We start from the raw sequence: 57,671 nt of genomic DNA on the forward strand, positions 1-57,671 counted from the left end.
AAACTTACGCAATCGCCGCGCTGGCGCGGTCGCGGCTTGCGCCGCTCCTACAGGTGGGCGTGCCGCGATGGGCTCGGCCTTTGCGTGTGCGTACGCGTGAGCACAAGCGAAGATCCAAGGCTTCCGTCCGCAAGCGGCCGGGTCACTTTCTTTGTCCAAAGCCACAAAGAAAGTAACCAAAGAAAAGGCATTGCTGTTTCGAATCAAGAGCCACTGGGTCCAGCACCGGGCGCGGGGCCGCGCCATAAGGGGCATCCTGCCCCATGGCGCGCGTGCGCATCCATGCGCACGCCCTCCGGGGCTGCGGGACGTGTGCTTTGCGTGGGGTTGCGTCCAGGCGAAGAGCAACGGCAACAGCAACAGCAACAGCAAGATCTTGTGGGTTCCGGCTTTAGTCGCAATCACGGCGACCAGATTGCGCCGTACCGAGTTGGCACGATCCCGGCCCGCCCCACTCCCGCAATCGAAGACGAAGCCGCCCCAGGCCCCGTATAGCAGCGACGCAAGCCGCAACCGCGCCACGGCAGTCGCGACAAAACCTTATCCCCACCGGAACCCGAGACCGCGGCCTCCTTCGAAGCCGCATCCCGCCCTCATGCCGACGCCCTCACAACGCCCGATGCACCGCCTCGCCGAACAACGCCGTGTGATGGCTGCAATCGTTCAACCGCACCACCTCCAGCCGGTCCACGTGATCGCCTTCGAGCAGGTTCAACGTCGTCGGCGCCTGCCGGAACGTCCACAGCTTGGCCAGCGGAATGCCGAGGATCCGGCACAACAGCACCCGGTTGACCGCGTCGTGGGCGACCACTAGCAAGGTGTCGTCGTCCTTCAGGCCTTCGCAGGCCTTGGCGAACGCGGGCCACGCGCGGTCGAGTACGTGCACGATCGATTCGCCGCCGGGCATCAGCACTTCGTGCGGGGTCTCGCGCCAGGCGCGCAGGCGGTCGCCGTCGCGCTCGCGGATTTCGCTGGCGAGCAGGCCTTCCCAGGTGCCGTGGGCGATCTCCATCAGGCCCGGGTCGAGCTTGAGCATCGGCGCGCGCTCGTCGCCGAGCGCGAGCTCGGCGGTGCGGCGCGCGCGCGACAGCGGCGAGGCCACCGCGCGGGTGATCGGCACTTCGCGCAGGCGCGCGCCGAGCGCGCGCGCCTGGGTTTCGCCGACCGGCGACAGCGCGATGTCTTCCTGCCCCTGGTAGCGGCCTTCGGCGTTCCAGGGGGTTTCTCCGTGACGGGCGAGCAGGATGCGCATGCGCTTACACCTGCGCCAGCGAGAGGATGCCCGGGGTCGCGCGCAGCGCCGCCAGTTGCTCGTCGTTGACCGGGCGGTCGACCGTGATCGCCGCGCGCGCCTGGCCGTCGCCGGCCGCGCCGAGAGCGAAGTTGACGATGTTGACGCCGGCCGCGCCGAGGGTGGAGCCGACCACGCCGATCATGCCGGGGCGGTCCTCGTTGCGCAGCAGCAGCACGTGCGCCTGCGGGTCGAATTCGATCTCCACGCCGTCCAGGCGGACCACGCGCGGGCCGCGGTGCAAGGTGGCCTCGATCTCGCGGGTGCGCTTCTCGCCGATCACCCGCAGCTTGAGCAGGCGGTCGAAACCGTCGCCGTTGCCGCCGAGGGTTTCCGACACGATGAGCCCGCGCGCGGCGGCTTCCTGCAAGGCGTTGACCGGGGTGACGCGGCCCGACGCGGTGCCCAGCAAGGCGGCCACGAGCAGGCGCGACAGCGGCCGGGTGTCGAGCGCTTCGGTGCGGCCGGCGTAGGTGATCTCCAGGCGCGTGGGCGCCGGCACCAGGCGCGCGGCGAGGCGGCCCAGCGCCGACATCAGCGGCATCCACGGGCCGACTTCGCGCGCGGCCTCGGCGGTCAGCGGCGGCAGGTTGACGCAGCCGGCGACCGCGCCGGTGGCGACGAAGTCGATGATCTGCCGCGCCAGGATCGTGCTCACCGCCTGCTGCGCTTCGCTGGTGGACGCGCCCAGGTGCGGGGTGAGGATCAGCTTGGGATTCGCGCGCAGCGGCGAATCGGCCGGCAGCGGTTCGGTGACGAAGGTGTCGAGCGCGGCGCCGGCGATATGGCCCTCTTCGATCAGCGCCAGCAACGCGGCCTCGTCGACCAGTCCGCCGCGCGCGGCGTTGACCAGGTACGCGCCTTTCTTCATCGCGCGCATGTTCGCTTCCGACAGCAGGTTGGTCGTTTCCTTGGTGCGCGGAATGTGCAGGGTGACGACGTCGGCCCAGGCCAGCAGTTCTTCCAGCGTCTTCAGCGGCACGCTGCCCTTGCCGGCGGCGGACGCGGGCAGGAACGGATCGTGCGCGGCCACTTCCATGCCGATGCCCTGGGCCTTGCGCGCGACCGTGCCGCCGATGCGGCCCAGGCCGATCACGCCGAGCTTCTTGCCTTCGAGTTCGAAACCGGTGAGGCCGTTCTTCGGCCACTCGCCGGCCTTCATGCCGGCGTCGGCGCGCGGGATGTGGCGGGCCAGCGCGAACAGCAGCGAGATCGCGTGTTCGGCCGCGGCCAGGGTGTTGCCGTCGGGCGCGTTCATCACCGCGATGCCGCGCGCGGTGGCGGCGTCGACGTCGATGGTGTCCACGCCGGCGCCGGCGCGGCCGATCACGCGCAGGTTCGCGGCCTGCGCCAGCGCCTCGGCCGGGACCTTGGTCGCCGAGCGCACCAGCACTGCGTCCACGCCCTTGAGCGCCTCGGTCAGCGCGGCGGGATCCTTGATCGGGTCGGACACCACGACGTCCCAGCCCGCCTCGCGGAACAGGGCCAAGCCGTCTTCGTGGATGCCATCGCAGGCCAGTACTTTCATCGTCGCAAGCTCCAGGTCGTGAGGGGATCAGACGAGGACACGCTTGCGAGCCGGCACTGCGGGAAAGATCGCCTGGGGTGCGCCGGCGCCGCGGGCCCATCGGGGGCCGGGAACCGGGACCGCCTGGGGCGGCGCCGCCTGTGGGCGGCTTTCTGACACGGGTCGGGAGACGGGGCCGGCTGGCATGGGAATCCGCGACTGCCCGCGCAGCCTACGGCAGGCCGCGCGGGCATTGCAAGCGGCGCGTGCGCGGCCCGTGACCGCGGCGGCATCGCGCCCGCACGCGCACGAACGTACGGCCGCGGCCTGTCGCATTTGCCAGTGCGCAGCGCCTTGCGCGCCGGCGCGGAGCGTTTCTAAGCTGGCTTGCGAGCAGCCGCAGGGCCGCCGCCGCCGGCACGGCCGCCGGGGACCAGGGATGGAATCGGCCAGGACGAGGCGTCGCGCGAACCGTTCGCACCGACCGCCCTGCCCGGCATCGCGCCGAGCGCGCGCCGTCGCTGCGTTCTCCGCCGTCTGCGCAGGCGCGCTGCGCCGGGGCTTGGCCCGGCGATCTCATCACGACAAGGAGCGCCTCATGAGCAAGAAGACACTGGTCCTGACCCTCGGCCTCGGCCTGACCCTGTTCGCCACCGCCGCCTCGGCGGTGTTCGTCGGCCGCGGCGAGTACGCGGCTTACTACCGCAACGGCGAACTGGTCGGCGGCGAGTCGCGCGACTGCGAAAACAACCTCAGCCAGTGGGGCGAAGTCACCGACGACTACGACATGGGCTACTGGGTCTGCGGAATCTGACCGCGGCGAGCACGGACAGCGAACGCGACGGCGGGGGCGACCCCGCCGTTTTCGTTTTCGCCGCTTCGCATCGGGCGGCCGCGACCGCCGCTGCACTGTTGCCGCGCGTTCGCAACGCATTGGCCCCGCGCGCGCGCCGCGATGCGGCAGGCCAATTCCCGATCCCGCGCGCGCCGCGCGCCTGCGCCGCACGACCATCGTCACAAAGCGACGATCAGGTGTTAGATGTCACGTGAGTAAACCCAGCGCGAAGCCTAGCTTCGTGGCGCCGGCGATCTGCCGGCACTTCGAGAGAACTCACCATGCGCAACAAACTCGCCCTGGGGCTCGGCCTGGCGGCGCTGGCCGCGGTCGGCGCCGCGGCCGCGGCGATCGGCCCGACCGGCCCCGGCCAGATCTACACGTACTACGACGACAACGGCGCGGTGGTCGGCCGATCGTCGATCCATTGCGACGGCACGCCCGAAGCCTGGGGCAAGTTCACCAAGAACTACGGCGTCGGCTATTACATCTGCGATCCGGAACCGTAACCGGCGCGTCCGCGTCCGGCATTCGCAGACACTGCGAACGCCCGGCGCCATCGTGCCACCGCACCACCGCCACACCCGATCGAACCGACCCACGCAGCGCACGACCCGCTCCGACGAGAGCGACGTCTTGACGCGAGCCGCGCACCGCGCGTCGAAGATCACGCCACCGTCCGCGCCGCATCCCGCGCGCCGGACGTCCATCTTCCGCACAGTCAACAGGAGTTCGTCATGCGCAAGTCTTTCGCCCTCGGCCTCGGCCTGAGCGCCGCCCTGGTCGCCACCGCCGCCCTCGCCCGCCCGCCGGGTCCGGACGAAATCGGCGAGTTCTACTTCTACTACGACGCCGCCGGCAACGTGGTCGGCCAGGCCGAGCTGAGCTGCGACGGCAGCTACAGCGAATCGGGCGTACGCACGGCCAAGTACAGCAGCGGGCATATGGTTTGCCCGCCGCCGCGCGATTGAGATCGATGTAACGAACGATCCGCGGCGCGGCACCACGCGCCGCGGACGTTTTCGCGCCGGCGTTACTTGCCCGACGCCGGCACGCCCATTTCGGCCAGCAACCGCGGCGCCGGGAACGCTTCCTGCATCACCCAGCGCATGTAGCGCTGGTCGACCGAGATCGTGCGGGTCGCGGCGGGATCGAACAGCCAGCTCGAACTCACCGACTCCCAGTTGCTGTCGAAGGCGATGCCGACCAGCTTGCCCTGGCCGTCGAGCACCGGCGAGCCGGAATTGCCGCCGCTGATGTCCAGGTCGGCGAGGAAGTTCACCGGCACCGAATCCAGGCGCTTGTCCGCCAGCGCGCCGTAGCGCTTGGCCGCGATCGCGCCGAGCAGCGGCTGCGGCGCGGCGAACGGCGCGGCGCCGCTGTGGCGCGCGGCGATCTCCTCGACCCGGGTGAACGGCAGTTGCTTGGCGCCGTTGTCCTTGGTGTAGGCCGCGACTGTGCCGTAGCTCAGCCGCAGCGAGCCGTTGGCGTCGGGATAGGCGATGCGGCCGACGCTCTTGCGGAAATCCGCCAGCGCCTTGAGGTAGACCGGACGCGCGGCCACGGTCTCGCCGGCGCGGGTGCGGATCTCCTGCTCCATCTGCAGCAGGGTCGGCATCGCCGCGACGGCGAAGCCGACCGCGCCGTCCTTGAGCGCGTCCTTGCTCTCGAACGAGGCGCGCTCGGCGTTGAGCCAGCCGGCGCGCTGTTCCACCCCGAGCAGGCGCGACTTGCCGATGCGGTCCAGCGCGCGCTTGATCGCCTTCTCGTCGTCGCCGTCGAGCCATTGGTCGATCGCGGCGACGCGGTGTTCCTTGCTGAGCTTGACGTACTCGTGCAGCCAATAGCCCAGCACCTGCCGGTCCACCCGCACGTCGCTGCGGCGGTCGAACTGCTTGAAGCCGTTCTCGTAGGCGCTGCGGTCGCGGTCGTGGAAGCCGCTTTCGCGCTGCGCGTCGGGCTTGGCGCGCTCGATCGCGCCGCGATACAGCTGGGCCGCGTTCCACAGCGCGCCGGTGGCGGCGAGCTGGCCGAGGACCAGGTCGCGGTCGCGCTCGGCGCGCGCCTGGTTGCCCAGTTCCAGCAGGCGCGCGTGCGCCTCCAGCGCCGGCTGCCCGGCCGCGCCCTTGCCGCGCAGCCATTCCAGCAGCTCGTTTTCCTCGTTGCGCTTGAGCTGGGCGGTGCCGGCGCGGCGGAAGCTCTCGATCTGGCTTTCGTAGTTCTTCGCCGCGCCGAGCCAGCCGCGCACGGTCGGCGCGTACTTGGCCTGGGTTTGCGGGTTCTTGCGGCTCTCGGCCTCGACCAGCGCGGCCAGCCGCTTGTAGTGCGCGGCCACGGTCGGATAGGTCCACTCGGCGTTGGCCTGGAAATCGTCGGCCATGGCGTAGCGGTTGGTCAGCGAGGGAAACCCGGCGAGCATGACGAAATCGCCCGCGCCCAGCGGCTTGTCGGCGATCTTGAGCCAGCGCTTGGGCTGGAAGGGAATGTTGTCGATCGCATACGGCGCCGGCCGCCCGTCCTTGCCGACGTAGGCGCGGTAGAAAGCGAAATCGCCGGTGTGGCGCGGCCACATCCAGTTGTCGTTCTCGCCGCCGAAGTTGCCGATGCCCTCGGGCGGCGCGTAGACCAGGCGCAGGTCGCGGATCTCCAGGCTGCGCTGCAGCTCGAAACGGTTGCCGCCGAAGTAGCTGTACAGCCGGCAGCCGTAGCCGGGCGTGCGCTCGCATTCGCTCACCAGCTGCTTTTCCAGCGCGTCCAGCGCGGCCATGCGCGCGGTCGGATCGGCGGCGGCGGACAACGCGGACTGCACCTTCGCCGTCACGTCCTGGACCGAGTCGAGCACATAGATGCGCGCGTTCGGCCCGGCCGAGACTTCCTCGTTGTTGGTGCCGGTCTTGAAGCCGTCGCGCAGCAGGTTGCGCTGGCCGGTGGAATTGAGCGCGATCGCGCCGAGCGCGCAGTGGTGGTTGGTCAGCAGCAGGCCCTTGGACGAGACGAAGCTGGCGGTGCAACCGCCCAGCGGCACCACCGCGCCGAGCGGGTCGCCCTTGGGATCGGCCCATTGCCCCAGTTGCTTGGCGTTCGCGCGCGCGCCGGACTGCTTCAGCGCCGAGGCCAGTTCGGGCAGCTGCGACGGCGTCCACATGCCTTCCACCGCGCGCGCCGCGCCGTGCCAGGCCAAGCCGCTGAGCAACGTCCCTGTCATCGCCATCGCTCTGGCCAGCACCGCGTATCGCATCCAAACGTCCCGAAGTTCGAGGGAGGACGAGTCTAGCCTGAGGAAAACTGTGAAGGCCATTGTCAAAAGCATCGCGGCGGCAAGATGACGAAATCGCCGGCGCCGATTAACGCTGCGCTAATTTTTCTCGCGGCGAAAACTAAAATTTTCGTTAGCTCGCAGGCCGGGCGACGCTGACTCTTGTCGGAATGTTTTTGCTCCGATGCCTTTCGCTCTTGTGGGAGGGGCTTCAGCCCCGATGCTCTTGTCTCGGATCACCGCGACCTGAGCGCAGGGCATCGGGGCTGAAGCCCCTCCCACAAAAGCGGAACGCCAGCCCGAGGGCTGGCGTTCCGGGTTGCGCGATCTGCGCAGCGCTTACTTCTTCTTCGCCGCCTTCGGCGCCACGCCCAGCTCGCGCAGCACCTGCGGCGCCGGATAGACCTCCTGCATGATCCAGCGCATATAGCGCTGGTCGACCGCGATCATGCGGGTCATGGTCGGATCGAACACCCAGTTCGAGCTGACCGACTCCCAGTTGCCGTCGAAGGCCAGGCCGACCAGCTTGCCCTGCCCGTCGAGCACCGGCGAACCCGAGTTGCCGCCGGTGATGTCCAGGTCGGACAGGAAGTTCACCGCCACCGTCTTCAGGCGCTTGTCCTCCAGGCCGCCGTAGCGCTTGTCGGCGATGGCCTCCAGCAGCGAATCGGGCGCATCGAACGGATCGGCGCCGGTGGCCTTGGCCGCGACTTCCTCGAGCTTGGTGAACGCGGCCTGCTTGCTGCCGTCGAGCTTGGTGTAGGCCTTGACGTTGCCGAAGGTGATGCGCAGGGTCGAATTGGCGTCCGGATACACCGCCTGCTTCTGGCTCTTGCGGTAGTCGATCACGCCCTGCAGGTAGGCCGGACGCGCCACCAGGGTTTCGCCGAGCGCGGTCTTGTCTTCCTGCTCCATGCGCAGGCTCGCCGGCAGCAGCGCCTTGGCCAGCTCGATCGCCGGGTCGCGGCTCTTGTCCAGCGCCGCGCGGTCGGCGCCGAGCAGCGCCACGCGCTCCTTGAGCGAGCCGAGCTTGGTCTTGGCCAGCTTGTCGAGCGCGCGCTTGATCGCCTTCTCGTCGTTGCCGCCGAGCCAGCGGTCGAGCTCGGCGATGCGCTCGCCGGCCGGCAGCTTGACGTACTCGCGCAGCCAGTACGCCTGCAGCTCGCGGTCCATGCGCGGATCGTAGCGGCGGTCCATCTGCTCCAGGCCGGCCTTGATCTCCGGCAGGTCGCGCTGCTGGTAGCCCGGCTCGCGCTCGACGTCGGGCTTGGCGCGCTCGACCGCGAGGCGGTACACGGTGCCGGCGGCGCCGATGACGCCGCTGCGGCGCAGCTGCGAATAGACCAGATCGCGGCCGCGGTGATCGGCCTTCTTCGCCTGCAGCGCTTCCAGCTGCGCGTGCGCTTCCAGCGCCGGCTTGCCGGCATCGCCGCGCTTGCGCAGCCAGGCCAGCGCCGCGGCCTCGTCGGCGTGCTTCTTGGCGCCGGCGTCGATGCGCTTGAAGCCTTCCAGCTGGCCGTCGTAGTTCTTCAACGTGTTCTGCCAGCCGCGCACGGTGCTGGCGTACTTCACCCCGATCTCCGGGTCCTGCTTGGCCGTGCGCTCGACCAGCGCGACCAGGTTCTTGTAGTGCTGGGCGATGGTCGGGTAGGTCCAGCTCTGGGTCGCCTCGAACTCGCTGGCCAGGGCGTAGCGGTTGGTGCGGCCCGGATAGCCGGCGACCATCACGAAGTCGCCCTCGCCCAGCGGCTTGTCGGCCATCTTCAGCCAGTGCTTGGGCTGGTAGGGCACGTTGTCCTTGGAATACTCGGCCGGCTTGCCGTCCTTGCCGACGTAGGCGCGGTAGAACGAGAAATCGCCGGTGTGGCGCGGCCACATCCAGTTGTCGACTTCGCCGCCGTAGTTGCCGATGCTGCCCGGCGGCGCGTAGACCAGGCGCACGTCCTTGATCTCGATGTTGCGGAACAGGCGGTAGGTGACGCCGCCGAAGAAGCTGTAGATCTCGCAGCTGTAGCCCGGCTCGGCTTCGCACTGCGCGATCAGCCGCTTGTCCACGGCCTGCGCGGCGAGGGTGCGCTCGATCGGGGTGGCGGCGCCGGCGATGGCGGCCTTCACTTCGGCGGTGACGTCGCGGATCGAGTCCAGCGCGTAGATGCGCGAGGCCGGGCCGGCGGAGACTTCATCGCCCGGCGTGGCGGCGTTGAAGCCGTCGCGCATCAGGTTCTTCTGCGCGGTGGAGTTGAGCTGGATCGCGCCGTAGGCGCAGTGGTGGTTGGTCACCACCAGGCCCTGCGGCGAGACGAAGCTGGCGGTGCAGCCGCCGAGCGAGACCACCGCGCCCATCGGGTCGGCGGTGAGGTCGGCCAGTTGCTTGGGATCGAGCTTGAGCCCGGCCTTCTTCAGCGGGCCGGAGATCTCCGGCAACTGCTGCGGCACCCACATGCCCTCCACCGCGCCGGCCGGGGCCGACAGCCCCAAGCCCAGCGTTCCTGCCGCGACGGCGGCGGCCAAAACCGTGTAGCGCATGCGTATACCCCTGATCTGTACGGAAAAACGGCCTGAGAGTCTAGCCCGGCGCGGCCGGCCTCGCCACGACGCCGGGCGCCCGGCGCCCCCGCCCGGCGTGGCGGCGGTCGCAATCCGGGGGTGCGGGCAGGCGGACGGATTCGTCGCCCGGTTCGGCACAGTCGGCACGCGCCGGCGCTTCCCGCCTGGACAACCGCCGGCGGCCGCGGCGAGCCGCCGCATTCAGCGCGCCGCATCGGCGACGCCCCGCAGACGGGTCCGTGGCAGCGCGAGCGACCAGATGGCACGAAACCGCCGACGTCGGTGCAACACAATCGGCTCAGGCGAATCCAGCGAAGCCCATCACGGCGAGGCTGGCTTGCCCGCCGTAGCGCATGGGATCAGCCGCAGCTCGCCGGCGCGGCCGGCCAGGCAGAACTCGCTGGCGAAATCGGCCGATTCGCTGTGTTCGATCGGCTCAGCGATATGGGCCGCTTCGATCTCGACTCGGTAACGCCCGGCCGAAAGCGGCTGCGCCGCCAGCGTCGCCGAGAAGCCGGCGGGCGTCTTGCCGTAGCACCAGCGGACCTTGCGATCCAGCCGGATGCCCCGGCCCAACTGATCCGCCGGATCGGCGGCGCCCCATACCGCGACATAGCCGCTGGCATCGTAGCGCCCCACCCGGATCGCGCTGGCGACCACCCGCTCGCGATCGACGTCCTGCGCGGCCGGTGCGATCAGCGAAGGGGTCTTGAAGGTCGCGACGCGGAAGCACACCGACGCGCCGTCCTGTTCGACGATCGCCTCGCCGTCGTTCGCACGCGAGGCGGCGCAGGCCGGAAGCGCCAACGCGGCCGCTATCGCAAGACCGGCCGACGGGGCGCGGACGCAATTGGCCGATGCGCGCAAGAACCGATCCAGAAGCAAACTCACCATCGTCCGTCCGCCCGCTTGGTCGTGGAAGGAATCAAAGACTTGCTGGAAGGCGCCGCCAGGAATCCGGCCAGCACTGCCTCGAACCAGCGCGTGCGTTCGCCGGCCGGTATGGCCCGGCCGCTCGCACTCATGGGCTTGCCGGGCCCGAGGTAACGTTTGTGGCCCGCATAGTCGGCGATGATATCGCCTTGCTGCTCCATGTTGAAATCGGAAAGAGCCGCGAAAACCTCGACGAATCCCATGTCTTTGCGCACGTATTGCGGCTTGGCGAACAAGGGCAGCTGCTGCCTGGGCTTGAGCGAGTATACGTACGCAGAGACAGGCTTGTTCTTGAGGAAACCATTGCGGTAGTCGAGTCCGTCGGCTTCGTACAAGGCGTGGATCTTCATTCCGTTCGCCTTGACGCCATAGCCCAACTGGTACTGCCAGACATGCACCATCTCGTGCACGAACAGGTGCTTCATGCCCTCGCTTTCGGCCGAATAGTCCTCGCGAAACAGCGCCTTCGGCATCCATATCTCGCCATTGGGCGTCATCGCCGTTTTGTCGTCCTGCATGCCGAACCACAGGTACTCGTCGTTGTGGATCTTGACCTTGTCGCAGTCGATGGCGTTCTGGAAAATCCTGCGCGCCAGCCTTTGCTCGCCTTCGGTCAGCCCGCGCGATTCGCCTTCCACCGTGACTTGCGCCTGCGACGTTCCCAAGGCGACGGCATTGGTCTGCACGCCGGCGATCGCGACCGTCGTGGCGCTGGGGGCCGAGGCGCCCACGTGCTGGGCGCAGCAGGTCCGCATGCGATCGGGCGGAAAGAATTTCGCCTGGATTACGGCCTGGGCCCGATCGGTGACGATGCGGGCGGTCTTGCCGTCCTCATCGGTGGTGCCTTGCAACACCTGCCCGTCGCCGAGAGTGATCGCATACCGGGTCAGCGCCAGCGGCAGGCCGCCGACCGAACTGAAGCGCAGTTGCTCGTCGAAGCGGCCGGCTTCGTCGCCGAGGGCCGCGCTCGCCGCTTGCGCGGACCCAGCGACGGCGTCCGGCGCCACGCGAACACCACCGCCGTCGGCCATGGCACCGCCCCCGGCGCCGCCGGCCGCGACCGACGTGGACACTTGCCGCACCGACACCAACAAACAGCCGCAGGCGCAGCCGTCGCGCTCGCGCGCCAGCGGCTGGCCGTCGACGATAAAGGCCGCATCGCCGGTGGCGACGACCGTGGGGCCATGCAGGCCGCACACCACGCTGTCGCCGATGCGGGCCACCGGCTTGCCGTCGATGTCGGTGAACGGCGACCCGGACACCACCTGGCCACCGCTGGAGGTGGTGTCGCCTACGACTATCCATAGTCTTGCGGCCATGACTCATCCTTGGTCCTGACACATCCGGGCTGCTGCTTGCTGCCCCCAAACCGCACCATACCCCGTTCCGGGCGGTCTCGCCCGCCCCGCCCGTGCGCCGGGCGGAAGCGGGCGCCGGCTCACTGCGCCGGCAACTGCATTTCCTTGAGCAGATGCGGCGCCGGATACACCTTGGCCAGCAGCCAGCGCAGGTAGCGCATATCGACATGGATCGCGCGCTTGTAGCGCGGATCGAACATCCAACTGGCGCTGACCGCTTCCCAGTTGCTGTCGAAATTCAGGCCGATCAGGCGGCCGTGGGCGTCGAGCACGGGCGAGCCGGAGTTGCCGCCGGTGGTGTCGAGGTTGGTCAGGAAATCGACCGTCTGGGTCTTGAGTTCGGGATCGGCGGTGCTGCCGAAATCGCCCTTGGCGATGGCCTCGCGCAGCGCCTGCGGCGCGTCGAACGGCCGCGCGCCGGTGTGCTTCTCGACGATGCCCTGGACCGTGGTCAGCGGGCGATAACGCACGCCGTCGCGCGGGTCCATCGAGCTGACCGCGCCGAAGCTCACCCGCAGGGTCGAGTTGGCGTCGGGATACACCGCGCGGCCCTGCGACTGGCGGAAGCCGATCAGCGCGCGCATGTAGGCCGGGCGCAGGCGCAGCAGTTCGCCTTCGCGCGCCTTGCCCTCTTCCTCGATCCGCGCGAACGCCGGGCTCAGCGCCGCGGCCGCTTTCAGCAGCGAATCGTCGGAGGACTGCAGCGTCTTCGCATCGGCCTGCATCGCCTGCAGGCGCGCGGCTTCCTCGCCCAAGCCGGTGCTGGCGTAGACCGCGTCGATGCTGCGCTTGAGCGCGGCCTCGTCCTCGCCGGGGAACACGCGTTCGATCTCGGCCACGCGCAGGGCGCCCTGCGCGGCGCGCTTGTACTGCAGCAGCAGGTAGGCCAGCACTTGCTTTTCCACCGGCCCGCGGTAGCGCCGCTGGACCTGCTTGAGCCGCCCGGCGATCAGCACTTCGTCGCGCTGCTGGTAGCCGGTTTCGCGCTGCGCATCGGGCTTGGCGCGCTCCTGGGCCAGGCGCTGCACGGTCAGCGCGGCGTTGAGCAATTGGGTCTGGGTGCGGATCGCGGTCAGCAGTTGGTCGCGCTCGCGCGTGGCCGCGCCGGCGTCGAGGACCTTCTGCGCCGCATCGATGTCGGCGCGGATCGCACTCGCGCCGGGCTGCTTGTCCAGCCACGCCAGCATCGCTTTCTCGTCCTCGCCGCGCACCCGCACCGCGTCGCTGCGGCGCAGGCCGTCGAGCTCGCCCTGGGCGCGCTTGAGCGTGTTCTTGAACCCCTTCACCTGCGCCGCATAGCTGACCTGCGCATCGGCCGAACCGGCCGCGGCCGCGTCGATGGTCTTGATCATCTCGCCGTACAGGGCCACCCGCGACGGCAGCTGCCACTGCACCTGCTGGACGAATTCGGAGGCCATGCGGTGGCGGAAGGTCGTGCCCGGATAGCCGGCGAGCATGGCGTAATCGCCCTCGCGCACCGGATCGGTGGCGATCTGCAGGTGGCTCGGCGGCTGGTAGGGCACGTTGTCGGGCGAGTAGTCGGCGGGCTTGCCGTCCTTGCCGACGTAAGCGCGCAGCAAGGTGAAATCGCCGCTGTGGCGCGGCCAGACGAAGTTGTCGATCTCCTCGCCGTAGTTGCCGATGCTGTCCGGCGGCGCGTACACCAGGCGGATGTCGCGCAGTTCGAGTTGCCGGATCAGATAGAAATCGCTGCCGTAGTACATGTTGGCGACGCTGCAGCGATAGCCCGGCTCGCGCTCGCACTCGGCCACCAGGGTCTTGCTCGCGCTGTCCACGGCGTCGTAGTAGGCGCGGCTGCGCTTGCCGCGCGCGCCCTGCAGGATGCGCTCGGTGACCTTGTCGAAGCCGGTGGTCACCAGCACGCGGAAGTCCGGGTTGGCCGGCAGTTCGGCGGCGCGGTCGGCGGCGACGAAGCCGCTGCCGATCAGGTCGCGCTCGGGCTTGGAGTTGTACTGGATCACCCCGAACGCGACATGGTGGTTGGTCAGCACCAGGCCGTCGCCGGAGACGAACGAACCGGTCGCGCCGCCGACCTTGACCACCGCGTTCATCGGCGCCCGGGTCAGGTCGGCCAGATCGGCGGGGTCGCCCTTGAATCCGGACGCGCGCAACTGGCGGGCGATGTCGGGCAACTGCGAGGGCATCCACATGCCTTCGTCGGCCTGGGCGGCGGTGGCGCACAGCGCCAGGGACAGGGCTAACACACGGGGGCGCATGGTGATTCCGTACGGCAAGGAAGCCGCGAAGATAGGCCAAGCCGCCCGCCGCGGGCAAACCCGCCCGGGCGGCCCGGCTGCGACGGGGGCGTATAATTGCGCCCTGCATTCCCGCCCGTCCCGCCCGGCCCCGCCGCGGCCCTGTAGGTATCGAAATCCCATGACGCAAACGATGAAGGCACTGGTCAAGCGCGAAGCCGGCAAGGGCATCTGGATGGAACAGGTGCCGGTGCCCAGCCCAGGCCCCAACGAGGTCCTGGTCAAGCTCGAGAAGACCGCCATCTGCGGCACCGACCTGCACATCTACTTGTGGGACGAGTGGAGCCAGCGCACGATCAAGCCCGGCCTGGTGATCGGCCACGAGTTCGTCGGCCGCGTCGCCGAACTCGGCCCCGGCGTCACCGGCTACCGCGTCGGCCAGCGCGTCTCGGCCGAAGGCCACATCGTCTGCGGCCACTGCCGCAACTGCCGCGCCGGCCGCCAGCACCTGTGCCCGAACACCACCGGCATCGGCGTCAACCGCGACGGCGCGTTCGCCGAATACATCGTCATGCCGGCCAGCAACCTGTGGCCGATCCCGGACCAGATCCCCAGCGAACTGGCCGCGTTCTTCGATCCCTACGGCAACGCCGCGCACTGCGCGCTGGAGTTCGACGTGGTCGGCGAGGACGTGCTGATCACCGGCGCCGGCCCGATCGGCATCATCGCCGCCGGCATCTGCAAGCACATCGGCGCGCGCAACGTCGTGGTCACCGACGTCAACGACTTCCGCCTCAAGCTCGCCGCCGACATGGGCGCGACCCGGGTGGTCAACGTCGCCAACCAGTCGCTCAAGGACGTCATGTCCGACCTGCACATGGAAGGCTTCGACGTCGGCCTGGAAATGAGCGGCAACCCGCGCGCGTTCAACGACATGCTCGACTGCATGTACCACGGCGGCAAGATCGCCATGCTCGGCATCATGCCCAAGGGCGCCGGCGCCGACTGGGACAAGATCATCTTCAAGGGCCTGACCCTGCACGGCATCTACGGCCGCAAGATGTACGAGACCTGGTACAAGATGACCCAGCTGGTGCTGTCGGGCTTCCCGCTCGGCAAGGTGCTGACCCACCAGCTGCCGGTGGACGAATTCCAGAAGGGCTTCGACCTGATGGAAGCGGGCAAGGCCGGCAAGGTCGTGCTGAGCTGGAACTGACCGGGCCGGCGTCGATGCGGCGCGTCCGCATCGGTACGGATGCGCGAACGAAGCGGCCTGCGGGCCGCTTCTTTCGTTTCGGCGCCGGGTTCGCTGCGCGCCGCTGAACGGCCGTCGCCGCCACGGGCGCGCCGGCGCGATGGACTAGAATGGCGGCTTTCCTCTGTCCGGAAACCGCACCGTGTCCGACGCCTCCCTGACCCAGCACTACGCCGACACCCTCGAAGAGATCCGCGCCGCGGGCCTGTTCAAGTCCGAGCGCATCATCACCAGCCCGCAGTCGGCCGAAATCCAGTTGCAAGACGGACGCACGGTGCTGAACTTCTGCGCCAACAACTACCTGGGCCTGGCCGACCATCCGGACATCATCCAGGCGGCCAAGGACGCGCTCGACACCCACGGCTTCGGCATGGCGTCGGTGCGGTTCATCTGCGGCACCCAGGACCTGCACAAGCAGCTGGAAAAGACCATCGCCGATTTCTTCGGCACGCAAGACACGATCCTCTACGCCGCCTGCTTCGACGCCAACGGCGGATTGTTCGAGCCGCTGCTGGGCGAAGCTGATGCGATCATCTCCGACGCGCTCAACCACGCCTCGATCATCGACGGCGTGCGCCTGTGCAAGGCCAAGCGCTTCCGCTACGCCAACTGCGACATGGCCGACCTGGAGAAGCAGTTGCAAGCCGCCGACGCGGCCGGCTGCAAGACCAAGCTGATCACCAGCGACGGCGTGTTCTCGATGGACGGCTTCATCGCCCCGCTCGACGAAATCGTCGCGCTAGCGGAAAAATACGGCGCGCTGGTGCACATCGACGAATGCCACGCCACCGGCTTCCTCGGCGCCAGCGGCCGCGGCTCGGCCGAGGTCAAGGGCGTGCTGGACCGGATCGACATCATCACCGGCACCCTCGGCAAGGCCATGGGCGGCGCGCTCGGCGGCTTCACCACGGCGAAGAAGGAAGTGATCGAGCTACTGCGCCAGCGCTCGCGTCCCTACCTGTTCTCCAACTCGCTGCCGCCGCACGTGGTCGCCGCGGGCATCAAGGCGTTCGAGATGCTGGCCGCGGCCGGCGACCTGCGCGAGCGGCTGGCGCAGAACACCGCCTACTTCCGCGAGCGCATGACTGCCGCCGGTTTCGACGTGAAGCCGGGCGTGCATCCGATCAGCCCGGTGATGCTGTACGACGCCCCGCTGGCGCAGAAGTTCGCCGAGCGCCTGCTCGAGGAAGGCATCTACGCGATCGGCTTCTTCTTCCCGGTGGTGCCGCAGGGCCAGGCGCGCATCCGCACCCAGATGTCCGCCGCGCACACCCGCGAGCATCTGGACCGGGCGATCGACGCCTTCATCAAGATCGGCCGCGAACTGGGCGTGATCCAGGCCTGAGCGCGAGGATGACGGCACGGACGCCGACCGTCGCGGCGCGGGCCTGCGCGGCCCGCCGCGCCCCTGCCGGCGTGGAGCGCTGAGTTGCGCTCCGCGCTGCGCCGCCGCCTGCTGCAAGCCGCGCGCACCGACGCGCTGGCCACGCTCGACGGCGATACCTGGCGCAGCCGCTGCCTGCACTGCCGGCGCGTACTGGCGGTGCGCGCCAACGGCGAAGCGCTCGGCTCGACCTCGCTCGAACACGTGGTGCCCAGCGCCTGGTTCGGCCGCCGCGCCGCGGCCGCGCTGACCGCGCGCGTCGGCGAGGACGCCGACGACCCGCGCAACCTCGCCCTCGCCTGCGCGCCGTGCAACCACGGCAAGGGCTGCAGCCACGACGCGCGCGGCCCCGGCGACGAGCGCGCGCGCGAAGTCGTCGCCGCGCTGCTGGATGCGCGCCTGGCGCGCTGGCGCGAGCCGGCGCGGGACTGACCCGGCCCGCCCGCGCCGGCACGCGCGCCCGACTCAGGACGCGTCCAGCGCCACGCGCAGCTCGCTCAAGGTCCTGGCGACGCGGATCAGGCCCTGCTGGGCCTGCTGATAAAGCGGCAGGCGATCGGGATCGCCGGTCAGGCCGGCGATCGGCGGCAGCACGTTGCCGCGGATCTGCGCCTGCGCGGTCGCGCCCAGGGCGATGGCGCGCTCCAGCGCGGCGCGATCGCGGTACAGCCCGCGCGCCAGCGTGTCCTGGTTGGCCGCGTCGAGCTCGTCGAGCGTCCCATACAACGCCGCGACGATCTGGTAGCTCTGGTGATAATGCTCCTTCGCCATTTCCGTCTGGCCTTGCTGCTGGCTCGCCGCGCCCGCCCGCAAGGCGGAGACGGCCAATTGATGGGTGTCGCCGGCCTGCTGCAACAGCGCATCGGCGGCCGCGGGATCGGCCGGAGCCGCGGTCGCGAACGCCAGCGCCGCCGCCGCGACCACGGCGCGGACGCCGGCGCTGCGGACCCAACCGCGCAGTCGCGCGGTCGCTGCGATTGCATACGACATGGATGCCTCCTGTTCTTCCAACTGCTGTCCGGACACGGGAAGCGGCGGGACGTCCCACGCCCCGCCGCCGGTTCGCCGCGGCCGCAGCGGCGCAGGTTCGCGCCTGCGCCGCTGCGCGCCGCGCGCATCACGCTTGGCTCATCGCCAGCTCGAGCTCGCGCATGTACATCTCGAACATCTGCAGCTGGACGTTGAGCAATTGCCGGGTCATCGCCGACGGCGGCTGCTCCATCTGCAGGATCATCAGATAGTTCTCGACCATCCTGATCCGGTTGCGCGCCGCGTCGCCTTGCTGGATGGCGCGCTCCAATGCCTGCAGGTCGTTGTACTGGCCGTTGGCGCGCGAATCCTTGTTCTGCGCCTGCAGGTCGGCCAGTTTCGCGCCGATCTGGATCGCGTCGATCCGCGCGGTCATCAACGAAATCTGGGCATTGCCCGGGCTGACGTCGAGGTAGTAGTTGACCATCCGCATATGCACATCGAACACCTGCCGTTCAGTGCGGATGGTCTGCAGGATGTTCTGGGCCACGGCCGGATCGGCCTGGGCGCCGGCGCTGAACAACAGCACCATCGTCAGTGCGAGGGTGCGCGCGGCAGCGGCGAAGGCGCCGATGCGGCGACGCGGTGCGACGCGGGCGGCGGTGGTGGTGGTGGTGGCGGTGGCGATCGAAATCTCCATGGGTATCTCTCCTTGATGGTGGAATGGCGCTCGCGTGCCGACGCGGCGACCGGGCCGAAGCCGCGGTCCCGCATTCGCGTGGACATTCGCACGGGCAATTCGCAAGACGCCGCATCGGCGCAGGCCGGGGGACTGCGCACAGCGTGCGATCGTTTGTCGTATCCGGCCTGCTGCGGGGCGGGCCCGGCCGGCATGGCACCTCCTTGTGGCTGCGCCGCTTTCCCATGACGCCGGCGGATCGCACACGCCGGCGCTTGCGGCGCCCTGTCGCGACTGTAGCCGGCGCCGGCCGCGACGACTGTTACTGGAGTCGGATTTCCACGCCGCGCACCGGCGCGGGACGGGCCCGCTCAGGATTGCCGGGTGCTGCCGAGCGCGGCGAGGAAGGGCTCGTCGAACGCTGCCGCATCGCTGCTGATCAGGTAGAAGCTGGTCGGATCCAGATACTGGGTCGCCGCCAGCAGGGTCTCGATCAGTTGGTCCAGGCGCTGCTCGGCGATTGCGATATCGGCCAAAGCCCGCTCCAGCGCCACGCGATCGCGGTACAGGCCGCGATCCAGGGTGTCCTGGTTGGCCGTCCGCAACTCCGCCAGGCCGCCGCTGAGGCGCACGGCGTAGTCGGCCGCGCCCATCAGCGCCTGCCGCGCCCTGGCGTCGTCGCCGCGACGGTGAGCGCCGTAGGCGACCTGCATGCGCTGGTACATCGCGCTGTGATCGCTCTCCAGTTGCTGCACGGCCTGCAGCGCCACGACCGGATCGGCCGCAGCGACGCCGGCGAACAGCAGCCAGGCGCACAGGCACACGGCGCGCAGGCCGGCGAACCGGCTACGGCGACAAGCGCGGCGGAAGGAAACGAAGCTGCCAAGCGAGGCATCGTGCGACATCGTGGTTCTCTCCCTGATCCGGAACGATGTACGCCGCGAGACTGCGCCGCGGCGTCGGTCGATGGCGGCCGAGAGCGTCGGCCCGCCCATGCTCGACGGAATCTACGCCGCGCGCGCGGCCGCAACCGTTACCGCGATCGGATTTCGGCCGCCCCGGCGCGGACAACGCGGCCGAGGTCTCAGCCCAGCCTGAGCAGGTCGTCCGCGCCAAGCGCGCGCCACTGGCCCTTGCCGAGTTCGCCCAGGGCCAGCCCGCCGATCGCCACCCGCACCAGCCGCAATGTCTGCAGTTCGAACGCCGCCAGCAGCCGGCGGATCTGCCGGTTGCGGCCTTCGTCGAGCACGATCTCCAGCCACGCGTTCTTCTCGCCGGCGCGCAGCAGCCGCGCCGATTTCGCGCGCAGGCGCTCGCCGTCGGCATCGACGCCCTCGGCGAGCGCGCGCAGCAGCGCGTCGTCGGGAATCGCATCGATCTGCACGTGGTAGGTCTTGTCCGGCCCGCGCTCGGGATCGGTGACGCGCGCGGCCCATTGCGGGTCGTTGCAGAACAGCAGCAGGCCCTCGCTGGCCTGGTCCAGCCGCCCCACCGGCGCCAGCCACGGCAGCGGTGCGCCGTCGAGCGCGGCGCCGTCGAAGCAACGATAGACGGTGTCGCGGCCGCGTTCGTCGTGCGCGGTGGTGACCAGCCCGCGCGGCTTGTTGAGCATCAGGTAGAGCCGGCGCGCATCGCCGGCCTGTTCGCCGTCGACGAGGATGCGATGGCGGCCCTGCACGATCGGGAACTCGGGATCGCGCACCACCCGCCCGTCCACCGTCACCCGCCCGGCGGCGACCCAACGCGCCGCCTCGCTGCGCGAGCACAGGCCCTGCTTGGACAGCACGCGGGCCAGGCCGTGGCGGGGCGGAGTCTTGTTCAAGGCGGGTCCGAAAAATGGAAGGGCGATGGCGTAGCGCATTATCGCAGCCCTCGCGCAGCGGTGGCTTTGTTCGCGCGTCAGTGCAGGCCGGGCCGGCGAGCGCGCTTGGCCGGCGGGCAGCGCCTGCTTTTGTGGGAGCGGCTTCAGCCCCGGCGCTTTGGTTCCAGATCGTGGCGAACTGAGCGGAAGGCGTCGCGGCTGAAGCCCCTCCCACAAAAGCAGGCGCTACGGCTTGTTCGACTTCGTTCGCCTTCGTTATCGGCAGCCGAAAGTCGCGAATCAGGAAGTCGCCAAGTCCAACCCCCACAACCCACAAAGCAAAACGGCCGCGGGCGAAGCCGCGGCCGTCGTGTCGCTGCGCAGTTGCGCGGCTTACTTCTTTTTCTTGCCTTCCTCGGCCTTGGCCGGTTCGGCTTCGGCGACCGGCGCGGGCGCCGCAGCGGCGGCGCCGGGCGCGCCCTTGGCCACGCGTACGCCCTTGGCTTTCATCCAGGCGCTGAACTCGTCGGCGGTCATGCGCTTGCCGCCCTGGCTCATGTCGAAGCGCCACGGCGTGTTGTCGTACTGGGTCTGCGGCTTGTACGCGGCCGGATCGTTGGCCGAGGGCATGCCGGTCGAGGCCGGGGTGGCCTTGGCCACGGTGCAGGCGTCGAGCTTCATCCGCAGCAGCACCTGGTCGACCGAGAGCGCTTCGTCCAGCGCCTGCGACAGCACGCCGGTCGGCGCGCCGAGTTGGTGCGAAGGCGCGACCAGTTCCGGCGCCACCGGCGCGATCAGGGTCGGCTGCACCGGCTGCGCGCGCGAGGCGGTCAGCGCGGCGCAGTTGGCGGCGCTGGTCTGGGCCTGCGCGGACGCGGCGATCAGGATCAAGGACGTGGCGGCAAGCAGTCGGCGCATGAGGGGCTCTCTCCAGGTCGGCGCGGGACGGGATCGGCGCGAAAGCGATGTCTCGCCGCGCGGTCGTCGGTGCGCGCCAGTGTAGGCGGCCCCGCGGGATCGGACAACCCGCAAAATCAGGCATTTATCGGCTTTTCTTATGAACGGGCCGAACTGCGCCGCGCAAGCTCGCGCGGCGCAACGGGCGACCGCCTGTCGCCCGCGCGAAGCGTATGTGCCATCGACGCGGAGCGCTCTTGTGGGAGGGGCTTGAGCCCCGATGCTCCTGGCTCAAGTCGCGGCGCTCTGGAACACGAGCGTCGGGGCGGAAGCCCCTCCCACAAAAGCCTCGCCCACACAACAAAAAAGAAGCCCGGCACGAGGCCGGGCTTCTTCGTATCGCTACGCGGGCCGCGAACGGCCTGCGCTACGCCGCTTAGTTCTGAGCGTTGAGCTCGGTGCGGCGGTTCTTCTCGCTCTTGCAGCCCGGCAGCGTCTGCGGGGTGTTCTCCAGCGGACGGCTCTCGCCGTAGCCGACCGGACCGGCCAGGCGACCGGCGTCGACGCCGTTGCTGGTCAGGTAGTCGTACACGGCCTTGGCGCGGCGCTCGGACAGCTTCTGGTTGTAAGCGTCCTTACCGCACAGGTCGGTGTGACCGGCGACTTCGACGCGCAGGCTCGGGTTGCGCTTCAGGATCTCGCTGGCCTCGCTGAGGATGGCCACGGCGTCCGGACGCAGGGTCGCCTTGTCGAAATCGAAGTTCACGCCCTTCAGGTCGATCGAGACCGGAACCGGGCAGCCGTCCGGACCGATGGTCTGGCCAGCCTGCGAGTTCGGGCACTTGTCGTCGCAGTTGTTCACGCCGTCGCCGTCGTCGTCCTTGTCGGCGCAGCCCGCCTCCACGACCGGAGCCGGAGCGACCGCAGCGACGGGCTCCGGACCCAGCGGGACCACGATGCCGACCGAAGCCAGCACGTCGCCGAACCAGTCTTCCTTCGAAGCGTTGACGCTCTGGTCGTCGAAGTCGGCGCGGTAGGCCAGCTCGGTGCGGATGCCGACGCGGCCCAGGTCGCCCTGGATGCCGACGCCGACCTTGGCGGCGAAGTTGCCGTCCTTGCGGTTGCCCGGCGACAGCGGCGACGGAATGAAGTATTCCTCTTCCGAACGCTGGTAGCCGATGCCGGCCAGCAGGTAGGGGTTCCAGTTGCGGCCGTCGGTGACGAAGTGGCGGCGCAGGTCCAGCGAGATGCCGTACTGGCTCCAGTTGGCGTCCTGGTTGGCGTCGAACTTCGGGTTCTGGTAGTTCAGCTCGCCGTCGAGCGACCAGTTCTTGTTCAGGAACTTGCCCAGGCCGATCGCACCGAACGGAGCGTTGCGGGTGCCGCGGTCGTTGTCCTGGATGTTCATGCCGGCGGCGCCGGTCAGGTACCAACGGTCATCGAAATCCTGCGCGCTGGCCACCTGCGAGAAAGCCAAGCCCGCCAGCAAAGCGGTGCTCAACATACGGATCTTCATTTGTAACTCCTTCAGATCGATCGGAACGGGGGGTAGATCGGGACTGTGTGATCGGGACAGTCTTCTGCGGCGCTGACTCTATGGCAGAGACACTTTCAGCACTGGCACGAGCCAAGGGCCGCGGTCACTGGCGGGGGGATCATACACCGTCAAGAAGATTGTTAATACCACTTAACGTAGTTCAGGCGGGCCAGAACCAACTCGTGATTTAACGCGCCCACAGTTTTTACGCACACATCGGAACGGCCGGGCCGACGAACGGTAGAGCATCGCGGGGAAACTGCGGCGCAGTTCCTGATTCGCGCCGCTCATCGGCAAACCAGTCCTTACATAAATAAGGAGCCCGGCGCGGGGCCGGGCTCCCGGATATCGCCTGCCGCGGGCCCGAAGGCCCGTGGCGGAGCTTGCGTCCGATCAGTTCTGGACGTTGAGCTCGGTGCGGCGGTTCTTCTCGCTCTTGCAGCCCGGCAGCGTCTGCGGGGTGTTCTCCAGCGGACGGCTCTCGCCGTAGCCGATCGGGCCGTTGAGGCGGCCGGCATCGACGCCGTTGCTGGTCAGGTAGTCGTAGGCGGCCTTGGCGCGGCGCTCGGACAGCTTCTGGTTGTAGGCGTCCTTACCGCACAGGTCGGTGTGGCCGGCGACTTCGACCTTCAGCTCGGGATAGCGCTTCAGGATTTCGGTGGCCTCGTTGAGGATGGCGATCGCGTCCGGACGCAGGGTCGCCTTGTCGAAGTCGAAGTTCACGCCCTTGAGGTCGATGGTGACCGGAACCGGGCAGCCGTCCGGACCGATGGTCTGGCCAGCCTGCGAGTTCGGGCACTTGTCGTCGCAGTTGTTCACGCCGTCGCCGTCGTCGTCCTTGTCGGCGCAGCCCGCCTCCACGACCGGAGCCGGAGCGACCGCAGCGACGGGCTCCGGACCCAGCGGGACCACGATGCCGACCGAGGCCAGCACGTCGCCGAACCAGTCTTCCTGCGGCGCGTTGACGCTCTGGTCGTCGAAGTCGGCGCGGTAGGCCAACTCGGTGCGGATGCCGACGCGGCCCAGGTCGCCCTGGATGCCGACGCCGACCTTGGCGGCGAAGTTGCCGTCCTTGCGGTTGCCCGGCGACAGCGGCGACGGGATGAAGTACTCCTCTTCCGAGCGCTGGTAACCCAGGCCCATCAGGATGTACGGGTTCCAGTTGCGGCCGTCGGTGACGAAGTGGCGGCGCAGGTCCAACGAGATGCCGTACTGGCTCCAGTTGGCGTCCTGGTTGGCGTCGAACTTCGGGTTCTGATAGTTCAGCTCGCCGTCCAGCGACCAATTCTTGTTCAGGAACTTGCCGAGGCCGATCGCGCCGAACGGCGCGTTGCGGGTGCCGCGGTCGTTGTCCTGGATGTTCATGCCGGCAGCGCCGGTAAGGTACCAACGGTCGTCGAAGTCCTGGGCGCTGGCGACTTGCGCAAGGCTCAGGCCACCCAGCAGGGCGGCGCAGAGGAGTTTCTTATTCATCTTCTAGCTCCTGTTTCTTTAGAAAGGAAACCGCGTCTGCGAGGTTTCTACCGTTCAGGACGGCCGCCTGGACGACGCCGACCCGCGCAGGTTAGGTTTGCCAACGTGAAAGCGGTGTTAACAACCGTCTAACATTCGAGCCGGTTCCATGAATACTAGGAGTCGGTCGCAATTCGTTCATAAAAAAAGTGCAGCTCCATTCAGCTGGAACTGCACTTATGAAGTGCTAATCGGACGCCCGATGCCGGGCGCCCGGATCAGCCCGGGGCGATCACTCGCCCTGGCGCACGAACAGGCTCATGAACTCGGTCACCGGCAGCGCTTCCAGCTCGGCCGGATTGTTGGCCAGGGCCAGCAGGCGGTCGGCCTGGGCGGCCGGCAGCTTGGCGCGGATCGCGGCTTCGAACTTGGCCATCAGCACCGGGATGCCCTCGGCGCGGCGGTTGCGGTGGCCGATCGGGAAGTCGATCGAGACCTTGTCGGTCGAGCTGCCGTCCTTGAAGAACACCTGCACCGAGTTGCCGATGTAGCGCTTGTCGGGGTCGAAGTAGTCCTTGGTGAACTGCTCGTTCTCCTTGACCGTCATCTTGTCGCGCAGCGCGTCGATGCGCGGGTCCGCGGCGACGGCGTCGACGTAGTCGTCGGCGGTCAGGCGCCCGAAGATCAGCGGCACGGCGACCATGTACTGCAGGCAGTGGTCGCGGTCGGCGTAGTTGGCCAGCGGGCCGGTCTTGTCGATGATGCGCACGCCGGCTTCCTGGGTCTCCAGCTCGACGCGCTCGATCTGGTCGAGCTTGTCCTTGACCTGGTCGTGCAGCTGCATCGCGCACTCGACCGCGGTCTGGGCGTGGAACTCGGCCGGGAACGAGATCTTGAACAGCACGTTCTCCATCACGTAGCTGCCGAACGGACGCTCGAACTCGAACTGCTTGCCCTTGAAGGCGATGTCCCAGAAGCCCCAGGTCTTGACCGACAGCGCGCTCGGGTAGCCGACCACGCCCTTGTTGGCGTTGAGCGCGTGGGTGACGGCGCGGCGGCAGGCGTCGCCGGCGGCCCAGCTCTTGCGCGGGCCGGTGTTCGGCGCGTGGCGGTAGGTGCGCAGCACGCCGTTGTCGATCCAGGAGTGCGAAACGGCGGTGATGATCTCTTCCTTGCCGCCGCCGAGCATCTGGGTGGTGACCGCGGTCGAGGCCAGGCGGACCAGGATCACGTGGTCGAGGCCGACCCGGTTGAACGAATTCTTGAGCGCGTAGCCGCCCTGGATTTCGTGCGCCTTGATCGCGTGGCCGAGCACGTCGCGCACGCTCATGGCCTTGCCGCCTTCGGCCTCGGCCTTGCGGCCCAGGTAGTCGGCGACGCCGAGGATGGCGCCGAGGTTGTCGGACGGGTGGCCCCATTCGGCCGCGAGCCAGGTGTCGTTGAAGTCGAGCCAGCGGATCTGCACGCCGATGTTGTAGGCGGCCTGGACCGGGTCGAGTTCGTAATTCGTGAACGGCACCCGCGCGCCGCCCTTCATCTCGCCGCCCGGCACCAGCGGGCCGAGGTGCTTGAGGCATTCCTTGTGGTCCATCGCCAGCGCCGCGCAGGCCAGCGAGTCCAGCAGCATGTAGCGGGCGGTGTCGTAGGCTTCCTTCGAGTCGATCTGGTAGTCGGCGACGTAGTCGGCGATGTCGACCATCGGCTTGTCGGGATCGGGGCGGACGGTCGAACGGATGTCGAAGTGGCTCATGGGCGAAAGGCCTGCGGTGAGAGAGCCCGCTATTTTGCCAGACCGCGAAGACCCGGCGGACCGCGGGGGTATGGAAGCCGCGGGGCGGCTCCGGCGGGCCTTGCGTCAACAATTGACGCCTTTGGTCGCGATTGCCGACAGCGGCGAAACGATCAGGCGCGGGCGCGCGGCTTGGAAATCGCCGGTGCGAGGATCACCCTTGGGCGATGGACATCCCCACCCGCCTGCCGACCTTATTCCTTTCGCACGGCTCGCCGATGCTGGCGCTGGAGGATTCGCCCGCCGGGCGCTTCCTCGACGCGCTCGGCCAGCAGCTGCCGTGGCCGCGCGCGATCGTGATCGCCTCGGCCCACTTCATGACCGACCGGCCGATGGTCGGCGGCCACGAGCGGCCGCACACCGTGCACGACTTCGGCGGGTTCCCGCAGCCGCTGTACCAGATCCAGTACCCCGCCCCGGGCCAGCCGCGCCTGGCCGAACAGGTGGCCGCGCGCCTGGCCGACGCCGGGCTCGACCCGAAGCTGCGCGACAACCACGGCCTCGACCACGGCGTGTGGGTGCCGCTGCGGCGCATGTACCCGCAGGCCGACATCGCCGTGGTGCCGCTGTCGGTGCAGCCCCACGGCACGGCGGCGCAGCACTACGCCGTCGGCCGGGCGCTGTCGGCGTTGCGCGACGAGGGCGTGCTGGTGATCGGCTCGGGCGGCTTCGTGCACAACCTGGGCGACCTGGACTGGGGCGATCGCGAGGCGCCGATGCCGGACTGGGCGGCGGAGTTCGCCGGCTGGATGCACGCCAGGCTGGCCGCGGGCGACCGCGAGGCCTTGCTCGACTGGCAAGCGCAGGCGCCGCACGCGCGGCGTGCGCACCCGACCGTGGAGCACCTGATGCCGCTGTTCGTCGCCCTCGGCGCGGCCGGCGCTTCGCCGACGGTGCGCACGATCCACCGCTCGCATGAGATGGGTTCGTTGGCGTTGGATGCGTTTGCGTTCGATTGAGGGCGGGGCCGGGCCGGTTTCGGGTTTTTGTGGGTTCGCCGCGTCGTTCCGGCGAACGCCGGAATCCATCTTGCTGTTGTTCTTGCCGTTGCCGTTCGCTCGGACGCAACCCCACGCAAAGCACACGTCCCGCAGCCCCGGAGGGCGCGCGCATGGATGCGCGCGCGCGCCATGGGGCAGGATGCCCCTTATGGCGCGGCCCCGCGCCCGGTGCTGGACCTAGTGGCTTTTGATTCGAAACAGGGAAAAGCACTTTCTTTGGTTACTTTCTTTGTTGCTTTGGACAAAGAAAGTGACCCGGCCGCTTGCGGCCGGAAGCTTTGGATCTTCGCTTGTCGTCAAGCGTACGAACACGCAAAGGCCGAACCCACCGCGGCACGCCCCCTGTAGGAGCGGCGCAAGCCGCGACCGCGACAACGCAACTACGACGAAACCTTCGCGATTACTGCGATGGCGCGGTCGCGGCTTGCACCGCTCCTACAGTCGGATACGCAACTGCACTGCCGTCGTTGACGAGTGACGACAAGCGACAATCAAGGGCTTTCGTCCGCAAGCGGCCGAGTTACTTTCTTTTGGCAGCGCGCCAAAAGAAAGTAACCAAAGAAAAACGCTTGTCTAAAGTCACAAGCCGCTAAGTCCAGCACCTTGCGCCGGGATGCGCCGTAAGGGGCATCCTGCCCCTACGGCGCACGCGCGCATCCATGCGCGCGCCCTTCGGGTCTGCGGAGCAATGACCTTCCGCAAGGTGACGTCCAAGCCAACAGCAACGGCAACATGGATTCCAGCTGTCGCTGGAATGAGGGTCAGCGGGTAGTTTCGACGCAAAAGGAAATGCGCCGCCACTGTTTGCGCAACCTCCGCAAAACAGTGAAGCCCACAGGGGGCGAAATCCGTGCCGCAGCTGCCGAACCCAGCTGCCGCTCAGGCCTCGCGCTCCCACGGCGGCACCTCGCCGAACGACTCGGCCATGAAGTCGATGAACGCACGCACGCGCAGCGGTACGTAGCGCCGTTGCGGCATGACGGCGTGGATCGCGGTGTCGGGCAGGCGGTGGCGCGGCAGGACCTGCACCAGGCGGCCGGCGCGCAGGTCTTCGTGCACGTGCCAGACCGAAAAGTGGGCGATGCCGAGGCCGGCGATCGCCGCGTCGCGCAGGACTTCGCCGAAATTGCTCTCCAGCCGCCCGTTGACCCGCACCACGCTCTCGCGCCCGGCGGCGTCGAGCACGCGCCAATGCTCCAGCCGCCCCTGCGCGCCGACCAGCAGCAGGCATTCGTGGCCGGCCAGGTCCTGCGGCGTGCGCGGCGCGCCGTGGCGGCGCAGGTAGTCGGGCGAACAGGCCAGCACGCGGCGGTTGTGGGCGAGTTTGCGCGCGACCAGGTTGGAGTCGTCGAGCGTGCCGATGCGGATCGCCAGGTCCATGCCGGCGGCGATCAGGTCCAGGTTCTCGTCGCTCAGGTTCACGCTCAGCCGCACCCGCGGATAGCGGCGCTGGAACTCGGGCAGCAACGGCGAGAGGTACATGCGGCCGAACGCGGCCGAGGTGGTCACCCGCAGCTGCCCGGACGGTTCGCTGCCGGCGCGGCGCAGGTCGTCGGTCAGGCCTTCGAGTTCCTCGATCAGGGCGCGACCGCGCTCGGCCAGGGCCAGGCCCTCGGCGGTGGCGTGCAGTTGCCGCGTGGTCCGGTGCAGCAGGCGCACGCCGAGCTCGCGTTCCAGGCGCTTGAGCCGCTGGCTGGCCACCGCCGCCGACAGGTCCAGGCTGCGCGCGGCGGCGCTGATCGAGCCCAGGTCCAGGACCCTCAGGAACAGGTTCAGGTCGGCGATCCGGTCCACGGGATTTTCAATTTCTGGTTGAGAGTGATTCGCCATCCTGCGGGTTTTTCCACAAGATGCAACGGCCCAGACTGGCGCCTCTTTCTTCCCCGGATGCGTCCCATGCACGCCCCCTCCCCTTCCACCGCCGCCACGCCCGCCGCGGGCGGCCGCGCGCGCCTGCCGGTGGCGCTGTACGCGCTGACGGTCGGCGCGTTCGGCATCGGCACCACCGAGTTCGTGATCATGGGCCTGCTGCTGCAGGTCGCCGCCGACCTGCAGGTCGGCCTGGCCGCGGCGGGCCTGCTGATCTCCGGCTATGCGCTGGGCGTGTTCGTCGGCGCGCCGGTGCTGACCGTCGCCACCGGGCGCATGCCGCGCAAGGCGGTGCTGGTGGCGCTGATGCTGATCTTCACCGTCGGCAACATCGTCTGCGCGATCGCGCCGAACTATACGGTGCTGATGATCGCGCGGGTCATCACCTCGCTCGCCCACGGCACCTTTTTCGGCGTCGGCGCGGTGGTCGCGACCGGCCTGGTGCCGCAGGACCGCAAGGCCTCGGCGATCTCGATCATGTTCACCGGCCTGACCGTGGCCACCCTGCTCGGCGTGCCCGCCGGCGCGTGGCTCGGCCTGCACCTGGGCTGGCGCTCGACGTTCTGGGCGGTGGCGGCGATCGGCGTGATCGCGACGGTGGTGATCGCCGCGCTGGTGCCGCGCGACCGCAGCAAGCCCGAGCCGGTCGCGCTGCGCCGCGAGCTGCGCGCGGTGCTGCACCCGCAGGTGTTGCTGGGCCTGCTGACCACCGTGCTGGGCTTCGCCGGCGTGTTCACCGTCTACACCTTCATCCAGCCGATCCTCACCACCCTGAGCGGATTCGGCGACGCCGCGGTCTCGCCGATCCTGCTGGTGTTCGGCGGCGGCATGATCCTGGGCAACCTGATCGGCGGACGCTTCGCCGACAAGCGCCTGGCGCCGGCCCTGGTCGGCACCCTGGTCGCGCTGGCGGCGGTGCTGGGCGCGATGACCTTCGGCCTGCGCGACCCGGTCGCCGCGGTCGCCTTCGTCGGCCTGCTCGGCGTGGCCGCGTTCGCGACGGTGCCGCCGCTGCAGCTGTGGGTGCTGCAGAAGACCGATGCGGCCGGGCAGAACCTGGCGTCGAGCCTCAACATCGGCGCGTTCAACCTCGGCAACGCGCTGGGCGCCTGGCTCGGCGGCGCGGTGATCGAACACGGCCCGGGATTGGGCGCGGTGACCTGGGTCGCGGCGCTGGTAACGGCATCGGGACTGGCGCTGGCGTTGCTGGCGACGCGGCTGGATGCGAAAAGCCGCGCCAGCGCGAAGCGCAGCAGCAAACCGGCCATCGCAGCCGCGTGCGCAGGCTGAGCGCTGCCAAGCGCCATCGCAGCCGCCGCATCGGCGACGGCGCCGAAGCCGACGCGATTTCTCACAAACCCCTCCCACTTTCCCGCGTCGCATCGCGACGCCTTTCCGGCCTACCGATCATGAATGCCCTGCCTCGCTCCCTCGCCGCCGCCGCGCTCGCCCTGTCTCTGCTCGCTCCGGCGCAGGCCGCCGAGCGCGCGCGCTGGATCGGCACCTGGACCGCCAGCCCGCAAGCCACCTGGGACGCCGGATTCGTCCTGCCCAACAACGCCCCCGACCGGCTGCGCGACCAGACCGTGCGCCAGGTCGCGCGCATCAGCGTCGGCGGCGACCGCGTGCGCATCGCCCTGTCCAACGCCTACGGCCGCGAACCGGTCGTCATCGGCGCGGCGCGCATCGCGCGCAGTCTCGGCGGTTCGCGCATCGAGGCCGGCAGCGATCGCGCGCTGACCTTCGGCGGCCGCAGCAGCGTCACCTTGCTGCCGGGTGCGCCGGTGCTCAGCGATCCGGTCGAACTCAGCGCGCCGGCGTTGGCCGAACTCGCCGTCAGCCTGTACCTGCCGCAGGACACCGCGCTGCGCAGTTTCCACTGGGAAGGCGGGCAGGATGCTTACCTCGCACGCGGCGACCGAAGCGCGCAAGCCGCGCTCGACGGCGCCGAAAAACTGACCAGCCGCCCCTACCTCAGCGGCATCTATGTCGAGTCCGCGCACGCGGCGCGCACCGTGGTCGCGTTCGGCGATTCGATCACCGACGGCGCCGCCTCCACCGTCAACCGCAACCATCGCTGGCCGGACTTCCTCGCCCAGCGGCTGGCCCCGCGCGACATCGCCGTGCTCAACGCCGGCATCTCCGGCGCGCAGGTGTTGAACGACGGCATGGGCGTCAGCGCGCTGGCCCGGTTCGAGCGCGACGTGCTGGCCCAGCGCCCGGACAGCGTGGTGCTGCTGATGGGCATCAACGACATCGGCTGGCCCGGCAGCAGCTTCGAGCCCGCGCGCGAAGCGATGAGCGCGCAACGCCTGATCGACGGCTACCGCCAGTTGATCGCGCGCGCCCGCCAGGCCGGCGTGCGCATCGTCGGCGCCACCTTGACGCCGTTCGAGGACGCGCTGCCGGACGCGCCGGTGAAGCGCTATTTCGACGCGGACAAAGAACGCGTGCGCCAGCAGGTCAATGCCTGGATCCGCGACAGCGGCGAGTTCGACGCTGTCGCCGATTTCGACGCCGTGATCCGCGACCCCGCGCATCCCGCGCGCATGCAGGCCGGCTTCGATTCCGGCGACCGCCTGCACCCGGGCGACGCCGGTTATCGCGCCATGGCCGATTCGCTCGACGAGGCGATCCTGTTCGGCGCGCATTGAACGAAGAAGCCTGGCCGGACATGCAACGCATGCGAACCTGCGCGCAGACATCCGGGATCGACGCTCCATCCGCTCGCCATTCCCGCCCACGCATTCACGCAACCGTGGCCACGGGCTTCTCAACACCGTAAGCCGCGATCGCGCACAATCCGGCATCGCCCCGCGATCCCGGCCCCCACCGCAATCCCACGTTTCCCGGAGTCCGCAATGAAAGCCGTAGCCCTCACCCGTTACCTGCCCATCGACGATCCGCAATCGCTGACCGACGTCGAGCTGCCCGCGCCGAGCGCGCGCGGCCACGACCTGCTGGTGCGGGTCGAGGCGGTCTCGGTCAATCCGGTCGACACCAAGGTGCGCTCGCCCAAGCCGCAGGTGGAAGCGCAGCCGCGCGTGCTCGGCTACGATGCCGCCGGCACGGTCGAAGCCGTCGGCGAACAGGTCTCGCGCTTCAAGGTCGGCGACAAGATCTATTACTCCGGCGACATCACCCGCCCCGGCAGCAACAGCGAGCTGCACCTGGTGGACGAGCGCATCGTCGGCTCGGCGCCCCGATCGCTCGACGCGGCCCAGGCCGCGGCGTTGCCGCTGACCGCGATCACCGCCTGGGAACTGCTGTTCCAGCGCATGCCCTTCGACAGCGAGAACGGCGGCCGCGGCAAGCGGCTGCTGATCGTCGCCGGCGCCGGCGGCGTGGGTTCGATCGCGATCCAGATCGCCAAGCGCGCCGGCTTCGAAGTGATCGCCACCGCCTCGCGCCCGCAGACCGTCGAATGGTGCCGCAAGATGGGCGCCGACCACGTGGTCGACCACCGCCAGCCGCTGGCGCCGCAGCTCAAGGCCCTGGGCATCGAACAGGTCGACGCCGCGCTCAACCTCGCCGACACCGACCGCTATTGGGTCGAGCTCGGCGAACTGCTGGCGCCGCAAGGCCATGTCGGCCTGATCGTGGAGCCGGCCGGCGCGCTCAAGATCGGCGATCCGTACAAGCTCAAGTGCATCGGCATCCACTGGGAAATGATGTTCGCGCGGCCGCGCTTCGGCACTGCGGACATGATCGAACAGGGGCGCATCCTCGACCGGGTCGCGCAACTGATCGACGCCGGCGAACTCCAGGGCACCCACACCGAGACCCTCGGCCGCATCGATGCGGCGACGCTGCGCGAGGCGCACCGCCGGCTGGAATCGGGCGCGACCATCGGCAAGCTGGTGCTGGCCGGCTGGTAAGCGCCGCGCGTCGCACGCCGACGTCGCCGCCGCCAACGAAAAGGGGCGCCGCATCGCTGCGGCGCCCTTGTTTTTTCGCGGCCTGCAATGCGCGGCTTACAGCCCCGAACCGCCGCAGCCCTTGCTCAGGTAGGTGTCGATCAACTGCAGCTGGTCGCCCATGATCTTGCGCGTCCACGCCGGGCCGTGGGCGTAGTCGGCGATCGGGTGGTACTCCACCGGCTGGCCGGAGGCCTTGGACTTGTCGGCGAACCACTCCGACTGCTCGATCGGCACGGTCTGGTCGCGATCGCCGTGATAGATCATCAGCGGGATCTTGATCTTGTCGGCCTGGTCGAGCGGGCTGAGGCCGGCCACGGTCGGCGCCTGCGCCTCGCGGAAGAACGGGTTGGTGTAGAAGCGCGCCCAGATCCGGCGGATGTCGGACACGCCGGCGCCGGCGATCGCGCACTTGTACAGCCCGTTCGGCCGCACCGCCGCGGCGAAGGCCGCATAGCCGCCGTAGGAGAAACCGAACATCGCGACCCGGCCCGGCTGGGCGATCTTCTGTTCGATCAGCCACTTCACCCCGTCGTCCTTGTCGTCCTGCATCTTCTGGCCCCACTCGGCGTCGCCGGCCATCCACAGCTTGCGGCCCCAGCCCTGCGAGCCGCGGTACTGCGGCTGCAGCACGGCCATGCAACGCGACACCATCAGCGGCACCCACATCGAGCCGTCGAAGCCCATGCCGTCGCGCGCCCACGGGCCGCCGTGCGGATGGATCACCGACGGCCACGGGCCGGCGCCGCACAGTTCCTTGTTCGGCGTGGTCAGGAAGCCCGGAATGGTCTGCCCGTCGCGGGCCTTGTAGTAGACCAGCTTGACCTCGCCCAGCGCGGCCGGATCGATCTGCGGATAGGCCTTGCCCAGCGCCGCCAGCTTGCCGCCGCGCAACAGGTAGAACTCCGGCGGACGCGCGCGCCCTTCGACCGCGACCACCGCGGTGGACAGATCGGCGGAGTAATCGACCAGGCTGTAGCCGGCCGCGGCGTCGTAACCGGTGGTCGCGCCCTGGCCGGTGGCCGGATCGACGAACTCGGTCGGCGCCGGCTTGAGCTGCAACGCCGCGCGCAACGCCTGGTCCAGCGCCTTGAGCTTGGGATGCACCCACTGCACGTCGTTCTCGCGCGGGCCTTCGTAGCGCAGGCCGAGGATCTCGCCCTGGCCGACGCCTTCCACGCCCTTGCTGCGGTTGACGATCACCGAGGACGCGTCGAAGAAGCGGTGTTCGAACAGATTCTCCTTGCGCGCCTTGGCGGCGATGTCGTACTCGTAGATCACCGACTTGTCGCGGCCGACGTTGCTGCGCACGAAGGCGATGTTGGGATCGTCGGCGAAACCGACCACCTGCACCTCGTCGCGCTCCTTCACGTACGAGCGGAAGTGCTCGGTCCACTGCCCGCTCTTGGGGTCGCGGAACTGGGCGGCGACGAAGGCGCCCTTGCCGTCGGTGTCGTTGCTCAGGCGCGCGGCCAGGTTGCCCTGCGAGTCGGTCAGATACCCGCCGATGCGTTCGTTGCTGCGCTGGATGCGCTCGGCCTTCCAGGTGCGCAAGTCGACCTTGTACACATCGCCGGCGCTGGAGCCGACCGTGTTCATCACCAGCACGTGATCGGGATCGTTGGGCAGCGCGTCGAGGATCGCCGGCACCGCCAGCGCCTGCCGCACCTGCTCGTCGCGGCTCTCGGCGCGCTCCTGCGGCATCGGCTCGTGCCAGTCCTTGCCCTGCAGGTCGGTGATCATCAGCTTGTTGGCGAAGGTCTTGTACAGCCGGTCCGCGCGCAGATCGTAGGGCTGCCACAACGACACCGCGAGCAGGTCGTTCTTGATGAAGCTGACCCCATTGAGCTTCATCTTGGCCGAACCGATCACGGTCGGCGCCTTGTCCAGCGCGTCGGTGTCCCATACCAGGATCACCCGCTCCTCGCCGCGCGCCTGCAGCGCGGCCATGCGCTTGCCGTCGGGCGAGAGGGTGAAGCTCGACATCAGCGGGAACGCGGCGAGCTGTTCGACCGTCGGCACCGCGGGCTTGGCCTGCGCGGCCGGGATCGCCGCCGCGGCCAGCGCGAGGCCGAGCGCGACGCGCTTGAACATATGCATTTTGTCCATGAGGACTCCCCTATCTTCCGGGCAAAAAAAAACCGCCGCCCGGGTTAGGGGCGGCGGTCGTTGGTACCGATCAGAACTTCGCCTGCACGTTCAGGAAGAACGCGCGACCGACGTAGTCGTAACCGCTGTACAGCGGGGCGTTGCCCACGCGGTTGTAAGCGCCCGACTGCGAGATCTTCTTCGGCTCGGCGTCGAACAGGTTGCGCACGCCGCCGGTGAAGGTCCACTTGTCCAGCTTGAACTGGGCCGAGATGTGCGAGAGGTAGTAATCCTCCGTGTGCATCTTGAACGCAGCGGTGTTGCGGTCGAGGCCGTAGTAGCCGTAGCTCTGCATGGCGTCGACCCATTCCAGGCCGTAGCGGAACTTCCAGTTCTTCCAGTCGTAGGTGGTGTCGAGCGTGGCGGTCATCGACGGCGAACCGATGTTGCCGTTGTAATCGTCCAGCGCGTCCTCGGCGAACAGCTTGTTGGACTGCTCCAGGAAGTGGGTCGCCTGCAGGGTGGTGCGCAGGGTGCCCGGGCCGACGTCGCGGACGTAGCGGACGGTGAAGTCCAGGCCGCGCACGCGGTCGGTGGCCAGGTTGACGTAGCTGTCCTGCACGGTCAGGGCGTTGCTGCCCGGAGCGCGCGCCGCGACCAGACGGCAGAAGCCGCCACCGGCGCGGAAGTCCGGATCGTTGTAGCAGCGGTCCAGGATCTCGGCGCCGCCGGCGCGAGCGACGCCGTTCTCGACTTCGATCTTGTAGTAGTCCACCGCGAACGACAGGTCGCCCCAGCTCTTCGGCATTTCCGGCTGCAGGATGATGCCGCCGGTGAAGTTCTTGGAGGTTTCCGCCTTCAGGCCCTGCGCCGCGCCGCCGTTGTTGATGACGGTGACGCCGCTGGTGGCGTTGAAGTTCGGCACCAAGCCTTCGGACGCGCAGTTGGCGGCCAGCGAGATCGAAGCGTCCGGATCCACGCCGTAGTTGTTGCACGGGTCGACGGAGTTGGACAGGAAGCCGGTGGTGGCGCCCAGGAACTGCTCGAACAGCGCCGGAGCGCGGTAGGAGGTGCCGTACGACGCGCGCACGGTCAGCCAGCTGAGCGGGGTCCACAGACCGCCGATCTTGTAGGTGTTGTCGCTGCCGTAGGACTTGTAGTCGGTGTAGCGGGCCGACAGGTTGAAGGTCAGTTCCTCGGCGCCCTTCAGGCCGGACAGCACCGGCACTTCGATTTCGCCGTAGATTTCCTTGACCGAGTCCTTGCCGCGGGTCGGATCGCCCGAGGTCAGGTTGTACAGGTTGCGGGCGACGCCGTCGGCCGACGGGGTGTCGTCGATCTTGGCGCGGCGGTACTCGACGCCGAACGCGCCGCGCACATCGCCGTACGGCAGCGAGAACAGCGGACCGTCGATGGAGAAGTTGACGGTGCTTTCTTCATACAGGGTGTTGCCGGTGACCGGACGGTAGACGTAGTTCTTCCAGTCCTGCGGCAGCTTGCCGCCGACGACCTGCGTGGTCAGGAACGGCGCGGCCACGCAGCCGCCCGACGGATCGCGGCAGACGACGCCGCCCGGGCCCGCGACCACGTCGAGGCTGCGCGCCAGGCGATCGGTCAGGAAGCTGTCGAAGGTGTAGTCGGCATCGGAACGCGACTTGCTGACCATGAAGTCGTAGCGCCAGTCGGTCCACACGAAGTCGCCGCGCAGGCCGCCGGTGGCCTTCCAGAAATCGACCGTCTGCGAGCTGTGGTTGTTGCCGAAGCCGATGAAGGCGCGCACCGCGACCGGGCGGCCGTTGCTGATTTCGGTCGGCTGGGCCTGGAACAGGGCGTTCTGCAACTGCGCCGGCAGCAGGATGCTGCCGCGCGCGTAGTCCAGGGTCAGCTGGCTGTAGCCGGTCTGGCTGGATTCGCGGCGGTTGCCGAGCAGCTCGAAGTACACCTCGGCGTTGCCCAGCGCCTGCAGGTCGTAGGCGCCCTGGATGTAGCCGGTCTTGACTTCCACCGGCGAGATCAGCGAGCGGTTGAGCATGCGCGGATCGAAGGTGTCGCGCACGTTGGTGTTGGTCGCGCCGCCGGCCACGCCCTCGTAGCCCACCAGGCCGGTGCTCACCGACGAGTTCGGGCGCCAGCGGTTGAAGATGTTGCCGACCGAACCGGCCGCGCCGACGCCGGGGCGCAGCTCGGTGCCGATGGAGTTGATCGCCGAGCCGTTGGAGCCGGTGCCGGTGATCGGGTAGCACTTCGGCATGCCGGTCAGCGGGTCCTTGAAGTCCGCGCTGCCCCACTCGCCCACGCCGGTCACATTGCCCGAGCCGTCGCGGGTGACGGTACGGCGGTAGTCGGTGTTGCAGCGGGTCCAGTCGCGATCGCCGAGGGTCAACTCGTTGCGGTCGTAGGCTTCGAACGAGCCGGAGATGCTGAAGCGGTCGCCGGTCTTGCCCCAGGACAGCGAGTAGCGGGTTTCGTCGCCGCCGCCGTCTTCGGTCACGTTGTACTGGGCTTCGACGGCCAGCTCGTTGATGTTCTTGCGGGTGACGATGTTGATCACGCCCGCGATCGCGTCGGAACCGTAGATCGACGAAGCGCCGTCCTTCAGCACTTCGATGTGATCGATCATCGAGGTCGGCAGCACGTTCAAGTCGGCCGAGCCGACCGAACCGCGCGAACCCGCCGGCGCCACGCGGCGGCCGTTGAGCAGGATCAGGGTGCGGGTCGGGTCCATGCCGCGCAGGCCGACGGTGTTGGCGCCGGGACCGCCGTTGGTCACGAAGCCGCCGTAGGCGTTGTTGATCTGGCCCTGGCCGCCGGTGACGGAGGTGCTCTGCAGCGCGCCGGTGGTCGAGTTGAAGCCGGCCAGCGTGGTTTCTTCGCGGGTGATCACCTGCAGCGGCGAAACCGAGGTGAAGGTGTCGCGGCCGATGCGCGAGCCGGTGACCGTCACGGTCTCCAGGCTGGTGGCGTTCTTGCTGGCGACTTCTTCCGCGGACGGCTTGGCGTCCTTGTCGGTGGCCACGTCCTGGGCAAGGGCGAGACCGGCATTCGGAAGGACCAACGCTGCGAGCAACGCGCAGCTGAGACGGTGCCGTCGCGGAGCGACGGGATTGCGTGAAGCCATTAGAGCTTCCCCCTGATCGGTGGTTTTTTTCTATGTATTGCCGGCCGGTGTCGTCGTTCCCCGCGACAGCGGCGGCCCCCAAACTTGAACGTTAACGCTCAATTAACCTCAACCTAACTGATACGGCGATCACTCGTCAACCACAAAGAAGGTTAAAAGTCTTGTCTTTTTTCGCCTGGATTTCACACACGCGCCGCCTTTGTGCAGTGCACAAAATTGGCGTTTAGCTGGCAACTGAACGCACCAGTTAGGTTCAAAACGCAGACGGGCGGGTCCGCCCTACCCCGGCGGACATAAAAAACCGCCGGACGCGGCGTGCGCGTCCGGCGGCGGCATGACCAACCGGCCAAATGAAGCAAAGCGCCGCCCCGACGGGGCGGCCGAACTCAGGCGGCCTTGGAGGCGCGCGCGGTTTCGTAACCGTCGAACACCATCGAGGCCGAGGCCCGTCCCTGGGTCAGCGAACGCAGCGTCGTCGTGTAGCCCGACAACTGCGCCAGCGGCGCGCGCGCGCTCACGTCGCTGCGGCCGCCCTTGTCGTCGATCGACAACACCCGGCCGGCGCGCCGTTGCAGGTCGCCGACCACGTCGCCGACGTTGGCCGCGGGCGTGTCCACCACCAGCGCCATCACCGGTTCGAGCAAGGTCGTGCCGGCCTGGGCCAGCGCAGCCTTGAGCGCGTCGGCGGCGGCGCGTTGGAACGCCAGCTCCGAGGAGTCCACCGCGTGGGTCTCGCCGTCGGTCAGGCTGACGGTCAAACCCACCACTGGGAAGCCTTGCGGCCCTTCGGCCAGCGCCGCCCGCAGCCCCTTCTCGGTCGCGCCGACGAAGTTGCGCGGGACCACGCCGCCGACGGTGCGGTCGACGAACTCGAACAGTCCGTCCTCGCGCGGAGCCACGTCGATGACCACGCGCGCGTACTGGCCGCTGCCGCCGGTCTGCTTGGACAGCTTGCCTTCCACGCCGCGCACCGCCCAGCTCGGCGTTTCCTGATAGGCCACGCGCGGCGAACCGGTGCGCACATCGACGTTCCACAGCTCGCGCAGGCGGTCGACCATCACTTCCAGGTGCAGCTCGCCCATGCCCCAAACCAAGGTCTCGCCGGTATCCGCATCGGTGCCGACGCGGAACGACGGGTCCTGCTGGGCCAGGCTCGCCAAACCCTGGCCGAGACGGATCAGGTCGGCGGAGTTGGCCGCGGTCAGACGCCACGACAACACCGCCGGCTGCGCCTGGATGCTGTCGAGCGCCAGGCGCGCGCCGGCGTCGCTGAGCGTTTCGCCGCTGATCGCGTCTTTCCAGCCCACGACCGCCACTATTTCGCCTGCGTACGCCACGTCCACGTCCTGGCCGCGGTCGGCTTGCACGACCTGCAAACGGCCGACCCGCAGCGCCTTCTCGCGCCGCGACGCCCACACCGTGTCGCCGACCCGCAGCGTGCCCGAGTACAGGCGCACGAAGGTCTGCGCGCCGTGCTCTTGCTGCACGATCTTGAACACCAGGCCGGCCAACGGGCCGTCCGCATCCGGCGCCAGTTCGGTTTCGCCGCGTTCGCTTTGCGCGCGCACGGCCGGCCGGTCCAGCGGCGACGGCAGGTAATCGACGATAGCGTCGAGCAGCGGTTCCACGCCCTTGTTCTTGAACGCGGAACCGGCCAGCACCGGGGTGCCCGCGCCGGCCAGGGTGGCCCGGCGCAGCGCGGCCTTGAGCAGCGCGGCGTCGATGGCGCGGCCGTCGAGGAAGGCCTCGGCGAGCGCGTCGTCGTGGTCGGCGACCGCTTCGACCAGGCGCTGGCGCGCCGGTTCGAAACGGACGGCTTCGTCATCGCTCCAGGGGTGGCGCGAGACGTTGCCGGCCTCGTCCCACGCCACGCGTTCGCGCGCGACGTAGTCGATCCAGCCGCTGAGCTCGGATTCGCTGCCGACGGTTTCGCCGAGCGCCCACGCCACCGCGTCGAGCTTCTCGCGCATCTGCGCGAGGGTGTGCTCGAGCGAGGCGCCGACGCGGTCCATCTTGTTGACGAACGCGATCAGCGGCACGCCGTGGCGGCGCGCCTGGCGCCACACGGTTTCCGATTGCGGCTGCACGCCGTCGACGCCGCTGAACACCGCCACCGCGCCGTCGAGCACGCGCAGCGAGCGTTCGACTTCGATGGCGAAGTCGATGTGGCCCGGGGTGTCGATGACGGTGAGGCGATGCTCGGCGCCGTCGTGCGGCGTCCAGCGCGCCTGCACGGCGGCGGCGCCGATGGTGATGCCGCGGCGGCGTTCGATCGGGTCGAAGTCGGTGGTGGCGGCGCCGTCGTGAACTTCGCCGGTGCGGTGGATCGCGCCGGTTTTCCACAACAGGCGTTCGGTCAGCGTGGTCTTGCCCGCGTCGACGTGGGCGATGATGCCGAGGTTGCGCCAAAGGCTGGCGGAGGTGCGGCGGGTAAGCGGGGTGTTCATGAGCAGGTTCGCATTCGTGGCCAACATCGGGGTCGCCGCGCGCCCCGGTTGGCTGCGGGATGCGCGGCTAGGCTTGGGTGTCTTCCGTGGTATTCACGACACGTTCTCCTTGGTTTTCCGGGTGTTGCGACGAGGGGACGACCGGCGTACGCCGGCGGTTCGCGAAAAGGCGGGCAATAAAAAAGCACCCGGGCGGGTGCTTGTTTTCGTACGACTTGGGACGACGCGGGTCAGATCGACCGCGAAGCCAAGATCGCAGGAGGCAGGCGCACCCGGCCCACGCTCGCGCGCAGGGCGTTCAGCGATATCAGGAGCGGGAAGCGCTGCATGACGGGGTGGCCTGAGGAAAGGGGTGGGTGTTGCGTGTGCATATCGTAGGGGCGGCGCGGCGGGAGTCAAGCCGCGCGGGGGCCGCCGCGGTGGGATTTATCGTTCCATTCCCACGCCCCGACGGACCGTCGGCCGCTTCCTGTAGGAGCGGCGCGAGCCGCGACCGCGACAACGCAACCACGACGAAGGTTGCGGCGTAGGTGCGTTGTCGCGGTCGCGGCTCGCGCCGCTCCTACAGGGGGCAAACGAGGCCGCGTTTAAGCGGCCTTGCCCTTCGCCTCGACCTGCCGCTTGAGCACCGCCACCGGCTCGGCCCAGGTATTGCCGCCGCGGCGCTTGCTCGTGGTCAGCACCAGATCCGACGGATCGAACACGTTGAGGTTGTGGGTGATCGGCGTGGTCAGGATGTACTGGGCGTCGGTGGCGCGCAGGAAGCGGCCGACCTTCTCGATGTTGAACACGTCCAGGTGCGCGAACGGTTCGTCGATGAACACGAAGCCGCCCGGCTGGTCTTCGTCGCGCAGCAGCGCCACCAACAGCAGCAACGACTTCATCACCTGCTGGCCGCCCGAGGCTTCGCCGTCGTCCAGGCCGATCCAGCCCTTGCGGTCGAAGTCGAAACGCACCGACAGGCCGGCCTGGGCCAGCGCGACGTCGTTGTTGGCCAGCTCCGGCATGTCGGCGTCGACGCCGATGCCGGCCAGTTCGCCGAGCGCGGCGAGGTTCTTCTTGTAGCGGCGCACGGTTGCGCGCAGCACGTTGATGTAGGCGCCGCGCGCTTCCTCGGTGAGGCGCTTGGCGCGGTCCAGATGGCCCTCGCGGCGCATGATCGAGCTGGCCAAGTCGTCGTGGTCGGCGCCGATCTTGTCGCGCAACGGCACGCACGACTCGTCGGTAACGAAGCCGCCGCGCTCCAGGCGGTCGTCGATGCGCTCCATCTCGCGGCGCACCGCCGAGGCGCTTTCGTACTCCTCGCGCGCGGCGTGCAACGCGGCCGCGGTGCGCCACGACTCGGGCATGATCGCGCGCTTGCGCCGGTAATCGACGATGCGCTGGATCAGGCTGTGGCGCTCGCCGTTGATCTGCGAGCCGCGCTCGCGCAGTTCGCGCGCCAGCGCGTCGATCTGGCCCTGGCGCTTGGCCGCGGCGATGCCCTCGGCCTTGTCCTGGTCGCCGGCCGCGTCGATGCGCGCGCGCGCCTCGCTCAACGCGGCGGCGGCGGCGCCGGCGGCTTCGGCCAGTTCCGGCAGGCGCTCGGCGGCGGCGGCGAATTCGCCGGCGCGGGTCACCAGTTCCTGGGTCGCGTCCAGGCCGAGCAGGCGCGACTGGTCGGCGTCCACGCGCTGACTCAGTTCCTGCAATTCGGCTTCGCGCGAGTGCGCGCGCTGGACGATGGTCTCCTGCTCGACGCGCAGCTCGGCCAGTTGCGACTGGCGCGCGCCGCTGCCGAAGTGCTGCTGGTTGCCGCCGATGTGGCGGCCGCCGCGGCTTTCGCGCAGATAGCCCTTCTGGGTGATCCAGTCCTGCTGCGCCGGCAGGCGCGAGCCGTGCTCGATGTCGGTGACGCGGCGGATGCGGTCGAGCTGGCGCGGCAGCCACGCCGGCGGATCGGCGGAGAAGCGCACCACTTCCAGCAGCGAACCCGCGCTGGGCTTGGGCACCGGCGCGCGCTCGGCGACGATGAAGTGGCGGTACTGCTGGCTTTCGCCGAGCTGCCACGCGGTGCGCGCGTCCTTCGGGTTTTCCAGCACCAACAGGTGCCGGTACGGCGCCAGCACCGCTTCGACCGCGACCGACCATTGCGGGTCGACGATCTCGACCAGTTCGGTCAGCACGTGGTGATCGATGTCGGCCTTGAGCAGGCTGCTGCGGAAATCGCGTTCGAACGGCTCGACGATGCGTCCGCCGCCGCTGAGCGCGGCCAGCTGCGCGGCCAGTTCGCCGGCGCGCTTGCGGTCGCGCTCGGCTTCCAGCTTCAGTTCGGCCTGGCGGCGACGGCCGTTCTCGACCGCGGCGCTGAGCGCGTCGACGTCGAGCTCGCCGCGCTGCGCCTGCAGCCTGGCCAGTTCGTCGCGGCGCTTGACCAGCATCTCGGCGTCGCGCGCGGCGTCGCGTGCCTGGGTGAAGGTCTGCTCGCTGGCGGCGACCTGGCGGCGCGCCTCGCGCATGGCTTCGACCAGGGTCTCGCGGCCGCCGGAGGCGACCGCATCCTCGCGCTGCATGTCGTCGAGCATGCGCTCGCGCTCGCGCAGCGCGCGGCGCAGGCCGGTCAGGCGCGGCTTGGCGCCTTCGATGGCGTTGCGCTGGTCGGCCAGTTCGACCTTGGGCGCGATTTCGGTTTCCAGGCGCTGGCGCTGGTTGCGCAGCGCGTTGTAGTCCTCGAACGAACGCACGTCGGCCTTGGCCGATTCCAGGCGCAGGTGGAGGCCGGCGAGGTCCTGGCCGAGCTGCTGCAATTCCTTTTCGACGTCGAACTGCTCGGTGCGCGCGCGCTGGTAGTCGTCGAGCACGGCCTTGTCTTCGAACACGTCGAAGATCAGCTGCAGCAGTTCGCGCGGCGAATACTGGCAGAGCTTGTCGGTGGCGCCCTGCTCCAGGGTCAGCACCCGGCAGATCGCCCGGGTCAGGCCGGCGCCGGCCAGGCGCACGCGGTAATCGCGCACGCCGAGCCATTCGCCGCCCTGCTCCAGCGTTTCCACCGGCACGTCGCCGCCGACGATCTGGTAATCGCGGCTCCAGTCGCCGCCGCGCTTGCGGATGCGGCAGGCCAGGGTGACCTGGTCGTCCTTGATCGGGAAGAACGGCCGGCCGCCGCGACGGTCGGGGCTGTTGCTGACCACCGCGCGCAGCCAGGCGTACGGCTTGCCGTTGTGGCGCAGGTAGGTCTTGTAGTCGCGCGCGGTGTCGCGGTCTTCGATCGCCAGCAGGGTGCGCAGCGCGTCGAGCAAGGTGGTCTTGCCCGAGCCGTTGGGCCCGACCACGGTGACGATGGACGCGTCCAGCGGCAGCTGGAAGCGCTGCCAATAGTCCCAGTGCACGACTTCGAGCGAGCGGAACTCAAACATCGGCCGCGGCCTCCTCGTGCTTCATGTCTTCGGGTGGGACGGGGTCGTCTTGCGCGGCGGGTTCGTCGGCCGCATCGGGCGCTTGCTCGCCGACCGAATCGGCCTGCGCCGCGACCGCTTCGGGCAGCGCTTCGGTTTGGTCCGGCGCATGCACGCTTTCGACCGCTTCGATCGCGGCCTGGAACGCATCGTAGTCGTCGGCCTGCAAGCCCGCCGCGGCCAGCGCCGCGTCGGCCAGCTCGGCCGCGGTCGCGCGCTCGCTTTCGCTCTCGAGCAAGGCGTCGGCGGCTTCGCGCTCGGCCATCTCCAGTGCGTGCTGGCGCGCTTCGGCGACCACGAACGACAGCGCGCCGTCCATCACCCGGCCGGCGATGCGTTCGTAGTCGAACGCCAGGTCCAGCATCGGGCCCTCGTGGATGCGCTCCTTGCGCCGCACGATGAAGCCCTGTCGCGCCAGCGAGCCGAGGTTGAACTGGATCCGGGTCTTGCCGCCGAGCTTCTCGCCGAAGTCGGCCATCAGCGTGCGTTCGTTGATCGGCTCGACCACTTCGGCGCCGACCGGCACCGGCTTGAGCTCGGCGAACATCTGCTCCTGGTCCTGGTCGCGGTCGGCCTTCTGCCGGGCGATCTGGCGCTGGCGCTTGGGCAGCACCAGCAGCGCCCACAGCACCACCAGCAAGGCGATGGCGTCGCGGTCGAGCTGCAGGTTGGTCGAGGACCAGGCTTTGGCGCTGCCGAACACCGCCGACTCCTGCGGCCGGGCGATGCCGACCGCGATGTGCGCGGCATAGGGATGTTCGAGCAGGCGCATGCCGACCGAGGCCAGGCGGCGGTCGAGGTCGTTGCGCAGTTCGGCGTCGGTCAGCAGTTCGCGGACGGCGGTGTCGTCGCGCGACAGCCAGCGTTCGGCCAGCAGTCGCGCGATCAGGGAAGCGATGGGGTCGTTCATGCGGTGGGTACGGTGTCCTTGGCCGCTTGCTTGCCGCGCCGCTTGGGCGCGGCGTCGCCTGCGGCGGTCTTCTTGTCGTCGTCTTGCGGCTTGGCCGCGCGCTTGCGCTTGGCCGGCGCGTCGCCGGATTCGGCGGCGGCGTCCGCGGCGTCTTCCGCCGCGGCCTTGCGCTTGCGCGGCTGGCGCGCGCGCAGCAGGTCTTCCTCGCTCAGCGTGTCGAGGCGGCCGCGGCTCATGTAAGCCACGCCGGAATGGCCGATGGTTTCGAACTGCGTTTCCACCCGCCACGCCAACGGCAGCCGCGCCATCGAGGCGCTGACGCCTTCGCGGTTCTCCGCGCCGGGATCGCCGATCAGGCCGAGCAGCGACAGGCGATACGCGCTGAGCGAGAAGTTGTCGTGCGGCACCACCGCCGACAGCGGCGCCGACGGCAGCGATGCGTCGTCCGCCGGCGGGCCGCCGGCCAGCGCGGCGAGCTGGTCGAGCCAGTTCTCGGCGTAACCGAAGTCGGTCGCCGCCGCGGGCGAGCCTTCCGCGCTCGGCGCGGCCTGCGCCGGCGGCAGCGATTGGTCTTCGCGCGCTTCGCGCTCGCGCTCGACCAGTTCGTATTCGGCCACGTCCAGCGCGATCGGCGCGAGCATGAACGCCGGGATCGCGGTGCGGGTCAGCAGGTCGTCGGCGATGCCGGCGAGCTTGTCGATGTCGAGTTCGCGCAGGAAGCGGTTGACGTCGGACGAGGACAGGCCGCTCGCGCCCAGGTGCACGCGATGGCGGTCGAGCTGGCTCAGCGCGCGCTGGAACACCGAGGCCTGGCGCAGCATCGCGCTCTGGGCGCGGCCGATTTGCTGGGCGACGCGGTGGGTGTGGCTGTCCAGTTCCAGGTCGGCGGAGATGTCCTCGACGATCTGGGTGCCCTTCTCGATCCAGCGCCAGGCGTGCTGCAAGGTGCCGGCGGCGCGCTGGATGCGGTGTTCGGACCCCGACAGCACCGCCTGGTCGAAGTCTTCGCGCAGTTCGTTCAAGCGCGACAGCAGGTGTTGCAGATCGTCCGAACGCACCCGGCCGACCGCCTGGCCGGCGGCGATCTGCGCGGTCACGTAGGCCAGTTCGTCGCCTTCGCGGTTGAACTGCAGCAGCATCCCGATCGCCGCCAGCGCCTGGCGCCCGGCGGGACTGATGCGGTAGCGCTGGGTCTGGCCGTCCCACAGCAGCAGGTCGTTGTCGCGCAGGCGGCCGATCACGGTGTCGAACTTGACCGGGTCGAGGTAGGCGAAGTGTTCGCGCAGCTCCTGCGGGCTCCAGTCCGGCGCCTGGCCGCGCTCGCCGATGGCGCGCAGCACCAGCAGCCGCACCATCACCGACTCTTCGCCGCCGTGGAACAGGGTGGAGAAGGCGCGCAGCAGGTCGCGCGCGCCCAGCAGGGGCTGCAGGTCGGGTAGGTCGGCGGCGACGATGTCGGCGCGCAGGTAGTCCTGGAGGCTGGTTTCGGCGGCTGCGTCCATGTAAGGCGGACTACGGGGGGTCGGGCATGTTCGGCGATGCGGCGGGGCGTGACAACCGTTGCGGCGGCGCCGCCGGCGTGCCTGTCTTCGCGCGGTTTGCACGCGCTGCGCTGCGAAAGTGCCGGACGGCTCCGGCAAAACCCCGCACGCGCCTGCCGGAAGCGCGGTTTCCCCCTTGAATTCCAGGGCTTTTACCGGCATCGTGCGCAATCCATACGCCAGCGTATCCAGCCAGCAATGACCACGGCCGCCCCGACCGCTCCCGCCTCCACTGCGCCCGCCGACGCCGGCCCGCATCCGCTGTATCCGCACCTGTTCGCGCCGCTGGACCTGGGCTTTTGCACCCTGCCCAACCGGGTGCTGATGGGCTCGATGCACACCGGGCTGGAGGACAAGGCCGCCGACTTCCCCAAGCTGGCCGCCTACTTCGCCGAGCGCGCCGCCGGCGGGGTCGGGCTGATCGTCACCGGCGGCTTCGCCCCCAACATCGTCGGCTGGCTCAAGCCGTTCGGCGGCAAGCTCAGCTGGCCGTGGGAAGCCGGCAAGCACAAGCAGGTGACCCGCGCCGTGCACGAACACGGCGGCCGCATCTGCATGCAGATCCTGCACGCCGGCCGCTACGGCTATCACCCGCTGCAAGTCGCGCCGAGCAAGCTCAAGGCGCCGATCAACCCGTTCACCCCGCGCGCGCTGTCGGCCGGCGGGGTCGAACGCCAGATCAAGGCGTTCGTGAATTCGGCGCGGCTGGCGCGCGAGGCCGGCTACGACGGGGTCGAGGTGATGGGCTCGGAGGGCTACCTGCTGAACCAGTTCACCGTGCCGCGCACCAACAAGCGCCGCGACAGCTGGGGCGGCGAAGCCGCGCAACGCTACCGCTTCAGCGTCGAGATCGTGCGCCGCATCCGCGAGGCCTGCGGCCCGGATTTCATCATCGTCTACCGCCTGTCGATGATCGACCTGGTCGAGGACGGCTCGACCTGGAGCGAGGTCATCGCCCAGGCCCGCGCGATTGAGGCCGCCGGCGCCACCCTGATCAACACCGGCATCGGCTGGCACGAGGCGCGGGTGCCGACCATCGCCACCTCGGTGCCGCGCGGCGCGTTCACCGGCATCACCGGCCGGCTGAAGGAAGAGGTGCGGCTGCCGCTGGTGACCACCAACCGCATCAACATGCCCGACGTGGCCGAACGCATCCTGGCCGAGGGCGACGCCGACATGGTGTCGATGGCGCGCCCGCTGCTGGCCGACCCGGACTGGGTCAACAAGGCGCGCAACCGCCGCGCCGCCGACATCAACACCTGCATCGGCTGCAACCAGGCCTGCCTGGACCACGTGTTCGAGAACAAGCACGCCAGCTGCCTGGTCAACCCGCGCGCCTGCGCCGAGACCGAGCTGAACTACCGCCCGGCCGCCGCGCCCAAGCGCATCGCCGTGGTCGGCGCCGGCCCGGCCGGCATGGCCTGCGCCACGGTCGCGGCCGAACGCGGGCACAAGGTCACCCTGTTCGACCGCGCCGCGCGCATCGGCGGCCAGTTCAACCTGGCCAAGCGGATTCCGGGCAAGGAAGAGTTCTACGAGACCCTGCGCTACTTCGCCGGCCGGGTCGAACAGACCGGGGTCGAGCTGCGCCTGAACACCGACGCCGACGCGGCCGCGCTGGCCGGCTTCGACGAGATCGTGCTCGCCACCGGCATCCGCCCGCGCCAGGTCGACTTCCCCGGCAGCGACCACGCCAAGGTGGTCAGTTACCTGGACGTGCTGCAGGGCCGGGTCGTGCCGGGGCCGCGCGTGGCCATCGTCGGCGCCGGCGGCATCGGCTTCGACGTGGCCGAATTCCTGGTCCACGCCGGCCCGCGTTCGGGCGACGACGCCCCGCATTACCCGGACCCGGCGCAGTGGCGCGCCGAGTGGGGCGTGGACCTGGACTACGCCGACAACCGCGGCGGCCTGGCCGCGCCGCAGCCCGAGCCGCCGGCGCGGCAGGTCTGGCTGCTGCAGCGCAGCGCCGGCAAGCCCGGCGCGAAGCTCGGCAAGACCACCGGCTGGATCCACCGCGCGACCTTGAAGGCCAAGCAGGTGCGCATGCTCGGCGGGGTCGAGTACGTCGGCATCGACGACGAGGGCTTCCACATCCGCGTGGACGACAGCGAACAGACGCTGCCGGTCGACCAGGTGGTGATCTGCGCCGGCCAGGAGCCGTACAAGCCGCTGGCCGAGGCGCTGGCCGGCAGCGGCAAGCCGGTGCACGTGATCGGCGGCGCCGACGTCGCCGCCGAACTCGACGCCAAGCGCGCGATCGCCCAGGCGAGCCGGCTCGCGGCGCAGCTGTGAGCCGCGCGATCCACACATATATATGTATGTGTGGATGCGCTACTCGCATGCGCCTGCGTGCCTGCCCCCTGTAGGAGCGACGCGAGTCGCGATCGCGACAACGCGGCTGCGATGGAAGCGGCGGCGTAGTTGCGTTGTCGCAGTCGCGACTCGCGTCGCTCCTACAGGGCGAGCACGCGACCCCCGAAGTGGGTCGAAACCCCACCCCGACCGGCTTCTGTAGGGCTGTCTGTGACCGCTTACCCCAATCGGTGGGGTCGGCTTGGCCATCGTGGCCCGAAATCCCACCCCGGCCGGAGTCCACCACCGCCCGGAGACGCCAAACACCCCTCCCCTACTTTGCTGAACCAGCTCGCTCACACAAGGGTGAGACAACGTGGGCACGCTTCGTGCCGGCACAAAGCCTTTCAGAACCAAGCACCTAGCGCCTGTTCAGAATAAAAACTCCAACTAAATTAGAAACTTGGATTTTGTCGTTCAGTGTCGGTTTGGATTCGCGTCGCTACCGTTCGCCGACTTTTCCGCCGCCCCCTGCAGAGGCGGCACCCACCACCGCCCCGGGCGCTCATTTGCCCCCGGTCCCGGTGACGGGGCAAAAGCGCGCCGCTAGAGCCGCTGCCCTCCCCAGTACGCCATGTCGGCCTCACCGCCGTCCCTTTCCTCCCCTGCGGAGGATGGACGACCCAGTGCGGCCCGACGCAACGGAGCAAGGAGTCCGATATGAAACTGGCTTGGATATTGTGGCTGGCCTCCGTGCTTCCGCCGCAGACCGCCGACTCGCTGTGTTTGAGCACCACCGTCTACCTGGAAGCCCGCGACCAGTCCCAACGCGGCCAGCAAGCCGTCGCCGAGGTGGCCCTGCGCCGCCGCGACAGCGGCATCTGGGGCGACACCGTGTGCGAGGTCGTCACCGCCAACAAGCAGTTCGCCCCGACCCTGGTCTCGCCGGGCACGCGCCTGAGCAATTCCGAAGCCTGGGCCGAGTCCGTCAACGTGGCCCTGGCCGCGGAGCGCAACTGGGCCCTGCCGGCCGGCCAGCGCAAGGAGATCGTGCCCGGCGCGAGCCACTTCGCCGCGCACGCCATCGCCAGCCCTTCGTGGCGCAACGCCTACCAGGTGGCGACGATCGGCGATCACACGTTCTACAAGGTGCAGGCGCTGAAGCCGCGGCGCGGCTGAGCGCGCCTCGTAACGCACCGTTGCACCGGCTTGCTTGAGCATGTGGCCCCGGAGCGGCGATAGTCGCCGGCTCACCACCCGAGGGGTCGCCACACCATGAAGCTCTACAGCAAGCCCGGCGCGTGCTCCACCGCCGACCACATCGCCCTGCAATGGACCGGCGGCGCGTTCGAAGTCGAGATCGTCGACAAGGACACGATGAAGGCGCCGGCGTTCCTGGCGATCAATCCGGCCGGCGCGGTGCCGGCGGTGGTCGACGGCGAGTTCGTGCTGACCCAGAACGCGGCGATCATGGGCTACATCGCCGACACCTTCCCGCAGGCGCAACTGGCCGGCGACGGCAGCGCGCAGCAGCGCGCCGAAGCCGCGCGTTGGCTGGCGTACTGCAATTCCGACATCCATCCGGCGTTCGTGCCGATCTTCTCGCCGGGCGCCTTCCATCCCGATCCCGCCCAAGCCGACGTCGTGCGCCAGACCGCGCGCGAGCGCCTGCGCAAGATGTACGCCGCGGCCGATCGGCGCCTGGCCGATCGCGAGTGGTTGGCCGGTTTCCGCAGCTACGCCGATCCGTATCTCTACATCACCCTGCGCTGGGCCGCGGCGACCAAGGTCGACCTGTCGGGCTACGAGCGCCTGGCCGCGTTCACGCGCCGCATGGAAGCCGATGCCGGCGTGCAGGCCGCGCTGAAGGCCGAAGGCCTGGCGTAAGCCGGCGGCACGACGAAACTCCCGCCTGCGTTTCGCGCGGCGGGAGTTTTTTTATGCGCGATCGTCGCGTCGCGACGGTGGGCCGCAGCGGCCCGTGCGCATGCGTCGCGGCGCCGCGCACGCAGCCCGCCGTGTTGGCTTCGCGTCGTTGCCGCCGCGCTCAGGCGCCGGCGGCGAACTGCGCTTCGATCCGCGCAGCCACTTCGTCCTTGCGCACCTTCGCCAGGGCCGCGCTCAACTCCGGCAACAGCGCCGCGAGTTCGTCGCTGCTCGCGCAGCGTTCGATCTTGAGCTGCAGGAAATAGCCGCGCAGGCCCAGGTGCTCGCGCACCGCCTCACTCATGAGCGCGTACAGCGCCTGATACCGCTGCGCCGAAGCCGACGACGCGGCCGGCGCCTGCGCGGCGACGCCGCTCGATGCGACGGCGGGCGCGCGCGGCGTCGCCGCCAGGCTCGCCGCGACCGCGGCCGAGGACGCGATCAATCCCATCTGTTCCAGCTGCTCCAGCGCATCGGCCGGGCCGTGCAGGCTGACCGCCAGTTCGCGCAGGTGGCGCGCGCTGCGCTCGCCGTCGACGATCAACAGGATCGAACGCAGCATCGGCGGCAGCTTGCGCGTGCGGTGTTCGATCTCGTCGCGGCCTTCGTTGGTCTTTACCGGAACGTCGCTGTCGCGCATGGCGTCTCCTCTTGCTCGATCCTTGCCGCGCCGCCGCCCCTCGCGACGCGCGGCCGGCCCGCAACGTCCACGCGCCGGCCGGCACCACCGCGGCGCCGGCCGGCACCGGACTATGCCATCGCACTCCATGACGTTTCTGTGTCGCATTCGACGATAGGCGCACGCGGACGGCGAACCGCGCGCGCACGAAAAAGGCCAGGCTCGCGCCTGGCCTCGTTCCGTCGCGTCTTGCGTTTACGCCGCCCGGCGGCGCGCGCTCAGCGCTGTTCGATCGGCACGTACTCGCGATCTTCCGGGCCGGTGTAGTTGGCGCTGGGACGGATGATCTTGCCGTCCTCGCGCTGCTCGATCACATGCGCGCTCCAGCCGGTGGTGCGCGCGATCACGAACAGCGGGGTGAACATCGGCGTCGGGATCCCCATCATGTGATAGGCCGAGGCCGAGTACCAATCCAGGTTCGGGAACATCTTCTTCATGTCCCACATCAGCGTCTCGATGCGCTCGCTGACGTCGAACAGGACCTGGTTGCCGCCGTCCTTGCACAGCGCGCGCGAGATCTCCTTGATGATCGGGTTGCGCGGATCGCCGACGGTATAGACCGGGTGGCCGAAGCCGATCACGATCTCCTTGCGTTCGACCCGCGCGCGGATGTCGGTCTCGGCCTCATCGGCGCTGTCGTAGCGCGAGATGATGTCCATCGCCACTTCGTTGGCGCCGCCGTGCTTGGGACCGCGCAGCGCGCCGATCGCGCCGGTGATGCACGAATGCAGGTCCGAGCCGGTGCCGGCGATGACGCGGGCGGTGAAGGTGGAGGCGTTGAACTCGTGCTCGGCGTAGAGGATCAGCGACTTGTCGAGCGAATCGGCCAGCAGCTGGCTCGGCGGCTCGCCGTGCAGCAGGTGCAGGAAGTGCGCGGCGACCGAGTCGTCGTCGGTCTCGCACTCGATGCGGCGGCCGTTGCGGGTGAAGTGCCACCAGTACAGCAGCATCGAGCCGAAGCTGGCGATCAGGCGGTCGGCGATGTCGCGCGCCTCGCTGGCCGGATGGCCTTCGCGCTCGGGCAGCACCGTGCCCAGCACCGAGCAGCCGGTGCGCAGCACGTCCATCGGGTGGGCGTTGGCCGGCACCAGTTCCAGCGCGTCGGTGACGATCGCCGGCAGGCCGCGCAGGCGCTTGAGCTTGGTCTTGTAGGCCTTGAGCTGCGAAGCGGTCGGCAGCACGCCGTGGACCAGCAGGTGCGAGACTTCCTCGAAGGTCGACTTGGTCGCCAGGTCGTGGATGTCGTAGCCGCGGTAATGCAGGTCGTTGCCGCTGCGGCCGACCGTGCACAGCGCGGTGTTGCCCGCGGCGGTGCCGCTGAGGGCGACGGATTTCTTGGCCTTGGGAAGGACTTGGGTAGCGTTGTCGCTCATCGGAACTCCTGGTTATTTGTTCTGCGCGAACAGGCGGTCCAGCTTGTCTTCGTATTCGTGGTAGCCGAGGAAGTCGTACAGGTCGGCGCGGCTTTGCAAGGTGTCGACGATGTTCTTCTGGGTGCCTTCGCGGCGCACGGTCTCGTAGAAGTTCAGCGCCGCCTTGTTCATCGCCCGGTACGCGCCGCAGCAGTACAGGGCGATGTCCACGCCCGCCTCGCGCAGTTCGTCGGTGGTGAAGAACGGGGTCGAGCCGAATTCGGTCAGGTTGGCCAGGATCGGCACCTTCACCGCGGCCTTGAAGCGGCGGTAGTCGTCCAGGGTCTTCATCGCTTCGGGGAAGATCATGTCGGCGCCGGCCTCGACGTAGGCGACCGCGCGCTCGATCGCCGAGTCGATGCCCTCGACCGCGGCCGCGTCGGTGCGCGCCATGATCACGAACTGCCCGTCGGTGCGGCCGTCGACCGCGGCCTTGACCCGGTCGACCATCTCGTCCTTGCTGACCACTTCCTTGCCCGGACGGTGGCCGCAGCGCTTCTGCCCGACCTGGTCCTCCATGTGCACGGCGGCCACGCCGATGCGCTCGAAGTTGCGGATGGTGCGGCCGATGTTGAACGCGCCGCCCCAGCCGGTATCGATGTCGACCAGCAGCGGCATGCCGGTGGCGTCGACGATGCGGCGCGCGTCGGTCAGCACGTCTTCCATGGTGCTGATGCCCAGGTCCGGCATGCCCAGCGAGTTGGCGGCGACGCCGCCGCCGGACAGGTACAGGGCCTTGTAGCCGGTGCGCTTGGCCATCAGGCCGGCATAGGCGGTGATCGCGCCCATCACCTGCAGCGGCGATTCGGCGGCGAGCGCGGCGCGGAACTTGGCGCCGGCGGAGGGCTGGGACATCTGTCTGACTCCGGGTGGCCCGGTCGGGGCGATCCGGACATTTTAACCCGCGGCGCGGACCGGCCGATGACGCCGGGGTACGGCGGGCCGGCAGCGCCAGCCGACTGAATGCGCAAAGCCGGCTTCGGTTTCTGCGCGATCCGGCACAAAAGCGCCGGGCCTGAAGGCCCTCGCACAACGGCCGCCGCCCTCATGGGAGGACCGCCACGGCTGTTGTGGGAGGGCCTTCAGGCCCGACGCCTTCCGCTCAGACCGCCCGCCCGCTCAGCGCACCTGCACCTGCAGCGCCGCGAACCCATCGACCTCGTAGGTTCCGGCCTGCGCCCGCAGCCGCGACACCAGGCTGCGCACCGCGCGCTCGTCCAGGCGCAGGTGCAGCGCGCCGTCGGCGATCTCGGCCTCGTTGCCGCGCACGGCCGGCTCGAACACCGCCCGCCGCTCCGGCCCGACCACGCCGAAGGCATGCCCGAACGGCAGCCGCAGCGGCAGCAGCGCCAGCAGTTCGCCGACCTGGCGCGCGCTCAGCGACAGCACCGTAGTCGGCGCGCGCAGCAGCCGCTTGCGCTGCTCCCAGCCCAGGTGATCGGCGTAGATCGTGCCGACCGAGGAGCCTTCGCGCGCCGACCCTTCGGCCAGGCGCGCGGCGATCTCGGGATCGGCCAGCAGCGAACCGCGCTCCAGGTCGGTGATCCACAGCGGCAGGTAGTCGTGGAAGACCTCCAGCACCTTCAGCGTGGACCAGCGCTTGAGCGCGAACTCTTCTTCGTTGGTCAGGCCGACGATCTGCAGGAACTCGACCCGGCCGTTGTCGCTGTCGATCGGCGCCAGTTCCGGATCGTGGACGAAGGCCAGCGCGCGGATCGCGCTGTCGCTGTCGGCGGCGATCGGCCCGCCGGCGCTGAGGTAGTGCCCGGCGTGGAAACCGTGCCCGCTCTCGAACACATAGCGCGCCAGGTTCTGCAGGAAGTTCAGCGCCCAGCGCGGCGGCTCGTCGGCGTCGTCGGGATTGGCCAGGCGGAAGGTCAGTTCGAAGCCGTAGCCGCTGATCTCGGCCTCGTCGCTGCGCTTGTCGAACAGCTCGCTGAAGCCGTAGGTGACGAAATGCCAGTGCGGCAGCGGGGTGATGCGCTTGTATGCGCTGATGCCCGGCAACGGCGCGGCGTCGCCGGCCGGCGCGCTGGAATGCCACGGCGACTGGCGCGGATAGACGCGGTTCAAGGCGTGGTTGATGGCATCCCAGCCAGGGGCGCCCGCATCGGCGCCGTGCGCGTCGGCGCGATGCGCGGAGCCGTGCTCGGGTTCCGATGCGGCCGTGGCGGAAGGGCTGGTGTACTGCATTGCGGCCTCGCTGGATCGAGGGCGGGTCGCAGCCCGCCCGTTGCCGCGATGCTAACGCCGCCGCAGAAAAATGGCGTCAATGCCGATGTTGCGCGGGCGAATGCTTTTGCTCGCGTTCACGCTGGCGCGCACGGGAGTTGCGCTCAACCGCCCGCATCGGCGCCGCGTTCGAGCGCGCGGCGCACCTCCTCCAGCGCGCCGGGATCGTCCAGCGTCGACAGGTCGCCGGGATCGCGGCTCTCGGCCAGGGCCTGGATCGAGCGCCGCAGCAATTTGCCCGAACGGGTCTTGGGCAGCGCGCCGACCACGTACACCCGCGCCGGCCGCGCCACCGCGCCGAGCTGGCGCACCACGCAGTCCTGCATGCCCGCCGCGACCGCGTGCGGGTCCTGCCCGGCGCCGGCCTTGAGCGTGGCGAACACCACCGGCACCTGGCCCTTGAGTTCGTCGCGCACGCCGATCACCGCCGCCTCGGCGACGCTGGCGTGGCTGGCCACCGACTCCTCGATCTCGCGCGTGCCCAGGCGATGGCCGGCGACGTTGATCACATCGTCGGTGCGGCCGAGGATGAAGGCATAGCCGTCCGCATCGCGGATCGCCCAGTCCAGCGAGCTGTACAGCAGCTCCTTGAAATGGCCGAAATAGCTGTTGAGGAAGCGCGCGTCGTCGTTCCACACCGTGGTCAGGCAACCCGGCGGCAGCGGCGGCACGATCGCCAGCACGCCCTTCTCGTCCGGCCCGACGTCGCGGCCGCTGGCCTCGTCGATCACCCGCAGGTGGTAGCCCGGCGTGGGCAGGCCGGGCGAGCCGAACTTGACCGGCTTGAGCTCCAGCCCCGGCATCAGCGACAGCACCGGCCAGCCGGTCTCGGTCTGCCAGTAGTTGTCGATGATGGTCTTGCCGATGCCGTCGGTGATCCACTTCGCGGTCGGCTCGTCGAGCGGCTCGCCGGCCAGGAACAGCCATTGCAGCTGCGACAGGTCGTGCTTGCCGAGCCAGGACGCGTCCTGCTTCTTGAGCACGCGGATGCCGGTCGGCGAGGAGAACATCGTGCGCACGCCGTAGCGCTCGCAGATGCTCCACCACACGCCGGGGTCGGGGTTGGTCGGCAGGCCTTCGTAGAGGATCGAGGTCGCGCCGGCGATCAGCGGGCCGTAGACGTTGTAGGAGTGGCCCACCGCCCAGCCGACGTCGGAGGTGGAGAACATCACCTGGCCGGCGCGCACGTCGTAGATCGACCACATCGACAGCGCCAGCGCGACCGCATAGCCGCCGACGTCGCGCTGCACGCCCTTGGGCTTGCCGGTGGTGCCGGAGGTGTACAGCAAATAGCTGGGCTCGTTGGATTCGAGCCATTCGACCTCGACCTGGGCGCCTTCGTGTCGCTTGCGCAGTTCGGCGTAATCGACGTCGCGGCCGGGCACCAGGCGCAGGTCCGGGTCGAGCCCGCGGCTGACGACCAGCACGTGCGGCGGCGGCGATTGCGCTTCTTCGCAGGCCGCATCGACCAGCGGCTTGTAGGCGATCACCTTGCCGCCGCGCATGCCGGCGTCGGCGCAGATCAGCAGCTTCGGGGTGGCGTCGTCGATGCGCAGCGCCAGGTTGTGCGCGGCGAAACCGCCGAACACCACCGAATGCACCGCGCCGATGCGCGCGCAGGCCAGCATCGCGAACACCGCCTCGGCCATGTTCGGCATGTAGATCACCACGCGGTCGCCGCGGCCGACGCCGAGCGCGCCGATCGCGGCGGCGAACACGTTGACTTCGCGATGCACGTCGCGATAGGTCAGCTCGCGGGTCTGCCCGGTCTCGCTGGAGATCGTCACCAGGGCGAGCTGGTCGCCGCGCGCGTCGAGGTGGCGGTCGAGCGCGTTGTAGCACAGGTTGGTTTCGCCGCCGGCGAACCACTGCCGGAACGGCGGATTCGAATAGTCCAGGATGCGCTGCGGCGGCGTGCGCCAGTGGATCGCGCGGGCCTGCTCGGCCCAGAACGCCTCGGGTTGCTCGATCGAACGGCGGTAGAACTCCTCGTAGCGCATGCGGACGTCTCCCGGGGCCGGCGTGGGCAGGCTAGACCATCGGGCGCGGGCGCGGCGTTACGACCATGGTCTAGTCGCGGTGCACGGTTGCGGACGAATGCGCGCGGCGCAAACGAAAGACGCCGGAGCCTCGCGGCCCCGGCGTCCCACCGGCGCGGGCGGCGCCCCGTTCCAACGCCGCCTTTGCGCCGATTCGGTCGGCCGCGCTCAGTCCGGGCGCACGTCCACGCGCACGCGGATGCGGTCGCCCGGATTGTGGTCGGTGCGGGTGCGGTAGGTCTTGCCGGCGTATTCGTAGGTGACGTCGTACGCGCTCACCGAGCGCTCGTTGGCGTAGCTGTTGCCGTAGCCGTTGGCGGGCACCGGATCGCAGACCCGCACGGTGCCGGTGCGCGGCGGCTCCTGGCTGCGCTTGCTCTGCTCGTAGATGCTGCGGCCGGCCATGCCGCCGACCATCGAGCCGATCGCCGAGGTGGCGTAGCGCGCGCTGCCGCCGCCGACCTTGCTGCCGAGCACCGCGCCGACGATGCCGCCGACCACGGTCGCGGCGGTGCGGCCGCCCTCGGTGCCGGCGCTGCGGCGCTGGCTGCCGTACGCGTCGGTGTAGCCGTCGTTGTAGCCGCCGTTGCCGTTGCCGTCGTTGTAGTAGCCGTCGCCCTGGACGTAGGTCGGGCGCTCATAGCAGCGCGGCGCGCTGGCCGGCTGCGAGGAATAGGTCTCGAACACCGGATCGACCCGGACCACGCGGGCGAAGTCGACCTGGGAGCTGTAGCTCGGCGCGCCATTGTCGTAGCCGCCCGAATAGTTGCCCGAACCGGAGGGATACGACTGCGCCGAGGCGATGCCGGTGGCGGCGGCCAGGGCCAGGCCCAGGACAGTGACGAACGAGCGGTTCATGACGGGGCTCCCAGGCGCCGGAATGGCGCGAAACGGATCGTCGGGCCGGGGCGGTCAACCCGGGCTGAATGCGGCCGGGCGTTAGCTCGGCGTAAAAATAGCGTTCACCTCGCCGACAGCCTGCCCGCCAAGCGCCGGTGCGCGCAACCAGTCCGCGGCATGCGCGGCGGCGCGCGCGGCCTCGCGGCCCAGCAGCGGGCCG

40 protein-coding genes and 2 pseudogenes (1 of these 42 running past the window's edge) are annotated in these 57,671 nt (G+C 69.3%); 13 read left to right on the forward strand and 29 right to left on the reverse strand.

What is annotated here, in order from left to right:
• Window positions 1–607 precede the first annotated feature (607 nt).
• Both BLV01_RS09995 and serA read right to left on the reverse strand, forming a co-directional pair.
• Window positions 608–1,252 (reverse strand): histidine phosphatase family protein, encoded by a 645-nt coding sequence (locus tag BLV01_RS09995; RefSeq protein WP_091798301.1) that lies wholly within the window; start codon window positions 1,250–1,252, stop codon window positions 608–610.
• A 4-nt stretch (window positions 1,253–1,256) separates the two neighbouring features.
• The gene (gene serA / locus BLV01_RS10000) at window positions 1,257–2,819 is read right to left on the reverse strand and encodes a phosphoglycerate dehydrogenase (protein ID WP_091798308.1); all 1,563 of its coding nucleotides are present in this window, start codon (window positions 2,817–2,819) and stop codon (window positions 1,257–1,259) included.
• A gap of 577 nt (window positions 2,820–3,396) precedes the next feature.
• On the opposite strand from serA, the gene BLV01_RS10005 reads away from it, so the two are divergent.
• The 3 genes from BLV01_RS10005 (at window position 3,397) to BLV01_RS10015 (ending at window position 4,604) form a co-directional block, all read left to right on the forward strand.
• On the forward strand, window positions 3,397–3,612 hold the full coding sequence (locus BLV01_RS10005; protein ID WP_091798314.1) for a hypothetical protein: 216 nt from the start codon (window positions 3,397–3,399) through the stop codon (window positions 3,610–3,612).
• 302 nt (window positions 3,613–3,914) lie between these two features.
• The gene (locus BLV01_RS10010; protein ID WP_091798319.1) at window positions 3,915–4,142 is read left to right on the forward strand and encodes a DUF6289 family protein; all 228 of its coding nucleotides are present in this window, start codon (window positions 3,915–3,917) and stop codon (window positions 4,140–4,142) included.
• A 228-nt stretch (window positions 4,143–4,370) separates the two neighbouring features.
• A complete protein-coding gene (locus tag BLV01_RS10015; protein WP_091798323.1) occupies window positions 4,371–4,604 on the forward strand; it encodes a DUF6289 family protein in 234 nt (77 codons plus the stop codon).
• 62 nt (window positions 4,605–4,666) lie between these two features.
• Here BLV01_RS10015 and BLV01_RS10020 read toward each other — a convergent pair whose 3' ends face one another.
• The 5 genes from BLV01_RS10020 to BLV01_RS10040 all read right to left on the reverse strand — a co-directional run bounded on the left by BLV01_RS10020 (window position 4,667) and on the right by BLV01_RS10040 (window position 13,964).
• Window positions 4,667–6,778: a S46 family peptidase gene (locus tag BLV01_RS10020; protein WP_175485872.1), complete on the reverse strand. Its 2,112-nt coding sequence runs from the start codon at window positions 6,776–6,778 to the stop codon at window positions 4,667–4,669.
• A 450-nt stretch (window positions 6,779–7,228) separates the two neighbouring features.
• Window positions 7,229–9,331, reverse strand: coding sequence for a S46 family peptidase (locus tag BLV01_RS10025; protein WP_175485873.1), 2,103 nt, complete (start codon window positions 9,329–9,331; stop codon window positions 7,229–7,231).
• Between the two features lie 426 nt (window positions 9,332–9,757).
• Entirely contained in the window at window positions 9,758–10,327 is a 570-nt protein-coding gene (locus tag BLV01_RS10030) for a hypothetical protein (protein ID WP_139178597.1), read from the reverse strand.
• Window positions 10,324–11,688, reverse strand: coding sequence for a PAAR domain-containing protein (locus tag BLV01_RS26605; protein WP_091798334.1), 1,365 nt, complete (start codon window positions 11,686–11,688; stop codon window positions 10,324–10,326). The genes BLV01_RS10030 and BLV01_RS26605 overlap by 4 nt, the downstream gene beginning before the upstream one ends.
• Before the next feature lie 119 nt (window positions 11,689–11,807).
• A complete protein-coding gene (locus BLV01_RS10040) occupies window positions 11,808–13,964 on the reverse strand; it encodes a S46 family peptidase (protein WP_091798336.1) in 2,157 nt (718 codons plus the stop codon).
• A 160-nt stretch (window positions 13,965–14,124) separates the two neighbouring features.
• On the opposite strand from BLV01_RS10040, the gene tdh reads away from it, so the two are divergent.
• The 3 genes from tdh (at window position 14,125) to BLV01_RS10055 (ending at window position 17,014) form a co-directional block, all read left to right on the forward strand.
• A complete protein-coding gene (gene tdh, locus BLV01_RS10045) occupies window positions 14,125–15,159 on the forward strand; it encodes an L-threonine 3-dehydrogenase (RefSeq protein WP_175485850.1) in 1,035 nt (344 codons plus the stop codon).
• A 163-nt stretch (window positions 15,160–15,322) separates the two neighbouring features.
• Window positions 15,323–16,543 (forward strand): glycine C-acetyltransferase, encoded by a 1,221-nt coding sequence (gene kbl, locus BLV01_RS10050; protein ID WP_091798341.1) that lies wholly within the window; start codon window positions 15,323–15,325, stop codon window positions 16,541–16,543.
• 84 nt (window positions 16,544–16,627) lie between these two features.
• Window positions 16,628–17,014, forward strand: a complete 387-nt coding sequence (locus tag BLV01_RS10055) for an HNH endonuclease (RefSeq protein ID WP_091798347.1) — start codon at window positions 16,628–16,630, stop codon at window positions 17,012–17,014.
• A 33-nt stretch (window positions 17,015–17,047) separates the two neighbouring features.
• Here the strand turns inward: BLV01_RS10055 and BLV01_RS10060 are convergent, their stop codons facing one another.
• The 8 genes and pseudogenes from BLV01_RS10060 to BLV01_RS10095 form a co-directional block, all read right to left on the reverse strand.
• Entirely contained in the window at window positions 17,048–17,572 is a 525-nt protein-coding gene (locus tag BLV01_RS10060; RefSeq protein WP_091798349.1) for a hypothetical protein, read from the reverse strand.
• Window positions 17,573–17,699: 127 nt separating this feature from the next.
• Window positions 17,700–18,251: a hypothetical protein gene (locus BLV01_RS10065; protein WP_091798352.1), complete on the reverse strand. Its 552-nt coding sequence runs from the start codon at window positions 18,249–18,251 to the stop codon at window positions 17,700–17,702.
• 350 nt (window positions 18,252–18,601) lie between these two features.
• Window positions 18,602–19,225, reverse strand: a complete 624-nt coding sequence (locus BLV01_RS10070) for a hypothetical protein (protein ID WP_139178598.1) — start codon at window positions 19,223–19,225, stop codon at window positions 18,602–18,604.
• Window positions 19,226–19,314: 89 nt separating this feature from the next.
• Window positions 19,315–20,052 (reverse strand): pseudouridine synthase, encoded by a 738-nt coding sequence (locus BLV01_RS10075; RefSeq protein ID WP_343124240.1) that lies wholly within the window; start codon window positions 20,050–20,052, stop codon window positions 19,315–19,317.
• 372 nt (window positions 20,053–20,424) lie between these two features.
• Window positions 20,425–20,949: a hypothetical protein gene (locus BLV01_RS10080; RefSeq protein ID WP_254782585.1), complete on the reverse strand. Its 525-nt coding sequence runs from the start codon at window positions 20,947–20,949 to the stop codon at window positions 20,425–20,427.
• A gap of 490 nt (window positions 20,950–21,439) precedes the next feature.
• A pseudogene (locus BLV01_RS10085) lies at window positions 21,440–22,444 on the reverse strand (OmpA family protein); the annotation flags it as partial.
• A 489-nt stretch (window positions 22,445–22,933) separates the two neighbouring features.
• Window positions 22,934–23,938: pseudogene (locus BLV01_RS10090) on the reverse strand (OmpA family protein); the annotation flags it as partial.
• 271 nt (window positions 23,939–24,209) lie between these two features.
• Window positions 24,210–25,667: a bifunctional 2-methylcitrate dehydratase/aconitate hydratase gene (locus BLV01_RS10095; protein ID WP_091798366.1), complete on the reverse strand. Its 1,458-nt coding sequence runs from the start codon at window positions 25,665–25,667 to the stop codon at window positions 24,210–24,212.
• A 206-nt stretch (window positions 25,668–25,873) separates the two neighbouring features.
• Between BLV01_RS10095 and BLV01_RS10100 the strand changes: the two genes are divergently transcribed.
• Window positions 25,874–26,665, forward strand: coding sequence for a DODA-type extradiol aromatic ring-opening family dioxygenase (locus BLV01_RS10100; protein ID WP_091798369.1), 792 nt, complete (start codon window positions 25,874–25,876; stop codon window positions 26,663–26,665).
• Window positions 26,666–27,586: 921 nt separating this feature from the next.
• On the opposite strand, the gene BLV01_RS10105 is transcribed toward BLV01_RS10100, so the two are convergent.
• Window positions 27,587–28,501 carry a LysR family transcriptional regulator gene (locus BLV01_RS10105; protein WP_091798372.1) on the reverse strand — a complete coding sequence of 305 codons (915 nt, stop codon included), beginning with the start codon at window positions 28,499–28,501 and terminating at the stop codon, window positions 27,587–27,589.
• Between the two features lie 102 nt (window positions 28,502–28,603).
• Between BLV01_RS10105 and BLV01_RS10110 the strand changes: the two genes are divergently transcribed.
• The 3 genes from BLV01_RS10110 (at window position 28,604) to BLV01_RS10120 (ending at window position 32,454) form a co-directional block, all read left to right on the forward strand.
• Window positions 28,604–29,866, forward strand: a complete 1,263-nt coding sequence (locus BLV01_RS10110) for an MFS transporter (protein ID WP_217633485.1) — start codon at window positions 28,604–28,606, stop codon at window positions 29,864–29,866.
• Between the two features lie 119 nt (window positions 29,867–29,985).
• On the forward strand, window positions 29,986–31,230 hold the full coding sequence (locus BLV01_RS10115; protein WP_091798373.1) for an SGNH/GDSL hydrolase family protein: 1,245 nt from the start codon (window positions 29,986–29,988) through the stop codon (window positions 31,228–31,230).
• Between the two features lie 207 nt (window positions 31,231–31,437).
• A complete protein-coding gene (locus BLV01_RS10120; protein ID WP_091798374.1) occupies window positions 31,438–32,454 on the forward strand; it encodes a zinc-binding alcohol dehydrogenase family protein in 1,017 nt (338 codons plus the stop codon).
• A 96-nt stretch (window positions 32,455–32,550) separates the two neighbouring features.
• On the opposite strand, the gene BLV01_RS10125 is transcribed toward BLV01_RS10120, so the two are convergent.
• From BLV01_RS10125 to BLV01_RS10150, 6 genes are all read right to left on the reverse strand, one after another.
• Entirely contained in the window at window positions 32,551–34,602 is a 2,052-nt protein-coding gene (locus BLV01_RS10125) for an alpha/beta hydrolase family protein (protein ID WP_254782587.1), read from the reverse strand.
• 70 nt (window positions 34,603–34,672) lie between these two features.
• Complete coding sequence (locus BLV01_RS10130; protein WP_254782588.1) at window positions 34,673–37,597, reverse strand: TonB-dependent receptor plug domain-containing protein; 2,925 nt, start codon at window positions 37,595–37,597, stop codon at window positions 34,673–34,675.
• Between the two features lie 488 nt (window positions 37,598–38,085).
• A complete protein-coding gene (gene fusA, locus BLV01_RS10135) occupies window positions 38,086–40,146 on the reverse strand; it encodes an elongation factor G (RefSeq protein ID WP_091799117.1) in 2,061 nt (686 codons plus the stop codon).
• A gap of 587 nt (window positions 40,147–40,733) precedes the next feature.
• The gene (locus BLV01_RS10140) at window positions 40,734–43,541 is read right to left on the reverse strand and encodes an AAA family ATPase (protein ID WP_091798376.1); all 2,808 of its coding nucleotides are present in this window, start codon (window positions 43,539–43,541) and stop codon (window positions 40,734–40,736) included.
• Window positions 43,534–44,490, reverse strand: a complete 957-nt coding sequence (locus BLV01_RS10145; protein ID WP_091798379.1) for a hypothetical protein — start codon at window positions 44,488–44,490, stop codon at window positions 43,534–43,536. Before BLV01_RS10145 ends, BLV01_RS10140 begins: the two co-directional genes overlap by 8 nt.
• Window positions 44,487–45,992, reverse strand: a complete 1,506-nt coding sequence (locus tag BLV01_RS10150; RefSeq protein WP_091798382.1) for a hypothetical protein — start codon at window positions 45,990–45,992, stop codon at window positions 44,487–44,489. The genes BLV01_RS10145 and BLV01_RS10150 overlap by 4 nt, the downstream gene beginning before the upstream one ends.
• A 237-nt stretch (window positions 45,993–46,229) precedes the next feature.
• Between BLV01_RS10150 and BLV01_RS10155 the strand changes: the two genes are divergently transcribed.
• The 3 genes from BLV01_RS10155 (at window position 46,230) to BLV01_RS10165 (ending at window position 50,210) form a co-directional block, all read left to right on the forward strand.
• A complete protein-coding gene (locus BLV01_RS10155) occupies window positions 46,230–48,323 on the forward strand; it encodes an NADPH-dependent 2,4-dienoyl-CoA reductase (protein WP_091798385.1) in 2,094 nt (697 codons plus the stop codon).
• A gap of 720 nt (window positions 48,324–49,043) precedes the next feature.
• Complete coding sequence (locus BLV01_RS10160; RefSeq protein WP_057946665.1) at window positions 49,044–49,502, forward strand: cell wall hydrolase; 459 nt, start codon at window positions 49,044–49,046, stop codon at window positions 49,500–49,502.
• A 96-nt stretch (window positions 49,503–49,598) separates the two neighbouring features.
• Window positions 49,599–50,210 (forward strand): glutathione S-transferase N-terminal domain-containing protein, encoded by a 612-nt coding sequence (locus tag BLV01_RS10165; RefSeq protein ID WP_091798388.1) that lies wholly within the window; start codon window positions 49,599–49,601, stop codon window positions 50,208–50,210.
• A gap of 160 nt (window positions 50,211–50,370) precedes the next feature.
• Here the strand turns inward: BLV01_RS10165 and BLV01_RS10170 are convergent, their stop codons facing one another.
• The 7 genes from BLV01_RS10170 to BLV01_RS10200 form a co-directional block, all read right to left on the reverse strand.
• Window positions 50,371–50,889 carry a hypothetical protein gene (locus BLV01_RS10170; RefSeq protein WP_091798391.1) on the reverse strand — a complete coding sequence of 173 codons (519 nt, stop codon included), beginning with the start codon at window positions 50,887–50,889 and terminating at the stop codon, window positions 50,371–50,373.
• Window positions 50,890–51,146: 257 nt separating this feature from the next.
• Complete coding sequence (gene prpC / locus BLV01_RS10175; RefSeq protein ID WP_091798394.1) at window positions 51,147–52,301, reverse strand: bifunctional 2-methylcitrate synthase/citrate synthase; 1,155 nt, start codon at window positions 52,299–52,301, stop codon at window positions 51,147–51,149.
• Between the two features lie 12 nt (window positions 52,302–52,313).
• Window positions 52,314–53,195, reverse strand: a complete 882-nt coding sequence (prpB, locus tag BLV01_RS10180; RefSeq protein WP_091798397.1) for a methylisocitrate lyase — start codon at window positions 53,193–53,195, stop codon at window positions 52,314–52,316.
• A gap of 264 nt (window positions 53,196–53,459) precedes the next feature.
• Window positions 53,460–54,533, reverse strand: coding sequence for a suppressor of fused domain protein (locus BLV01_RS10185; protein WP_091798400.1), 1,074 nt, complete (start codon window positions 54,531–54,533; stop codon window positions 53,460–53,462).
• A 143-nt stretch (window positions 54,534–54,676) separates the two neighbouring features.
• Window positions 54,677–56,572 (reverse strand): propionate--CoA ligase, encoded by a 1,896-nt coding sequence (gene prpE, locus BLV01_RS10190; protein ID WP_091798403.1) that lies wholly within the window; start codon window positions 56,570–56,572, stop codon window positions 54,677–54,679.
• Window positions 56,573–56,779: 207 nt separating this feature from the next.
• Complete coding sequence (locus tag BLV01_RS10195; RefSeq protein WP_091798406.1) at window positions 56,780–57,469, reverse strand: glycine zipper 2TM domain-containing protein; 690 nt, start codon at window positions 57,467–57,469, stop codon at window positions 56,780–56,782.
• 81 nt (window positions 57,470–57,550) lie between these two features.
• On the reverse strand, window positions 57,551–57,671 hold the final stretch of the coding sequence (locus tag BLV01_RS10200; protein WP_091798409.1) for an alpha/beta hydrolase. Its footprint extends 620 nt past the window's final position; 121 of the gene's 741 nt are visible here — the last part of the coding sequence; its start codon lies off the right edge, out of view; it ends in the stop codon at window positions 57,551–57,553.

It is taken from the genome of Lysobacter sp. yr284 (assembly GCF_900107375.1).
Lineage (GTDB): Bacteria > Pseudomonadota > Gammaproteobacteria > Xanthomonadales > Xanthomonadaceae > Lysobacter.

Bases quoted from the DNA above. Each gene is read 5' to 3' on its own strand.
- BLV01_RS09995 (WP_091798301.1), bottom strand. From the start codon at position 1,252: ATGCGCATCCTGCTCGCCCGTCACGGAGAAACCCCCTGGAACGCCGAA.
- serA (WP_091798308.1), bottom strand. From the start codon at position 2,819: ATGAAAGTACTGGCCTGCGATGGCATCCACGAAGACGGCTTGGCCCTG.
- BLV01_RS10005 (WP_091798314.1), top strand. From the start codon at position 3,397: ATGAGCAAGAAGACACTGGTCCTGACCCTCGGCCTCGGCCTGACCCTG.
- BLV01_RS10010 (WP_091798319.1), top strand. From the start codon at position 3,915: ATGCGCAACAAACTCGCCCTGGGGCTCGGCCTGGCGGCGCTGGCCGCG.
- BLV01_RS10015 (WP_091798323.1), top strand. From the start codon at position 4,371: ATGCGCAAGTCTTTCGCCCTCGGCCTCGGCCTGAGCGCCGCCCTGGTC.
- BLV01_RS10020 (WP_175485872.1), bottom strand. From the start codon at position 6,778: ATGTGGACGCCGTCGCAGCTGCCCGAACTGGCCTCGGCGCTGAAGCAG.
- BLV01_RS10025 (WP_175485873.1), bottom strand. From the start codon at position 9,331: ATGTGGGTGCCGCAGCAGTTGCCGGAGATCTCCGGCCCGCTGAAGAAG.
- BLV01_RS26605 (WP_091798334.1), bottom strand. From the start codon at position 11,688: ATGGCCGCAAGACTATGGATAGTCGTAGGCGACACCACCTCCAGCGGT.
- BLV01_RS10040 (WP_091798336.1), bottom strand. From the start codon at position 13,964: ATGCGCCCCCGTGTGTTAGCCCTGTCCCTGGCGCTGTGCGCCACCGCC.
- tdh (WP_175485850.1), top strand. From the start codon at position 14,125: ATGACGCAAACGATGAAGGCACTGGTCAAGCGCGAAGCCGGCAAGGGC.
- BLV01_RS10060 (WP_091798349.1), bottom strand. From the start codon at position 17,572: ATGTCGTATGCAATCGCAGCGACCGCGCGACTGCGCGGTTGGGTCCGC.
- BLV01_RS10065 (WP_091798352.1), bottom strand. From the start codon at position 18,251: ATGGAGATTTCGATCGCCACCGCCACCACCACCACCACCGCCGCCCGC.
- BLV01_RS10070 (WP_139178598.1), bottom strand. From the start codon at position 19,225: ATGGGCGGGCCGACGCTCTCGGCCGCCATCGACCGACGCCGCGGCGCA.
- BLV01_RS10080 (WP_254782585.1), bottom strand. From the start codon at position 20,949: ATGCGCCGACTGCTTGCCGCCACGTCCTTGATCCTGATCGCCGCGTCC.
- BLV01_RS10095 (WP_091798366.1), bottom strand. From the start codon at position 25,667: ATGAGCCACTTCGACATCCGTTCGACCGTCCGCCCCGATCCCGACAAG.
- BLV01_RS10100 (WP_091798369.1), top strand. From the start codon at position 25,874: ATGGACATCCCCACCCGCCTGCCGACCTTATTCCTTTCGCACGGCTCG.
- BLV01_RS10110 (WP_217633485.1), top strand. From the start codon at position 28,604: ATGCACGCCCCCTCCCCTTCCACCGCCGCCACGCCCGCCGCGGGCGGC.
- BLV01_RS10115 (WP_091798373.1), top strand. From the start codon at position 29,986: ATGAATGCCCTGCCTCGCTCCCTCGCCGCCGCCGCGCTCGCCCTGTCT.
- BLV01_RS10120 (WP_091798374.1), top strand. From the start codon at position 31,438: ATGAAAGCCGTAGCCCTCACCCGTTACCTGCCCATCGACGATCCGCAA.
- BLV01_RS10125 (WP_254782587.1), bottom strand. From the start codon at position 34,602: ATGGACAAAATGCATATGTTCAAGCGCGTCGCGCTCGGCCTCGCGCTG.
- fusA (WP_091799117.1), bottom strand. From the start codon at position 40,146: ATGAACACCCCGCTTACCCGCCGCACCTCCGCCAGCCTTTGGCGCAAC.
- BLV01_RS10140 (WP_091798376.1), bottom strand. From the start codon at position 43,541: ATGTTTGAGTTCCGCTCGCTCGAAGTCGTGCACTGGGACTATTGGCAG.
- BLV01_RS10145 (WP_091798379.1), bottom strand. From the start codon at position 44,490: ATGAACGACCCCATCGCTTCCCTGATCGCGCGACTGCTGGCCGAACGC.
- BLV01_RS10150 (WP_091798382.1), bottom strand. From the start codon at position 45,992: ATGGACGCAGCCGCCGAAACCAGCCTCCAGGACTACCTGCGCGCCGAC.
- BLV01_RS10155 (WP_091798385.1), top strand. From the start codon at position 46,230: ATGACCACGGCCGCCCCGACCGCTCCCGCCTCCACTGCGCCCGCCGAC.
- BLV01_RS10160 (WP_057946665.1), top strand. From the start codon at position 49,044: ATGAAACTGGCTTGGATATTGTGGCTGGCCTCCGTGCTTCCGCCGCAG.
- BLV01_RS10165 (WP_091798388.1), top strand. From the start codon at position 49,599: ATGAAGCTCTACAGCAAGCCCGGCGCGTGCTCCACCGCCGACCACATC.
- BLV01_RS10170 (WP_091798391.1), bottom strand. From the start codon at position 50,889: ATGCGCGACAGCGACGTTCCGGTAAAGACCAACGAAGGCCGCGACGAG.
- prpC (WP_091798394.1), bottom strand. From the start codon at position 52,301: ATGAGCGACAACGCTACCCAAGTCCTTCCCAAGGCCAAGAAATCCGTC.
- prpB (WP_091798397.1), bottom strand. From the start codon at position 53,195: ATGTCCCAGCCCTCCGCCGGCGCCAAGTTCCGCGCCGCGCTCGCCGCC.
- BLV01_RS10185 (WP_091798400.1), bottom strand. From the start codon at position 54,533: ATGCAGTACACCAGCCCTTCCGCCACGGCCGCATCGGAACCCGAGCAC.
- prpE (WP_091798403.1), bottom strand. From the start codon at position 56,572: ATGCGCTACGAGGAGTTCTACCGCCGTTCGATCGAGCAACCCGAGGCG.
- BLV01_RS10195 (WP_091798406.1), bottom strand. From the start codon at position 57,469: ATGAACCGCTCGTTCGTCACTGTCCTGGGCCTGGCCCTGGCCGCCGCC.